We start from the raw sequence: 57,671 nt of genomic DNA, 5'->3' as shown, positions 1-57,671 counted from the left end.
TCGCGCCCGAACCCTGCGCCGCGGAACTCGCGTTCTCCGCGACGGTCTTGTTCGCCGCCTGCGAACTCGCGTCGTGCGCCCCGGCCCGGTTCTTCGCCGCGGAAGGCCTGTTCATTGCGACGTCCGCCTTGATGACGGCCAAACCCCATATCGCGGCCTTCGCCGCCAGCTTCGCCACGCCAGGCCTGTTGTTGGCGGACAACCGCATGCCAGAAAGCGTGGAGCGACGCACGCGCTTCGCTGGAGGAAAAATGCTCGTCCGAGCTGCGCGGACGGGAGAAACGATGGTGATGACGCATCTGGGTACTCCCCGTGAGTGTCTAAAGATGTATCTTAAGATATATATCTTAAGATAGTTTGTCAAATTTCTTTTTGGGGCTTATCGGGAGACAACAAAGTCTGCAGGAAGTGGAAAACGGCCGTTCAGAGACAACAAAGTCTGCGGGAATTCGAATTTTCGTTGTGCGACGCACAAATTTCCGCGTCGCTGACCGGGTTTAGAGGTGCGTAGTTGATACACAAGATTTGAGGTGTGTGATGACGAACCTTGAGAAGACCGCAAAAAGCGAACTTTTCTCGATGACGGGGAATCCTCAGTCGACTCAAGCATCGGGCACAGATCTCCAGGCAGCATCGCTAGGTGCAGTCGATTGCACGCCAAAGCGCCGTTAAGTGGGCGGCGATTTCAAGGCGACGCGAAAAGTCCCACATCCGAGGGATGTTTCGAGCGGCCTCATCAAGGCTCGTTGGAGCTATACGAATTAGCAGTCAGTTGTCGAAGCGGCGTTTCCTCGAGACCGCCCCTTGGCAGCGATATGCGATGGAGGCACGCAGCGCGTGCCGGAGTTAATCAAACATGATAGGTAACACAATGAACGGTATCGATGCATTCGACATGAATCCCAGTTTCATCGCAATTGGACGGTTGGAGCCTCTCCAATCTTTCAAGTCCAAGCCGAACCAGGCAATCGGTCTTCCCGGCAATATGCCGGTGCTGATGTGTCCGGTCGCAGCTTCTGATGCGGATTGTTTCGCTATGAAAAATGCTCAAGTGAACTTTGGATTCGGGACCATCCAACTGCGACAAGGCTTGGTACAGAGCATCCGCATGCAAGTGAACGATGTGCAAACGTTTTGGCTCACTGACATGACGGACCCTGAAGTGTGGGCTGCGTTGGACAAGTGGCGGAAGGCGAAGCAAGCCCTCGTTCAGTTCAACGTTCGAGGTCAGCCGGGAGAGTTGGGGCATTCGGTTTTCCTCAAGCCAGAAGTGCCGGACGGCGCGTACAGCAACGAGCGATTCCGAAATGCGCCGGCTCCTGCAGTAAGGAATATTTGGGCTGGCATGTCGGCCTTGGCTCAGAGCGGCATCCTTGAGCAACAAGCAGAATCCGATATTGAAGGAATCACGCTGCGTCGGGTCTTTGTGAGTTTATTGCTTACGAAGCGGTTTGAACCTTGCGTTGACTTTAGTCAGATGGTCGAGAAGCCGGTGCATGTCCAACCGGTTTTCCGACAAGGAATTGTTTACTGAGGACAGCCTCAAGTCTCTTGAATGCGCGGCCACTGGTCGCGCATTTTTCTCCGTTTGCGTGGTCGCATCTATGTGTGCTTAGCTGCTCCAGCTATCGCACAACTCGCGACTTTAAGAACACGCGCTGCGCTCGCTGCTGTCGATGACTGATTCGTTGGATTCTCGAAATTGAATAGTTTCGCGCACGACACCGACCGTTGCGACATCCATCCTCCCTCGTTGAAGCCGAAATGCGTCTCCTTCGCTCAGATTCGAAAATCGATAGCTCGCTAAACTCCGCGCGGATTTTGCCGTTAAAGAGTCTCTTTGGTCTTATGGAAACATTAGATATGATCTGCATGAAACGGATGGCTGTCGGCTTCGCATTGTGCACTCTTGCGACAGCGTGCGCTTCCATATATCCCGTTAAGACGGTCGAAGTCGCGACGCTGATGACCTATCCGAATCCCGTGAGCGAGGGGAAAGTGATGCGGGGAACCTCTTCGGATATTTTGCCAGTAGGCCAGTAGGCCAGTAGGCCAGCAGTCAGCAGAACATTCGACATTTTTCCCAATCAGAGAGTGCAACGCTTCGCACACACAGTGCGCTGACGCAGTAGTGAAGCCTATTTTCTCGTACACGGTTCAGAGTCTTCGTGGCGACGAAGCGACTATCAGCTTCAATGTTTCATACGATGTCGGTCGCGGGCAAAGCATAGCGACTAAAGGGCTAGTTTCGACGACGTCGTCATCGCTGACCATGGATCCTGGCGTCGATGTGATAACCGGGCACCAAAACGTATCAAGAACCGCCTCGGTTAAACTTGGAGAGATTCGAAAGATACAGTTGCCAAACCGTGTTCGGCTTGATGTTTGCGTCGCGCTGCCTGCTGCGAATGGATTGCCGCAGCCACACGGCTGTAATTTCGATGCATTCCAAGCTGACCCGCGCGTCGAGAATGCAGTTAAGCCTCTCTAGCCGATACCGCTCGTTCCTGTATCCACGAACTCGGCGCAAGGAAAGCTGCCAGCATTTCGAGCTGTAGCTGCTCACTTGCCGCTCGAAAAACCAGCGCGAGCGAGCAGGCTAACTTGCAAAGGCGGGACGGACAGCTTGGCACGTCATGGCCTAGCTTGCTGACGTCCCTGTCTTCGTTGAAGGTTTTAATGGCTTGGCTGTCGCATCGTCCTCGGGCACGGGGTCTATTGCCGTGATGTGCGAATTGCCGACCAAGTAGTTATTCCACTCGATATCGTCGTGGAGGGTGGGGAAGTCGTCGGTCGGCCTCGTGAGTCCAATCGATTCCTTGTGCTCGTGCCATATTGCGTAAATTCTTCCCGGCTGATTTCTATGGAACGACGCCCAACTTAGGCCATGTAGTCCCGCGCCGAAACGACGGTGGAGCATTTGCGCAACAGCTTGAAACTGTCCATAGCCCCTAAGCTCGCGTGTCCCGCCCGCTAGCCCTAGAAGACGGCAATTTTCTCCATCAATCGGAATAAACACTGCTGGCTTTGAATACGTGTAGCGCGCTACCTTGTATTCTTTCGCGCGCGCTCGGAGCCACGTATAGTTTTCGTCGGGATCAACCCGCAGTATTCGGCATTCCGCTGCAACGACTGCAATGTTGTCGCCTGTATAAAGAACCGAGAACTCGCCTTTGCATCCGTCGGGAGGATCCACCCGTAGGTTGCGGAATGCTTCTGGTGGCGGTTCCCAGTCTGCCCCCGGATGTCTGAACAGCCGCACGAGCGTAGCTGCGGAACGATCGATCGGCGGCTCGACCAATTCCAGTTTGAGTTGCCAGCTCTCAAACGCGTTCGCCAGAGAGGGGGCGCTCATTGAGCGATCTCCAATGCGTAGACCGACGCGGCGTCAAGAACTGCGCCCAATCGCTCGCCAGCGTCGGCGGCTAACAACTTCAATGCTTCGTCTGGCAACTCTCTGCTAGCGGTCAAGCCACCGACCAGACATTCCACCGGACTAAGTCCACCTAGCAAATCTGTGACTGACCTGAAAAAACTGAATGCGTTTGGCCCACTCACATCCCTGCCAAGCGTATTGAGAATTCGCTGCAGCGGCTCACCTGCGATCCTCTCCCACGCCTGAAATGAAGGATATCCACGGCTATGCTTTTTGCTAGGTGCAGAAACGGAGAAAAGCTCACCTGCAGCCTCAAGGGTACCGATTGTCTCCGGCGATAAATTCCCGAGCCGCATTCCAATTTCAGTTGCTGAGCATAACTCCACAGGACTGTCCTGGATGATCGCTCGAACGTTGGTTCTTGTAAGTTCAGCATGCATTTCATCGAGTCGCCCCATATCGAACTCTTGAGGCAGTATGTGAGTCTCGACGCTCAACTCGATCAACGATGACAAGAGCGACAGTTTACGAGATAGCTCACGGAGCGTCTTCACATTGCGCTGGCCCTCCTCAGGTGAACGCACATACAGCATCTCTGGCAAGTAGAGAGTCGTGCCATTGTCGATCCGGTCGTAGAGCTTTTCGATTATTTTTGCTTCTAGGTCGCTCGGTTCAACATCCGGCATGTCGTCGGATTTCACATGGATGACGAAATGAATGCGCGCGAACATCGACTCTGATAACAGCGGCGTAAACTCTATTCCGAAGCCATGAAATTCGCTGATTAGAAGGCTGGCGATACGGCGCCGCAAGTCGGTGTCGTACATGTAGCGCGGTATAAAGACCAAACACGAAACAAAACGTTCGAAATGGTCACGTCGGATAAACAGACGCGTGCGCTGATTATCTTGTAGCCGCAGTATGCCGAGTGCGATCTCGTAAAGTTGATGTTCGTCTGCTAGAAAAAGCTCGTCACGGGGTAAGGTTTCGAGTACCGTTATCAAGGAATTCGCCAGATGTCCTCTCGGCGGAAAGCCCGCACGCCGTACGACGTTCGCGCATTTTCGGCGCACGATCGGAATCTCGGCCGCTGAGACTAAATACGCGGTTGAAGCATAGAGACCGATAAAACGCCGCTCACCGACGATCTTCCCGTCCGCACCGGTTACTTTGATGCTCACGTAGTCCAAATAGCCGGGGCGATGTACTGTCGAGCGTGAGTCAGCTTTGGCGAGGAAAATTGGCGAGGCGTCGTTGATAATTTGCGCGGCAGTGGTCGGCAGGGGTTCGGCATCGATCTGATAGACAGGCCGTAACGAGTCGCGAGAAATCCCTAGGCCGGTCCCCGGTACCGGTTTCAATCCGTATCCAACGTCGAGTTGAACCAACTCGTAGTCTTGCTGGCCAAGAAAGGTAAAGTTGTCAGCCACCATCCATTCGACGAACGCGCGTGCATCGGCACTTTCCGGTCCCGTTCCGCCCGTTTTCATCCCTTTGCTCGCGTCGCGTGCGCGTCCGACGATCGTCGGCCAGTCTTCGACGGCAGCGCGTACGTCGCGCAACACTGCGGCGATGTGGTGGCTCAGCGCATTGAGTTTTTCGGCGTCGCCGCAGCGGTCTACTTCGAAGCTGATAAACGAGGTCAAACTTGATATCGAATCGGTGGCTTCCTCGGCGCCCTGGCTCACGCGGGCCAAGCTACCGTCGGCTGCGCGCCAGATGCGAAACACCTGATGCACAACGGAGTGTAGGGCGAGACCTTGCTGGTTGACAGCCATCGATACTGAGTCGACCACAAAAGGCATGTCGTCATTGACGATTTCGATAACAGTGTGGTCGGAGTGCCAGCCATGCTGATCGAGAGTCGGGTTATATACGCGCAGCCGTTCGGCGCCTTGCACGAAGCGTTGCGCGGTCTGCCAGTGCAAGAGGGCCGCTCCATAGAGGTCTTCGATCGAGCGATTTTGCAGATCGTCGGTGTCTACGAAATCGTAGTAGTGCCGCAGAAAAGGTTCGAGAATTGCGAAGGTTGGCTGGGGCAGCCGCTCACGCGCAAGTTCGACCACATCGTTCCGCACGTGGATGGCGTTTTCCGCAGTCGTTAGTGGCATGATGTACTCCAACGCGGGCGACAATCAATGCCCAAGTGTTGTGTTCCGGCAAGGAAGGCGCCGGCGACATAACTACCCTAAAAAAAGCAATGTCAAGTTCGTCGAATTCTGGTCACTCGAAAGCACTGAACTAGCAAGTTGATCACATAACGGCCAAATGAACGGATTTCGCGAACAGCAAATCCTTCTCGTTCTCCACGCCGAAGAAATGTAGTTTCTGTTCATAGGGCGAGAGATGTGCCGCGCACGCATTAGCTCCCTCGCGTACAACCGCAAAACATGCGCAATATCCACCTCCCTCGTGTCTCCTTGTTCGGCTGCCGCAGTGACATTTTGAGCTGCAAATCTTGCGAGTTCCGGAGCTCTATCCTTTACAAGCTTTACGACGGTGACTGGTATCCCCATGGCTGGAAGCGCCTTTACCTCCTCGAGGATGGCCGTTAGAAGTTCCTGCTCTGGAACCGGCGTTTGTGTTTTTGTCATCGAGAGCTCCTTTGTCGCAAGCGTTCCAGCTTATGATAAATGGCGTGCTTGGCAGCTTGTTGTTCGATTCGGGTGCGACTTCGATACTTGTGACCGCCGCAGCCTGTCGACCATCGTCAGAAACCGTAACTCGAATTTGATAGGTACCCGCTTTTTGGGGCACCTTAAGATAGCAATTCTTGTGTGTTGATACCTCGTGACCATCGAACGTCCAACTATACGTCAGCTGCGAGCCGTCTTGAACTTGCGCCTCGACGCCCTTCGTAGGCGTCAAGGGCTACATCTATCTGGGCCTTCTTGAAATCGGGCTCTCGCAAACTTTCGGCGAATGCGCTGTGAAATGTTGGATCGCAGGTTAGTCGCGCTTGACGGTTACTCTCGCAAACCCAGCGTTCATCGACGCAGCCGTTCTTGGTTGGTATATCGAGGTTTCCAAAGAGTTCTCGGTAACGCTCGCCGTTTCTAAGTTGATAGGCCTTGAGAACTCTAGGAAGGTTGTCCTGAGTCCAATCCAGAATGCCGAACGTCATGCCGTCAAGGCCAAAATATCCTTCGAAATGCTTTCCTTTGCAGTCGAAAGTGACGGACTGCAGAAATTTTCCGAACGCGCCTGAGGCGCTACAACTAGCAATCTGATGACACAACGGATCAAGTTCATGCCCCGCAGAATTTGGCTGATTGCAATCTGTCGTCCAGATTGGGAAGCCCTTCGAATTTTTGTTGTGCAGGAGCTTTCCAGACGGAGGGGTCGCGCGGCACTGTGAGTTCGAGATACCCGGACAGGCCTGTGCAAGGGCGGTGTCAGCGACAAGCATTAGACCTAGCCAAGCGATCACTGTTAAGACTGTTTTCATTGCGTTTTGCCTCAATGGGTGACATGGAAGGAGGCGTTGCCGGCAGATGTCTCGTCGCTACAAACCATGGATTGGAGAACTCTGACACGTCGAGGAAAGTGGGCGAGCAATCCTTTATCGGAGAAAAGGAGCTCACGCGAACGCTTGCGGGACTCAAACGGGTGCCATGTTTCTGGGGTATAGCTCAATATCTTACGAATTTCTAACAGAAAAGGTGATTCTTTATGTGCGGTGGCGAACGGACAATTTTTTTGCGAAATTTGCGCCAACTTATCGTTTGCGATTTGGAACCGTAATCATTTGCTGCCATTGACCGCTTGTGCGAGGTCTAAGGAGGGCGCGGCGTTGCGTCGAGAAGTCGAGGGCAAACTACCACCTAGGTAATCGATTAACGTACCCTGCGCGAAGGTGATAGCGACGCATAGCTGGGGTTGATTTTCCGATCCGGCCGGAATGCAGGCGCTCAACCAGTAGCGGAGCTGGCGTTCCCAAAGCGACTGGATCGAAAGGCAAAACGCCTGGACCGTCGCCTGCAACAGAGCCTCACCGTCAGCGACGGCGAACATCCAGCCACCCTCTTGTGTGGTCGCCCATCGTTGGATGTCAGCGTCGATCGCTGCGAGAGCGGGCTTCACAACATCGCTCAGGAAGGCACGGACCCGCGGCCGGTGCAGGACAGTCTGGACGTCCTGGAATTGCAGGCGCGTATCCCACCGATGAGTATCGATCGTCGTCATAGGCGTTTGTGCAGGCGGATTGTTCGAAGGCAGCGACTCCACCAAGTGATGTCGGGATAGGGCTCGGGCAGGTCGCGGAAGCGGGTGGTCCCGCGCGACGCCGGGTCGTTCAGGAAATAGCTCAATCCGATGTTGCCCGGGCGAGGATCTGTCTCTTCGAAGGTCCTATCAAAGTCCGCGTGCTCCACTGAGTCACGGCGATGCTTGGGCCATTTCGCGAACGCGTGGACGATGATGGCGGAATGCGGCTCGATCCCGCTGCGGCGTTCCGCCCTTGGTGCCTGGACTTCCCGGTAGTAGGCCGGCTGGTGGTACGCGTCGCCTTTGAGCGCTAGTTAGAACAGGTGGCGCCAATGCTCCTCGTGATCGTCCGCGATTCGACGGTGGACCTTCACGCCGACTTGACGTTTCAGCGCCGTGTAGGTTTCGAGGTTGCGCGCCGCGGTCAGCCAGTTCAACCGGTCGGCTGGAACAGTATCCGTGTGGGCACCGTCAACGGTCAGGGCGTTGTACGCGCGCTCAAGCGCCCGCACGGCTTGTTCGAGCAGCGCCGCGCTTTTCTGGTAGCGCAAGGGGCGGGTGATCGCAAAGACCGAGATGAGCACGGTCACCACCGACACGGCGCCCGTCAGAAGCCGCAGCTCGCCCTCGTTGAGGGACCCGACGAACGACACCACTGCCGTCCAAGCGTGCGACAACCACGCGATCACGCCGGACCTCCCGGTGTCAGCACGTTCAGCGTGACCGGTGCCAGTTCGACGGACAGGCGGTACTCCATGAGCTGGACCCTGGGGGCGACCTTGCCCGCGTATTTGAGCTTGTCGGAAATCGAGTTCGCCACGATTACCCCGGACACGGTCTTGCCCATCGCCACGTGGTGCTCGATCCAACCCATGTAACGCTGCACTTGGCCGAGTGCGGCATCCGGGCCCCGACCCAGCTTCAGCTCGAACACCACGAAGTTCTTGGCCATGTCCAGGAACACGAGATCCGCGGGTCCGCAATCCGTCTGGTACTCCACGCCATCCCGTCCGTTGGCGTCGACGAACAGGGTGAGGGGGCCGTGCGTGGTGGTGCTTGGCGGGTTGCGCGCCAAGTAATCACGCAGGTGGCTTTCGAGAGCGAACGCACCGCCCCCGAAGCCGTCGTCGACCGGCTCGACGGCATCAATGTCCAACGGGGTGCTCACGTCATCGGTGGCGTCCTCGTCGCGTCGCACCGCAAGACCATCTGAGGTCTCGACGATCGACCATAGGCCGTGCTTCGCCGGGTCGTACCATGTGACCTTCCCGCGGCCGGTTGCGAACAGAAAATCGTAACGGCTGTTTGCGAGACGGGGCTTCTTGTTCTCGGGGTAGCCCACCCGGCCCACTCGGTTGACCGTACAGATGGCGATTTGGCAGGCGATGGTCGCCTCGTTAAGGTCTGGATACGTGTTCAGCAGGAGTTGCTTGATCTCCCCGTTGCTGGTCTCACGACCTAGGGGCGCGACAGCATCTCGAATAAGTTGCCAGATTGGCGGTCGGCTAATGGTGCTCACGGCGCGGGTCCCTCGTCTTGGTATTGATACCGGGCAGGCCGCCCGGGTAGGACGCAATTGAAACATGGCGCGACAAGCCGACACCAGAAAAAAGTAGTTGCTCTCCCGTCCGAGCGACGACTGTGAAGTCCCTTCTGCTTATGCGTTACACATATTTCGGTCGGTATCTAGCCGTTTGCTGGATGTCATGCCGACCATTCGTTATTCTTCACTCGGGGTTGTATCCGGATTTTCTTTCGAAACCCCTTTCGCAAGCTCGTGCTTCTTGTTGGCCGCCGGGTCGCGAGTACCTGAACGTGACGCGAATGCGTTTCTGCTTCCGGTCGATTGCTCTTAGCGGCTCAACAACATCAACTTTATTTAGAAAACATGCCGGGAAATCCAGAGCGGGCTGCTGTTGCACGAGTAGCTCAAGGACTTGCTGCAGGCTACTACTCGTTCTTGGTGGCGCACCTAGTCGCTGTTAACCCAACGTCCATCAACTCGCTGCCGTCGGCGAGGGCCATTGGCCAGAATCCAGTCGGTGAGATTCGGCGGAAAGATGGCACCTTTCGCACACTGGATCTTCGGCATTACCTCGACCTTTTTCGCGAAGACCATGACTTACAGCGTTACTTCCTCCGCACATGGGCTGTGGGCGCGTTATTGATGCTAGGTGACGAGCTTGTCGATTTTGAGGCATTGCTGGCACTCTACGATTCACAACTCGCCACGGCGCCATTGCACGCAGTTCTGGATGCAGAGCAGCGACTGGCTACTTTCCTAGCTGGAACTTTGAGTTCGCCGGTCAGGTGACGTCAGGACGCAGAATTCGTAGTTGCGTTGATACTTGTCGGAAGCCGGCTTTACGGTTGAGATTTACTGACAACCTTGGTTCGCTCTGGATCCAAGGGTGTTGGTGCTGCGGATGTGGTGACAACCAACTTGGCCGGCAGGACGGACCTCGTAGTCGCTGTCAGCGATTCCGGCCCCGGTTGGAAAGAGAACTTCGTGAGCGCGTATTCGATCCTTTTACTTCACCAAAGCCAGCGGGTTGAGACTTGGCCTATCCGTCTGCCGGTCCATTATCGAAGCTCACGATGGGAAGCTCTCTGTCGGCGAGAACACGCCTCGGGGGGGGCTCCACTTCACCTTACCTCTGACTCAGGAGTGTCCGGCCCACCACTGATCGAGTCGCCGTTCAAGAGCGCGACGAATAGGGAGCGTGGTCAAGTTTAGACCAGTAGCAAACATCTAATCTCATATTATCTCGCCTCGGCTCATGTGTCGAGGTGTCTCGGTTCGCGTAGGACGTTCTTCGCGCCGTCCAGCACTTGCAGAAGCTCTGCTCGCGCGCGATCGTTTTGTAGACGGTTGTCGCGTCTCGCAATGCGTGCCTGACAGCGCCGACTGTATGCCGAACCGTGCGCGTCGTTTCCACCAACTCTTGAGCCTAGCGAGCACTGGAGTTGATTAAGAAGTCAAGGCGCAATGATTCGCATCGGAGTGTATCGACCGCGTTATCGACGTTATCGAACAATGCGTGCTAGGGAAGGTCTGCACAACTCGTTTTCAGAGCGCCGACCTTTTGCCACTTGAACCGAGTCAGCCATGAGGATCTGCCGACAGATGGGTCGTCCGGCTTTCGAACCACGACGCCCTCTGTTTGCTAAGACTTGTGGCCTCAACCTCCGGGCATTTCAGACTTTCCGCAAAGCCTTGCGTGCCATCCACAGGTTGCCCAGTGCAAATAGTGTCGTGATCTGGGCGGTGTTTTTCATCAAACCCCGGTACCGGGTCTTCGTGTAGCCAAACTGCTGTTTGAGAACTCGGAACGGATGTTCGACCTTGGCGCGGATGCCGGCCTTCAGGCGTTCAATCTGATCGAATATCGCGTCCAGACGATCGTTCAGGTCCAGTTGTCTACGCCTGCCTGGCCGCATCGCGACATGCCAGCGAACCGGATTTGCCTTGCAGCGTTTTTCGACACCCTGATATCCGGCGTCAGCGTACACATCCGTTTCCTGCCCGTGCAACAACGCTTCGGCTGCATTGATGTCGTGAACGTTGGCCGCTGTACCGATGACGGTGTGCACCAGGCCCGACTCTGCGTCCACGCCAACATGCGCTTTCATCCCGAAGTACCACTGATTTCCCTTCTTCGTCTGGTGCATTTCCGGGTCTCGTGTACCCGAGCCGTTCTTCGTCGAGCTGGGTGCAGAGATCAAGGTCGCGTCGACCGCCGACCCTGTTTTAAGCATCAAGCCTTTCTCGCTCAGGATCCCATTGACCAGCGTGAACATCTGCGCAGCCAGGCCGTGCGTTTCGAGCAGGTGGCGGAACCGGAGAATCGTGCTCTCGTCCGGCAAACGCGTCATTCCCTCGTCCAGCCCCGCGAAGTCGCGATACAGCGGTACGTCATAAAGCGCCTCTTCCATCGCCGGGTCCGACAGACCAAACCACTGCTGCATGAAATGGATCTGAAGCATCGTCGCAATCGGGAACGGCGGGCGTCCAGTCTTACCCTTCGGATAGTGCGGTTCGATCAACGCAATCAACCTCGACCATGGCACAACGCGCCTCATCTCATCGAGAAATTCCCGTTTGCGTGTACGTTTCGTTGACAGATCCAGACCAAGACCAAGTTGCGTCATCGAAGAACCCCCTTAACCTTTCCTATCTCCCAGGATAGTCCACCCGTACGTAGACGTCAGGACTTTTGGCAGACCTTCCCTAGATTTATGACGCGTCGCTCTTGATAAATCCACTCCCGTGGCGATAATGCGATTCGATATCAAGGTAAGGTTAGGTTCGTCAAATAATCAAACGAGAATAAGGTAAAGCATGTCAGCGCAGGAAGCGGCTTCAGGCAAGGTAGACGCGGTTGATGCGTTTTGGATTATCTGTCGCAACGGGGTAGCAAGTGTCATCGAATCCATGGGAGCAAAGAATGTCCCGCGAGATATGACATTCGCTCAATATTTTACGGCTTTGGATCGGCAGCGTAATGCGCTCGGCGGTACGGCCGCGGCAGCCAAACGTCTGAGCCTTAATGAAGAGGAATTCCGTGCGTTGCTCACAGCTATCCGGCGTGCGCAGATGTGGGAAGAGCTTTCTGAGTCCGGAAGCCGTCCTGAAAATGCTGTCATTGCGGCGTTGCGACTGATTGATGCTCTGAACGGAATTAAGGAAGCCAATCCGTCATTGACCTTCAGTACGGCCTTGCCCGACTCCAACAGTGAAGAGGGCATGGCAGGCACGCGCACGCAGCAACAGGTGCGTGCACTTGAACTGGTCATTCGCAGCCTAATTACTGAAGCGTACGGCAGTCAGGATCGGCTGCGCGAGCACTTTGTCGCGCTGAATAAGGTTGCGGTGGAAAAGTGGACGAAGGCGGCAGACAAGGGTGACCTTTTGTCGGGTTCAATGTTCGGCGAGCTCGTTTCGATGTTCGTCAATGCCGACGAGTATCCGCAACATTACGGCAAACTCTTTAAAGACACTCCGTTCCTTCAGTTTCTCGATGAAAAGCGCTCGACGCTCGAAGCGTTTTTAACAGACGTCCGTAGCATTCGCAATCGTGTCGCGCATCACAAGCGGGTGACACCGGTTCAGGTCGCGCTTCTCGACCGCTACTACACGGAGATCGTCGAGCCGTTGCAGACGGCGTTCGACCGGGGTCATACGCGTGTAAATCCGGATGCCTTTTTCGACGCGAACGCTGATCAGCTTAAGCAGTATTTTGGACAAACAGAGGCGCAGCTGAAGCGATTCGGGGATGATATCGATGCGTTCAGATCGGACCTCTCGCAGCTGGGCGCTGGATTGCGCGATGTGAAGACGGATACGGTCTGGCTGCGACGCAAGATGGTGTGGGTGCTTGCGGGAGTGGCGGTAGTCGGCGCGGTTGGCGTGGTGACACTCGGGACGTCTTCACGTACGCTCCTAAATACCGTCGTCATCAAGGCTGGAGTGGATAATATTCAGAAAACGATGGGAAATGTAAAGCAGGAGACAAGTTCCGATCCCCGCAAAGAACTGCAGAACCGCGGTGTGTCGTGGACTGACCAAAACCTGCGCGATGCAATCAAACGTAACGATGTCGATACTGTCAATCTCTTCATGCGCGGGGGTATGACCTGGCGCGTCTTCTATGTCAATGATCTTCTGAAGGCGAGCAATGGAGATGCGCAAGACGTCGTGAACGTGCTCCTGCAAAATACGCGGCTGATCAATCCTGTGGATGGAGATTGCAGGATGGAGCTTAATTCGATGGTCCATGCCGAGCCATTGCCCCCAGGGACACTTTACGACAGCCGCAAGCTGCAGCCTCACAGATTGACCGATGCAGAGACGCGTTACATTAGGGGCACGTGCGCCAAGCCGGAGGACGTTCAGTATGCGCATCGCCAACTAGATCAAGCTCGTGCTTTCCATCAGTCGCAGCAGCAGGCTTACGACCGTGAAAAAGCCGCTATCAAATCCGCCGCCCAGTGCCGGCGCGATCTTCTTGCGAACCAGGCTCAAGCACTCGTCGAGCAGGCTTCTCGTTTCAACATCACCGGACCCAGCACGTACACCCCGTGGGACGAGCTGCTGGCGCAAGTCAATATCCAGATCCTGAGCGGCGGAGGCCTATCCATCGCGCGCCTGAGTCCACTGGTCGACAAATATTGCGCGACACAGGCAGATGCTGAACCCAATATTGACACCAGCGACTGGAACATGCGTGGTTGGGAGCAGGTAGTTCACTCAATCAGCTAACGCGACAAAAAACAATGACTGCGACTAATAACACGACTCGCTGGTGGAAGCGTGCGGATCTCGTATTTGAACTGAACAGCGGCGCACAAATCGCTGAGCCCGGTACGGTTCTTATAGGGCTTGGGGACCCAAACCCCGGCATAGCGGGTGCTGGAATTTCGCTAAACCATAAAGGCTACAGGCAAGCACGTCATTCGTCAGTAAGCACTTTTGTCCACTGCGCCGACGATGCCCTGCTTCGGTACTGGCGAACGCAGCTTGGCGACACGTCGGCCATCCGCAAGATCGTCGTGGAAGACTTTTCCCTGGATACATGCTTCGCGCTGCTCTTGTTCGGCGCGCGCCTTAATGACCAAGGCACTGACGGCGTCGACTGGAGTGCGTGGCTCTCCTATGTAGATGCATGGGAGGGGGGGACGTATCTGGATGGTGCGGCCCTCGAACGATCTGCCGCATGCCTGCTGTCAGCACTTGGGCACTCCTATGTTCCGGAGGAGTTGACAGAAACGGTATCGAATGGATTTGTTGCGCAAGGACTGCTTGCCTGCCTGAGCTTGCTCGAATTGATGTGCGCGTCTCAGACCGATCCAGTAAGTGGTATCGGTGCCCTTAACAGTGGAGATTACGCTCGCGCTGTAGGTCAACTTGCGCATGAAGGACAAATCTATGAACTTGCTCTGAAGCGGGCACGTCGTTGCCAGCTGTTGGCAGATCTTAGCGGATCTCAGCGTCGCGTCGTGCTGGATGCGCTGTTCCTGACAGAGGGTTTCGCATCAGGTGTGTTGAAGGTAATGGCGCGGATGGACGCGGTGAATACCTGGACTCGCCGGGGGTTTGGACTACTCGCCGTCCACCGACCTGGTGAACAAGGGACAGGGAACGACATGGTGGTATCGGTCGATCCGGTCAACGGTACGAATCTCGGTTCGTTGTGGAGACGTCTGGAGGGACTGGAGAACGCTCGCTGGGGCGCTGCACGTCCGCACGATACACCGCGCAAGCTGGAAAGCTATGTCGACCCTGATGACGCAACCCGAATGCTGGCGGGAGCGCCGAACCAGCCTTGGTATGACGACCAAGGACGTTATACGCTGATCGCAGCGCCCAAGTGGGTCGCTCCGGGTGAGCCCGGCTCAAAACTCAATTGGTGCGCCGACGTTGTTCCCACGCTCTGGGAGACCGCGTTCATCGAACCGGTCCAGAAGCTCGTGATATCGGTTGACGATGCACCGGGCGGAGGTGGCACAGCACATCGCATAGCGCGATTTCGTCGCCGCGAATCGACGACGGGAGATGATCGCTTGCAAGCTGACCGGGTTATTCTCGAAACTCCAACTTTTCACGCATGGCTTGCCGCACAGTCCATGCACATCGCAGAGATTAAGAACCCGTTCTTGCTGCCTGAGCCGGAGCGTTACGAGATTGAGCTTTTTGGTGCTGTTACTGCCGTCTTGCACCGGCAAGGGGTAACGTTTTATAGCAGCGACGGCGAAACTGCGACGCTCTCTCAATTTTCGGGGCTCGCAGCACGGGTGGCTAAGGCGAGCGCGGCATACGACCGCTTCCTGCATGAATATGCAGACCGACTGTCCGCCTGGACGGCTGAGTTGCTGGAGGCTTCCGGCGAGTCACGTGGTCGGGAGGGGAAATCCGGTCAACTAGGCGACGAAGCTACCCAGCGCCCCATGCAAAAGCGCGATCTGATCCGCTGGGCCGAAGATATGGTGCGTACCAAAGCCGCTGCGCTTGCGGCCTTGAGCGACGCGACCCTCCTTGAAGCTGACTACGACCACAATAAGCTTGCGGAGCAGCTACAACGTCTGTGGGGGCTATCCGAGCAGCGAGCAGATCTGCTCGAATTGATTGACCGTGTGGACGAACTCATGCGTCAGGTCATCGCCGCGCGTACAGAGCGCCGTCAACGTATCTACGGAGGATTTCTGTCGGCGGCAGGGCTTGGCATCGCGGCGAGTCACGTGTGGGAACCAGTGAAGGGGATACTGACTACCAACACGTATGAATGGCAACTCAAGCTGTTCGGCGAAGGCCAGCATCTCGACCACGCGATGCTTGAACACATAGCCGAGCAGAGTGCGCATTATGAACTGATCACATTGCTGATCGTGGTGGGATTTTCACTGTTGGGATTTATTCTTTATTACATTTTCGGTATTCGGGGTGAGACCGAATAACGTAGCTGAGGCGGCGGAGCGATTGCTTCGTCCGAAGTGTGGAGGGTCTGGTGACTGTCACTCTTGCGAGAAGCAAGCACTTAATCTAACCAAAATGAACAGAACGGAAACGAAGCTTTGGTTGAAGCGGCACTTTGGCACGATGCAGCAATATGAAGAAACTTCAAAGTCCGAAATTGATATCACGCAAATTCTTGAGGTTTTATCTCAGGTGCCTTTTATAGCATGCGGTTCACGCATTGAAAAGCAAACTCGACAAGCCTTTCTGTTTGATGCTTGTGCGCGACTCGATAGATGGCGTGTTCCTACGCCGTATGTTGCGACCACCGTATACCGATCCGACTTCCGGAAATGCACGATGTTATTGAGTGGCTACGAATCGTACCCGATCAACTCGCCGGTCTTTCTGCTTCATGCGTTGCGCGACGAGCTATACGAAGAATTTTCCGGCGTGCCGCTTCCGTTGACAACTGCGAGCGTTGAGAAGCTTGAAGAACTGTCTGAGCGCATAGCGAACTTGCCCCGCCCCTTGTCGTCGTCGAAGCTTTCCGAGTTCGAATCAGAGCTCGAAATCGTTTCGAATATTGTGAGTGGACTCCGCGACGGGACGCTTCGCACAATTCCTCGAACCTCGATACCGTTTGCGATTTCTGCACAGCAAATTGATCTCAAAACAAGGCACCGTGGGATCGAACTTGCTGGGTCACTCGTGTCACGCTTCTCGTCTCCGACTGGAACGTTCGTATTGGGCGGCGAAGGGACGGTGATGGCTGAGATGAATACAACTAGGTGGCCAGGTGGTACAACATCAGTGGAGCTACGGTTTAGCGCCTTGATTGACCCTAGCATCGAAGCGCCGGCGCTGCGGATTCCGTCTGGCAGCGGAATGCCACGAGACACGTGGCCCGACGGATTCAACGTAGCCTTTGAAGTCATCTACGAGGTTTGCTGGCATGTTCGCAACCGTGAAGGCGAGTGCTTCGGATGGATTCCTTCGCCTAGCGATGTTGGACAACTAGAAAGTCGAATGTCTTGCACGAGAAGTGAAGATTTCGGGCTTATCGTTCGCGCAAATCCCGCAAGCTTGTTGAAGGCTTTTGTGCCTATGCCCGGATCATTCGTGATTGAAGGGGAAATGTTGCCGACTCCGTGGCACCGAAAATGCCGCGAACTGGCGCAACAGTATGCTCGGGTTGGAGACATGCGAGAGGGGCTTTTCTGGCTAAATGTCGGAACTGAAGCCTTGATCAGTGAAAGAATGAAGGTGCAAGTGACGAAGGACGGATCGCCCATAAATCTGGAAAGTTTGGAGGGCAAAGAGGCCTATTGGGATAGCGCACGTGAACTGGTATCAGCCGTAAGCAAGGAGGTGGCAGATAAAATTGAGTGGCCCTCTAACAAACAAAAGCCTAGCCGCTTTAGCCAACTTAAATATGTCTGTAAAAGTGTCGAAGGCGCGCCATCCTTAAAAGACGCTCAATCCAACTACGCCAAAGTCTCGAAGCACCGTAACGCTCTTTTCCACGGAGAGAATGACCTGCCGGTATCGACGGAGGTCGTAATAGAGGCGACCTCCGGGTACGACTGGCTCGACCAGAACTTTTTTCCAGAAGACTGAAACTGAGGGCGCACCCACGAGAATCATTATCTTCAATGACGGCAATCAACAAGCACTGATATCCGGACAGTGTGCGAACCCAGTTGAAAATCAATCCATAGCGGACGCTGGTATGAAGTTGCCCGACTTCTGCACAGGAAGTTAGACGCTACCGATCTCACCGAGCAGGTCGCACATTCTCGATGCAGGTTGCCATCGTAGTCGACGAAGAAGGTCGGCTTCGGCTGGTCCAGTTTGAACGCAGCGCTCATGCTTCTTTTGCCATGACTAGGGGCTTGCATCGTTCCACGAGCGGCTAGTCCACGGTAGCATTTGCTAACGTTAAAAACAAACCGGGTGTACGGTTTATGTCGACGTCACGCCTACTATACATTTCCGCGGGCTCATGGCACTTCTTGATCCTTCAAACGACATGGACGTCGACGCCACCTACGAGGCCATCGCAAATTCCGTGCGTCGCGAAATCTTAGCCTGGTTGCGCGACCCCCACGCAAACTTTGTAGACCAGGAGCTGTCGCTTGATCACGGCGTTTGCGCGGGGCAAATCAATGCGCATTGCGGCCTTTCACAATCCTAAGTTTCGAGCCATCTCGGGGCTCTGCATCGCGCGAGCCTCGTCACAACCAAGCAGGGTGGACCATGGTTGTTTTTCCAGCGCAGTGAGACCACGATACAGTCGCTCCTCGCCGATGTGAATGCAAAATTATGAATCGCCCCATTCTCGTTAGCTCAAAGGCGTGTTCAGAAGTTGACTGGGCTGTCTGACTAGGGAGTTGTTGTGCTAGGCGTCAGTCCCCGATGCGTGATGATAGTCGATTGGTCGTCGCGTCTTAGGCGGAACAAATAAACTGAACGTGGATCGATTGGATTCAGTCGACAGAATGACGTAGATTGTCGAAAATATCGATCCGAGAGGCTGACCGCATAACGAACAATAGCCACTCGATAACAAGAACCAACGGGAAAAATATGGCAAGCAACGTGGTGAATGATGTCTTGGCCAGTTTGAAGGGCTGGGCAGGCTCAGTACAGAGCACATTGCAGACAAAAGGCGTTTTCGTATTTGGAAGCCTGATTCGACTAGATGGAGATCAATTTGGCGAGGGGAGCGATGTCGATTTGCTTATTGTCATCCCTGACGCAGTCGATGGACCTTGGGCCCGCGCAGATTGGTTGCGAAAATTGCATAAATCCAAGGAGGAGCTTGAGACTTCGTTAATGAAGATTATCAAGCCAAAAAACGTTTCAAAACCGCTAGTTAGCGTCGTCGCAGCGACTGAGATTGAGATAAAAGCCGATCTTCACAAGCAAGGGATTTCGAAGTTTTTTTCGGAGAACTCGTTTCAAAACTTGCTTGATGGAGGTAAGACGAAGGGAGTTGTTGGCGCGGGTAGCGTGGCAGAGCTCAATCACCTTATCGGAGAGTGCTTCAAGTACGCGCAGACGCAGCGAAACAAATATCTTGGCGTGTCAGCAGACGGAACCGAGACACTCGAATCGTATGACGAAGCTGATCCTGTACCCAAAGCGACGATGCGGTTTGCCGCGATGGCCCGTCAATTAGGTAAAGCGTCGAAAGAAGAGGGTGCAGAAACTGACGTACGCAGAGGACTAGACTTCCTCGCGTACCATCTGTATGGCCTTGAGGATGTCAACGACGAGTATCAGAAATTACAAACTAAGGTGTCCATCCGGTCAGGAGCGCGGGGGACGCCGACCAGTGTTACATCGTTCGAGCAACTGTTGCTGGCTGAACTGGTTTTCGATGAAGCTTTGCGTCACGTTAACGATTGTGGATCGAGCGAGTTGGGTGTGGACTCAAGAGCGTTCACCAACTTCTCATGGTCACATGAAACTGTATTTTTCGCTGACCGGTTCGGAAAGGCCTTTCCAGGCATTCGGGGTATCGAATGGTTTGCGGATGCTGCGGACATCCAAGAACGACTATCGATTCTCTTCTCCACGCCCATCGCGTTCGGAAGTAATTGTCCTATATGGTGGTGGCGAGGTGAGAATAATGCGATCCAAAGCTTCACCAGACTTGAGTCGGGACAGTTCTTGATGAACTCGCAAGAGCTCAAGATTGCAAAAATTGCAGCAGTCTACAGCATGCAATACTTTCGATGCTTCGTCTATGTCGAGGTTGAGGCTGCTGAGCCGACGGGGCTCTATCCGGACACGCCTATTTACATCAACGATGTTAAGAACAGAGTGTTCTTTTCGAGCTACGTGACAGAAGAGTACGGAATTGTGGATGGCAAGCATCTCGTCAAGCTCGCGGAACTTGATGACGGGGCAGCAAAGATCGATGGAAAAATTCAATCTATTTCTGGACGGGCCGAACACCGAGCCAGATATGTGACCCCGTTTAACTTTGTGATCTCGGCAAAGGATTCACCTATCACCAATTCCGATTTTGACCGAGAACTTAAGAAGCATCTTGATGCCATCTTGGTCGGCGAGGGAACACTGGAAGAGTTGGTGAAATCTGCAAGCAAACTGCCGAAGCTTCATTAACTCTCACATTCGGACAATCTGCTGATTAAGTCGGGATACGGCTTCAACTGCATCCTGATGCTACAGAGACCGTATCAACCTGACTTAAGCCGAGTCTGCAGCAGGCCGGCGCCCTAGACGCGGTCGCGCTATCATGGCGCGCTGCGGGATTGAATGCGGTCTGAGCCGTGTGGTTGATGGCGTCGGGCGACACCACTTGTATCGCGTCGTCTTTTCGTTGTGCTCGGCTCTGGCCTTGTCGGCATACCGCTGTAGCAACAAAACGAACCAAAACCAAGAAAGAGAGAGGGGGCCGGGGATGTGGTCGGACAACGAGACAACCGTTGACTATTTGAATTTTGGGATTGTTGCTGACGCGTGCGCAAAGCTCTTGCAGCAAGCGAACGGCACACCAATTTCGGTTGGCATTTCGGGTGGATGGGGCGCGGGCAAGACATCGCTGGTTAGGATGATTGAGGCTCGGCTAAGCCAAGTCAACGTTCCCGAAGAGAATACTTACGTTGTCGTTACCTTTAATCCGTGGCTGTATCAGGATTTCGAAGGTGCACGAAGCGCGCTTTTACAGCTGGTCGGCGACAAGGTGTTGGAATTAGCGGCATCCAACGAGTCGCTGCTGAAGAAGGCGAAGCGGCTCTTAGGCCGAATCAATCTTCTCCGTCTCGCTCAGCTTGGGGGCGAGGTTGCCGTGACGCTGCACACTGGGGTTCCGGTTGGGGCGGTTGGCAGGGCCGTGCTCAAGGCGGGCGAGTTCCTGGGCCTTGGTCGTCGCGACGCCAATCACCACGACGGAGAAAGATCGAAAGGGGACGAGGTCAAGGGCGAATTTGACAATTTGCTCAAGCCGGCCGAGCCCGTTTCTCTGCCTAACGAAATTCAGGCGTTCCGCGATGCTCTCGAGGAACTCCTGGATGAGTTGAAGGTTACGCTGGTTGTCTTCGTAGACGATCTCGATCGTTGTTTGCCGAAAACGGCCATCTCGACGCTGGAATCGATCCGCCTTCTCCTGTTCCTCAGACGCAGTGCGTTTGTTGTCGCGGCGGACAACGAATTCATTCGCGGCGCGGTCCGCGTGCATTTCGATGGCACAGGCATTTCAAGCGATGTGGCGACCAACTACTTCGACAAGCTCATCCAGGTCCCGCTTCATGTCCCGCGCCTTGGTATCAATGAGGCGAAAGCCTATCTTGCCCTGCTCCTGATGGAACGGGCGAATTCGGATGGGCAGTTCGAAAAAATGCAGTTCGACAGGGCGCTGAAGGCGATTCCAGAGCGCCTGCAGTCTAGTTGGCGGGGCGATGCGATTGACATCAGTTTCCTGCAAAGCCTTGTAGGAGTCGATAACACGCCCTTGCTGAACCTTATGGACTTGGCGGAGGGGTTGGCGCCGATGCTCACTCGATCGAGCGCCGTCAACGCGAACCCTCGATTGATGAAGCGCTTTCTGAACACCATGTATCTGAGATCAGCGTTGGCCGAGCCTCAGGGCATTGAATTGGATATACCTGCACTGGCCAAATGGCATCTGGTCGAGCGTTGTGACGAAAGCTTGGCCAATGCCCTGGCTGCCCTCGTGACTTCCGCATCGGACGGCCGTGTGGAAGCTCTTCGCGTTGCCGAGGAGGTCGCGCCGAATGGCACAACGCTTCCTGATCCGTTTAAGGACGACGGGTTCACGCGCGAGTGGCTACAACTGCACCCTGCGCTAGGGGGCGAGGACCTGCGCCCATTACTGCATTTGAGCAGGGATACCGCAACGCGTGACTTTGGTGCGGACAATATGACCCCGGAAGGTCGAGCACTCCGCGATGCACTTGCAACCGCGACGAGCGCGAACTGACGGCATCACCCATTGAGGGGGCCGGCGCGACGTCTAGGAGGATGGGAGGTGAGGGGGCGAATATCGATGCAACCGGAGTCGAGGTGATTGTCAGACGTCGGGCTGCCGCCGCGTTGCTTCGCAAGCCGGCAAGGCCGAAGTTAGAGATGTTGGCACGCGCAGCGACATCATCGCCGCCGCAAAAAGAAATAATCAGGCATCAATGACGCATCGGTCGAGAATATACAAAAGTAACGAAAAGTGTTGTCGGCGTAAGGCGGTCAATAAAATGGATTTTTCGTGCAGCTTTGCCACGCGTCGCTCCAAATTTTCTGGAAGAGTCTGAGAGGCCACGGTGGGACCTCGTTTCCGACGGTCAATTTATATTGCTACCGTTGGTTAGTGGAGGCTCCGTTGTTAACGGGAACCTCAGTACAACCGGGGTCGCTTCAGGTTGGACAACCTAGTTGCGTAGCAACGTCGTTCAGACTTCCCCCTACAAAGTCCCAGTCCTGCTCGGCTTTCAGGTCTGTCTGTTGACTCGGACCGTGCTCAAATGGCCTCGCAATGAACACAGTTCTCAATCCGCATTGGCGTGCTGCAGCGAGATCGGAGTTATGCGCCGCGACCATGCAGACCTCAGCTGGATTCAAACCGAGAAGTTCGACAGTGTCTAAGTAGACTCGCGGCGTCGGCTTGTACGCTCCAACCACTTCCGCGCCGAGGATTGCATCCCAAGGAAGCGCAGCCCGTTTGGCCATGTCGACCATCAGTCGAATGTTCCCGTTAGACAACGGCGCGATGATAAATCGACGCTTCATGCGCAAGAGCCCTTCGACAGAATCAGGCCACGGGTCGAGTCGATGCCACGCAAGGTTCAATTCGACCAAATCCTCCGCCGGGATCGAGCCCACGTTGACCCCAAAATCCGTCAATACCTTGACGAGGTTTTCCATGTGCAACAAGTCGAGCCGAACGAACGGACGTCGGCCGCTGCGAACTTCCTCCATCGCAGGCGAATACTGACGTCGCCATGCATCGGCGAATTTAAACGCATCCGCAGAAATCGCGTGGCGGGAGAGGAACGAGTTAACGTCGCGCGCTACTCCGCTACGCCAATCAACGACGGTGCCGAAGACATCAAACAGCAAGGCTTTGATTCGGGATTCGTTGTTCATTGACGGCCTCAAGGTTGACGCGTTGAACAGTTTTTCCTTAATGCGGTCGGGATGCTTTCAGTTATGTGCAAGTCGACAGCCGTTTTGAGGATGCAGCACGCCCTTGAACAACTAATGCGAAGGAATGACACCTGTCATTTCCAAATTTCTCCGATGAGGTCAAGGAGTGAGCCCGGATTTCCTTTCCTGCAATAGGGTTCTGAGTTTTGGATGGTAAAGCGGCCGGTATCGACAAGCCACCCTCAAGACGCCTTGGGGGCGCGAATTCTCTGGTGGTAAAGCGGTCCGTTACCGACGACGACCTTTTGCTCGCAAATCTGCTTTCAGGAACACGTCATGCGGAGGTGTCAGGAGACTTTCCTGACACCTCGCGGCGTGTCGCCGCATCTCGCCAGAACTATTCGTTCTGAGACTCCAGCCGCGAACAGCCGCGCCAGCCTGCACTGCATCTTTCACGGCTCCCGAAATCCGTTTCGCCCGTGGCGCTACAGACGGTCCTCCGTCTAGCCATGACTTTGAAAGGACTACATCATGTTTGTTCACAACAAGCGTCTACAGTACACGGTGCGCGTTGCCGCGCCGAACCCTGGTCTTGCAAATCTGCTGCTCGAGCAGTTCGGCGGCCCCCAAGGTGAGCTGGGGGCAGCCTGCCGTTACTTTACGCAAGCAGTCAGCGAAGATGACCCCGGTCGAAAAGACCTGCTGTTCGACATTGCGACGGAAGAACTGAGTCATCTGGAAATCATCGGCTCTATCATCGCAATGCTGAACAAAGGGGCCAAAGGCCAGCTCGCTGAGGCGGTCGAAAGCGAGGCAGAGCTGTATCGCTCCATGACGGGCGGCGGTAACGATTCACACACGACCTCGTTACTCTACGGCGGCGGCCCAGCGCTGACGAATTCCGCCGGCGTCCCTTGGTCGGCCGCCTATGTGGACACCATTGGAGAACCCACCGCGGACTTGCGCTCCAACATCGCAGCCGAGGCAAGGGCCAAGATTGTGTACGAGCGGTTGATCAACGTAACGGATGACGCTGGCATCAGGGAAACACTCGGTTTTCTGATGACGCGAGAAATTGCTCACCAGAAGTCTTTCGAAAAGGCGCTTCATTCGATTCAGCCCAATTTTCCGCAAGGCAAGCTCCCGGGCGTACCGGAGTTCACAAGCGTCTATTACAACATGTCCAAAGGCGATGATTCTCCGCGGGGTCCATGGAACGAGGGACCGGATTGGGAATTTGTCGAATCACCGGAGCCGGCGGTTGATGGTGGCGACGGGCTGGCGAGCGTCAACGTATCGAATGACGTTGTTCAGGTCTTAAGTGCAATGGCTTCGCGCACGGCCTCCGATACATCTACTGACCCACTGACCGGAGCGGACTTAGGCGCCGGACAAGCTGTTAAATAGACAGGGCTACGAGATGAAAGGCCTGTTGCGGGCCTTTCATCAGGTTGTCATGATTTTTGACCCCGTCGGCGCGGTGAGGTCCGCCGCTACCTTCACATCAAATGCGCTCGCAAAAAAGACAACCAGGGCTCGATTGACTTCCATCCTGATGCGCCTACAATGAATTTTGCTGCATTGCAGCAATGGACCTTTCGGTCCACGGCGTGTGCACGTTTTCGGTCGAACGCCTCAGTCTCACCGCACTCGCCGCATCCCTTTCTGGAGCAGTCATGAGCACGCTTATTCCCCAACATGCGGTCGAAGCACAGGCAAACATTCAACAGTTGTTCGGCTTTTCGACAAAGGTGTTTGAAGGCTTTGAGAAGCTGACGGCGCTAAATCTCCAGGTGTTCAAGGCAACGCTTGCTGAGAATCACGCGCTTGCAATGAAAGCCTTGTCCTCAAGGCCGGACGAATTGTTTGCACTTTCGGCAAGCCTCGGGAAACCGACTGCGGAAAAGTGCCTGGCGTACGGGCGGCATGTTCGGGAAATCCTGGCAGATGTTCAGGGTGGCCTTACTTCGGCAAGTCAATCACAGCTTCAGCGTTACCAGCAAGATGCCAAGGGCTTTGTCGCAGACCTCACGAAAGCCGCTTCCGCTGGAACGGATGTAGCCGTGACGGAGTAATCGTCAACGGAAACAATGTGCTCGCAGGCAGACTCATCTGCCTGTTTTTTTTGCGAAGGAGGGAGTGGATGCGCGTCGGGGGGCGAGCGACGCCGAAGAAGCCGGCGCGGGGACTGAGTGTCACACTTTCACCGGTGCGCCACAGCTTATACAGTCGTTCGCTTGGTCAATCAATTGACTGCATCATCGGGGATTAAATGGAAGCCGTTCAATTTGCGCCTCCGTCAGCGTTTCTGCTTGCGCTGGAGCCGCTGCGGGCCATCTCAGACTATTTCGCTGGTTTGACGGCTTCATCAACTTCGCTGCCGCGCGGAGATGGCCATCCTGTACTCTTTTTCCCGGGCCTAGGTTCGGATGGATCTGCCACGAAAGCAATGCGGGAAAGGCTGTGCGGATTGGACTACGACGTTCACGATTGGGACCAAGGGGTCAATCAATGGCCCGAGGACTACCTCGATGGTTTTCTCGACCTCCTTGCTACGCAATTGATTCGCCTTCATGCGCGAAATGAACGCCACGTCTCCTTGATTGGATGGAGTCTGGGCGGGGTATACGCCCGCGAACTCGGGAAATGCCATCCGCAGCTTGTCCGGCAGGTCATCACTTTAGCAACGCCATTCGCCGACCAGCCAAACTCCACCCATGCAGGTTGGCTTCTGACGCTACTTAACGGCGGCGTTTCTCCGCTGGATGGGGCTCAGATTTCGCAACTGAGCATCGTCCCCAATGTGCGATGCACGTCGGTTTACTCGCTATCCGATGGTCTCGTGGGATGGGAGGGATGTGTAGGCACCGCATCCGAATATCATCGCAATGTAGCGGTCGAGAATGTTAGCCATTGGGGCATGCTGCACAGCCCCGAGGTATTGCAGGTTGTTGCGGGTTTGCTTGCTGAACCTCGGCATAGCCCCTCCTGCGACCTCCTTGAAAAGAGCGTCGCCCCAGTTTTTTAGACCTACAATGAGGCGACGTTCGTAGTGGATTGGCCCGGTTGCTAGAAAGCATTTTCGCCAAAAAAGGAGACTTGAAAGTGAGCGCTTATAGCAAACCTGTTGCCGCCAGAGAAGCTCGCATTGAAGTCGCGTTCCAGCTTGAACTTGCTGTGGGGACCTCGCATATCGCTAGCATGCTACATGTTGCATCCCGCACGGCGTGTATCGACGAGTTGGTACAGAGTTTTGTGCGCAAACATGGGAGCGTCGAGCTGGGCAGATTTCTAATTGCTCTTGCAGACAGGCTGGACGCTCGTGGCAACAATAACGGTGCTTCGGCGGTCCGGTGTTACACGACGGGCAGTGAGGTCGCGCTCCCAGCCGGTAAATCTCCACGCACAGACTCATAGCGTAACAAGCGAAAATCGGCACGTAGAAGTTTCATTGCTTAGCATTGCTGTGCTGATGACGCGATACGAGCAGATTCCGTGGTGCGGCATACGGATTGCGCTCTTCCCGTAGCGGGTTCACACCTTCCGGTGACTATGACCGCTATGCGCTTGAGGAGACAACCATGGGACGCTCAACAAAAGGGATTTTGATTTCCGCATTTTTCATCTTTATTTCGGGTGCCGCGTACGCGCAGAGCGCAGGCGGCGGAGCCGGAGGTGGGCAAGGCGGCACAGGTATGAGCAAGCCGAGTGCGAGTGGTTCAACAGATACGGTGTCAGGCGCGTCGGGAGCAAATACCATGGCGCCTGCCGGAGCCACTTCGCACAAGAAGATGAATAAAAAATCGAACGCCGCCATGCCGGCATCAGCTACCAATCCCGCGTCAGGCGGTAGTTAATCGATAACGCCGAGCAAATCCGTTTAGCCATCGCCGCGCATCGTTCTTCGTCGTGAGCATCGGACAGCCAAACTGCCGTTGGGCATTCTTATAGTGCATTGCCTAGTGGCCGCCGCGTAGGAACCCGCTTGCAGGGCTGAGGGGCATCACGCCCTTCGGCCCTCAATTTAACTGTTGAGCGAACGGTATATCTGACCCAAATCGTTTGAAAATGCATGAAAAGGACAAATGTCCGACACAGTCGCAGCCACATGCGTTCACCCATTCGGTAGCGTAGATACCACGGCGCACCATGTCGCCGATCTCACCCAATCCAGTCGCGGACGCCCAACGAAGGCCCTGTTGTGCCACGACAGCCGTGCAATTATTGAATTGTGGCGCAGTTAAGTATAGAAACCGCGCGTCGAGGTTGACTGCCGCGTCACTCGCCTTGCCAAGTCGATAGGTATGGACAACGCACCTTCTGTATCGTGCCGCGGGTACGGGTACATCAATTGCGGCGGACGCTACGTAAGTTCGATGGAGTCGTGTCTACTTCCGCGCGGAGATTGAAATGAAAGTCGCGAAAAGCTGTTTTTTAGCTTGTATTTTTTTGGTCGTTTCAAGTAGCTCATTTTCGCAGGGTATGAATGGAGGCGCCGCCGAGGCGAAGGGGGCGAAAGGAACGAGCAATTCGAACGGCGAACGAGCAACGCTTACGAGCTCGCAGTCTTCCGACCCAACCGCGTCCGGGCACGCTCAGAAGAGTACGCGAAAAAAAACGCTTGCCAAGGGTAGGTCAGCCACTCCTGCTTCGGCTGCCAACTCCGGCTCCGGCGGCAGTTGACTCTTTCCGGAGCGGGTGGGATTAGTGAGTTGACGGGTACAAAGGTGGACCGTAATGGCCCATTCAACATTTGTAATCAAGTGGCGGTGCTGACATCGCCTCGCTAGTGAAACGCAAGGGCGTCATCGGGTCATGGACGCCGCGTGGTGTGACCGTGCAGATCGCGATGAAACTGAATCGCAGTGGCATGGTGAAATGGTCTATCTGCCGCTCGACCCCGGCCGAATCGACATTGACCAGCAGGCAAGTGGCGAGCAGTGGGTGAGCTTCTACGACAGCGCATGCGCCCACGGTTCGCACGGCTCTTCGGCATTCGTCAGTAAATGCTGTTGGGAACCGACAGTCGCGGTGCGGATCGCGAAAGCGTAACTCGCTCATGGGCCACGCAGTCCGTGACCTTGACCCGCTAACAGGAATGCCTGTTGCTGGGTAGAGTTCCATTTTCCCACGGCTACTGATCAAGGAGCCAGCATGCGTAGCGATCGCCCTTCCGCAGCCGATTCCGCGCCGAACATTGCGTCAGACAGTACATCCTCTGATCCGGACCGCGGCGAGGCACGGCGACGCTTTCTGCAGCGTAGTGGCCTAGGTTTAGCGGCAGCCCTCGCGGCGGGGTCGGCGGTGCCCATCCAAGCCGCGGGTTTAGCAGCGGCCGAATCAAATGCAGTCAAGCTTTCGTTGATCCAGGACCCTGACACGGAGCAGAAGGAGCAAACCCCCGATCCGAACCTGCCTTTCGACGATCGGGTCGGCTATGCCATTGTCGGACTAGGGCGTTTATCGCTCAATCAGATTCTTCCTGCGCTGTCGCAATGCAAATATTCGAAAGTTGCGGCACTTGTCTCCGGTGATCGCAGCAAAGCATTGAAGATCGCGCGACAGTACGGCGTTCGCGAATCTGCGGTCTATGGCTACGAAAACTTCGAACATCTCGCCAGCAATCCTGACGTTCAGGTGATTTACATCGTACTTCCCAATGGATTGCACCGGGATTACACCGTGCGAGCGGCCAGGATAGGCAAGCATGTACTTTGTGAAAAACCGATGGCAACGAGCGTCGCGGACTGCCAGGCCATGATCGACGCATGTCGGCAGGCGAACCGGAAACTGATGATTGCCTATCGTAGCCAGTACGAGCCGATGGACCGTCTGATTGCAAAGATGGTGAAGGATAACCAGTTGGGTTCCCTGCGCGAATTTATCGCCGGTAATTCGCAGAATGTAGGCGACCCCACTCAGTGGCGGTTGAACAAAAAGCTGGCCGGTGGCGGCGCTTTGCCGGACATCGGTTTGTATTGTTTGAATGCGGTGCGTTTTATCACGGGACGCGAACCGGATCAGGTGTTTGCTACAGTTTCGCAACCCAAAGGTGATCCGCGTTTCAAAGAAGTAGAAGCTGGGGTGCATTTCATTCTGAGTTTCCCCGACGGCTTTACCGCCACGTGCACCGCAAGCTACGCCAGTCACGAATCCCGCTTTTTCCGATTGCAGGGCGCGCAGGGCTGGGCCGAAATGGACCCCGCATTTGGCTACAACGGCTTGCGGCTGCTTCATGGGATGCTGCTGGACGGCAAAAATGCCGTCGTCGAATTGCAGATCGATCCGCAGGACCAGTTCGCACGCGAGATCGATCATATGTCTTCGTGCGTGAAACGCGATATCACACCGCACACGCCCGGCGAAGAGGGCCTGCAGGACCAGCGCATCATGGAAGCAATCTATGAATCCGCGCGAACGGGAAGGGCCGTTCGCCTCGATGCGGTTAGTGAGCCGACACGCGGACCAGAGCCTGAGGAGGAGAAGTTCTGAAAGGTACGTCTAGGGTGTGTACGCCGTCCTGTCCTGCTTGGCCGACATCGTACTGCGCGATTTGAGCTGGGAACATTCCCTCGAGGTACTTTCGTCAATAGCCGGCCTGTCCGCAAGAATCGCTCGACGCCTGTTTTCCGCAACGCTCCGCCTCTCGTCGACCGAATGGCGACAGGAGGCATTACCCGTGCGTGCGATCGATTTGCTTGCGCATGGCGAGTCCACATGTCCATATCGACGGTGGCAGACGACTTGAGCCATACCAGCCCCAACAATCTTATTGCGATGTCCCGCATTGCTTTTGGCGTAACACCGGAAAGGTATGTCCGGGCTGACAGCCACGATGCTGGATCTCAACGTCGTGGCAAACTCATTCCGGTAGCGAGCTAGCGCGCCAGATAGCGCGTATCGGTTATCTGCCAAATCATTTGCCATTTACAATCGTTAACACGCGGGCCACCCGGATTGCCGTTTTGCGAAATCGGACAGTTGTCCCTTCGACTGGAGACCGTCTGCTGAGGGCGAAAGTACGCGCTCGCTAAAGTTGACCCCCTCCGTTACTGCACCGCCAAACGTTCGCTAGAAGTCTCTCGGTTCGCGACAGGAGCTAGGGCGTGGGCGGAGAGTCCGCCATTGTTGCGGCGTTTGCATGCTGCAGCCTCCATCCAGCTAGTCGTTACCTTCGTTTCCATCGACACACCGCTCGATGATCGAGCGTTCCATACTGAGCACTGCGCCGCTCCGCATCAGTTCGTCCGCGTTGCGCATATGAAGAGGATCATCGGCCAACGCCTCACGGTAATGCTCATAGGAAGCGAGGGTGAGGAAATCGATCAGGCCATACGCGACGTTCGTCGGCCCGGCGAAATCCGTCGGGAGCCAGTATCCGACGATCTTGCCACCTGCGTTGCGGATAGCTTCCAGCTCACGCTCCACGTAGTCGCGGAAGTGTTTTAGCCGATTTTGATCCAGCGTGTATCGAATGCAAAGGGTGTGCATGTTTTGCCTCAAAAGTCGCCTGGGTTCATGTACGGTTGTGACCAGAGAGTCACCTGGAGAATCATCGACTTCCACCACGCTTCCTGCATACGCTGAACGACATCAGGAGAATGGCCGCCTTTCTCGAGATAAGGGCGCATTGGCGCGACGGTTGCAGCAGCGAAACCGATGACGTCTCGGCCACGAATATGAGCGGCAGTGTTGGCGTTGTCGGTGACGTTTTTTTTCGCGCGGTGGTGACGCAATCCGATTTCGTACTGGTAGTCGAGCCATCCCTGATCGTATTCCGCCCGTGCTGTATCAAGCACCCACTGGGCAAAGCGCTTGCCGACTGCCGCACCATACTCCTTGTCAGGCTCACCGGTTTCCCGGTTGAAGCTGTAGCTGGCGAGGTGTACGTGCTGCGCAATGATTCCCCGCCACATCGTGACAAGATCCTCGGCCTGATCCTTCAGTACGTCGTAGCTGAGACGGAGATAGACCATATCTTCGTCGGTGAACAGGCACGTCGCCTTCAGATCATTTAGCTCATCCAGCGTGATCGGCGACCTGGCAACTTGGTCCGTGCCTGGGTTGTAGCCGGGAATGTCCTTACTTTCATGGTGATCCTGCATCATGGTCTCTCCTGAAGTGTGCCCTGTCGGGCGAACAGTAATACTGCCCGCAAGAAATGCAATGCTTTCTTGCCAGAGCGCCGTACGCATCTGTTCGAGGTGCATGAGGTGAGTACCGCGAGAGATGGTAACTATCCGACGCTCGGCCGCGCGAACGAGATGATCGAACAGCCACTGCGCGTCCAATTCGGATGACACACCGTCCCAGCTGCCGCGAATAATTGCAACAGGTGCAACTATCGCCTGCGGCGCCCACGCCAGTTCGCCGTGCCATGCACGAAGAATCTCGACTAGCGGGCCTGTCGGCGTCATGACCGCAGGCGGGACCCGATCACGCGAACCCGGATCGCTATCGAGATAGGCTTCGGCCCAAACTGCAAAATCCTCGCGCGATAGCACTGGCGACTCCCCGGGCGGCACATCTTCCACGAAGCGGTCATATTGGTCTTCGTTCGTCACGAGTTTCCACGCGGGCAAGGTTGGACGCGGCATATAGCGTGGTCCTTGGCGACACGCTAACGGCGCAAACATGACCATGCGATCAACCAGCGTCGGATGGTGACACGCAAAGATCCCGCCGGGCATCGAGCCCCAACTATGAGTAATGAGGGATACGCGTGCACAACGGCTACGTTCAAGGATGAAGCGCACGGCGGTTTCGACTTCTCCAACTGCACATGCCGCGAGGCCGAGTGGTTGCCCGGCGTCAGCGTCGTCATCCATCTGAGGAAATCGATCAGACCCGCCGAAACCGAGGAAATCAAGAGCCCAGACATCTAGGCCGGCCGCGCTGAGCGCGTCGCGCCAGGAGCGGCCTTCAAAGCGATATGCGACAGATAGCGCTGATGGGAAAGTTGCGCCGTGCAAATACAGAACAGGCGATCGGCCAGCTGGATTTTGTGGGGGCAGATATCGAAGGAATATCTGTAGGCCATCCCTGCCGCTGTCCAGGAGGAAAGTTTCTTCGCGGGGGTCGAGTTTGTGGCGATGCGCGTCGGTGAACATGGGTACCTCGGCGATTGCCGCTTCGGTTTTGATGTCGCGGAACTAGCCGCATGTACTGTTCCCGGTCGTCTTTATTTATCCGGGTCGAAGCATGCGAAGCCGCCTGTCCGGCAGTCGATCTGATCGGCGTGAAGGTCGCCGCTCGCAAGGCGCAGCGATGCCACGTAAGTCGCTCACCAACTCACTTGCGACAAATGTGTTTTAGGAAAATCGTGCTGGCGTTAGAGAGGACCCGGTTTGACATCAGCCCATGCTCACCCGCGCAAATGCTGTATGCGCTGTATAGATGGGATGGAACGCCCCTTGCGCAGGAAACCGTATCCTAGATGATTTGGAGCTAGACAATGCATTGGATAGATCCCACATGTCTGCCAGAAACCCAAGGAAAGGTGACCCAGTTTCTGTTAAATCCCCATGGAGAGCTGGATGGGCTCGTTCTAGGCAACGACAGGCAGGTGCATTTTCCGCCTCACTTGTCCAGACAGGTTGCCAAACACATCAGCGTTGGCGAGAGAGTTCGCATCCGTGGTGTCAAGCCGCGCGGTGTTGAAGTCCTCGCCGCTGTTCAACTGACATCGAGCGCCGGTGTCGTGATTCTCGATGAGGGACCGCGCCATGGGGATGCGAAGCATCACGAGTCACGTATCGACGTGCGCGAGATGGAGATTAGCGGCGAAGTCAGGCTTCCGCTTTATGGGCCTAAAGGCGAACTGCGCGGGGCTCTGCTGACCGACGGTACGTCGGTTCGAATGCCTCCGCATGCCGCCGAGGTACTGTCCGGTTACCTCGTGCCTGGCGTCCACATACAAGTTTGGGGACATGGCGTGAAGAACAAATATGGTCGAACCATCGAGGTCGATGACATTGCCGAACTGGTCGATGCAGAGGATCCGACGGGTGCGATTTAGTTGCCACTCGAACGGATGACGGTATGGTTCTGCCTCTCCTGCCATAGTTCGATAAGGTCAAGCGAGTGCGCAGCACGGTCGGTCTGAACATAGCGTTTTTGGACGTTGAATTGCGAATTCGATTTAAAGCCAAGGTCAATTACGCTGATGTTGTTTGCCAAAATACTGGGTAGACATGTCGCCTGCAAATTTGTTGGAGGTCTAGATGATTGATACTTATGTTGTCAAAATCGGTGAGAAATTTCTTGGCAGCGGGGAGGATGGCGATATCGGGCTCGCGCCAGTGTTGAAAGAAGCTAAACGCTTTCTCTCTCGTGAGGAAGCCGAAGAGGCCGCGGACAGGTACGCTGATCCTAGATTCGAGATCCTCAAGGTTGATGCGTCGGCCCTTTGACTCAAGAGCCGGTGCACCAGATATGACAACGAGTTGATCCTACGGGCATCGTCACACTTGGGCTATTGCAAACCTGCTGAAGACGCGCGATGGTTCGATTCACCCACGCGTTAAGGGCGCAAGACGCGAAGGAAGTCTACGGCTGGCCAAAGCGAAGCACGACGCCGGGCGCCACAGGACAAGATCGCCTGTGCGCTGTGCGCGTCTCACGCATCCGTTGCAAGATTGTTCCCATCCTTAACAAAAGATTTTCTAGGAGAATTGAAATGAAGAGTGACGCAATTTTCTACGCACTTTGTGCAACAGCAATGCTTTCTTCTTCCGCGATGGCGCAGAACAATCCACCGAGTTCATCTCAAGGGTTGAACGCTGGGGACAATGTGCAATCGGCACCGGCGCACAAGTCTTCCTCCCATGCTAAGAAAATGAAACCATCCAAAGGCGAAACCGCAGGCAATTCCACGCAGCCAGGAGGTACCGCGACCCCGAGTGGCCCGGGCGCACCTGTTAGCGCAAGCGGATCAGGGAGCTAATAGTTAGAATTGGCGGGGACGACGGTTCAGGGGCTTTCAGGGTCAACTGTCACTCGTTAAATTTTCATGCCAGCGACGCTGAGGATGCTCAGACAAGGATTTGGGGAGATTTGGGAAGGATGTGTGCGGAGATCTGGACAGCCTTTGGTGCTTCACGGCTCTTCCCGGTCTGCTGAAATGCGTACGAAGAATATCGTAGAGCGAAAGAATCGTTATCGGAGTCAGGCGGCTAGCCGCTGGATGTTTGGCGGCTAGCAGATGCTGAGGAAGCTGTTATGAGGGGCCTTCGTTGGGCGCTCACAATCCTTTTGCTTGGTTGATCAAAGTGCTGCACGCCGGTCGCTTCAAAGAAATGCAAAAGGGCCGCCGGTCAATCTAAAGCCCGCTCGACGTTAGGGCGTGTACGTGTAACCCGGAAGTCGTTGCCTCTGATGCATCAGCGCGGAATTAGGGGTTCGACTTGTGCGGGTCGCTCAAGCGCTGCAGGAGTGTGGCGAGATGCGAAGGATCTGCCGGCTTTTCGCATAGAGCGTCAAATCCGGCAGACTTGGCTTGCGAATAGTCGGATGGAGTATTGGCAGCGGTGTATGCGAGAAGTATTGAATCTGCGGTGAGCGGGTCCGCACGAAGCCGCGTGGCCACGGCGAAGCCTGACATGTCCGGCATCATTATGTCCAAGATGACATAGCTTGGTTGCCAAGTGGCGGCAATTTCAAGCGCAGCGAAGCCGCCGTAGGCTGTATGCGTTGCAAACCCAAGCAAATCAAGGCATAGCGCAACTGCGTCCGCAGAATCGACGTAGTCGTCAACGATCAGGACTCGCCGGTTTGCAATCAAGGGGCGTCGCGGTCGCGACATCATTTGGCAGCGCGGCTCGCGCAATTGATACGATTCGATTTGTGGCTCCCAGTTTGAACTTGCCAGTTTCGCGATTCAGCCTCAATCCTGAACTTATGCCGCTGTGCAGATAGTACGGTATTGCGTGCGTAGTGCGGGAAATGAGCGAAGGTCTATTTCAGATAGAGCCTCGGCCGCAAGCGATCCGGCCGCCAGCCGTTGGTTTTCAATGTCCATGCGTTTGAGCTTGCATTTCGTCGCAAGCATTTCATCACATCGTGCCCGGGATGCAGGGGCGATTGATTGATGTTCGACGAGTCCCACAGTGGTCAGTGACGGCTATCTCGTTCAGACTGTGGCCAGAGTAGGTACCGAATCTACTTCGCGCGATTCGGTGGACAACGCGATGTGCTCAAACTCCTCTAACACTCCGTCGCAACCGAGTCGCCCCGGCAAACCTTCAGCGAGCTGCCGGGAGACCTGGTTTGGGGCAGTACTTCTTTCAAGCCGCTGGCTTGAGTACCACTTTGGTCCAGCCCTCGTCGCGCTCGTCGAAATGCCTGTAGCCTTCTGCGGCTTGCTCCAGAGGCAGTTCGTGCGAGATGATTTGCGACGGCGTCGCTTTTCCAGCAGAAATCAGATCGCGCAGGCGCCGGTTGTACGCTTTGACGTTCGCTTGGCCGGTGGCGATTTTCTGGCCTTTCATCCATAGTTGCCCGAAATCGAGCGCCAGTTGACCTTGCTTCGCCAGATCGTCTTCGGATTTCGGATCTTCAGCGACGAAAACCCCTACGACGCCAATGCCGCCTGTTGGACGAACAGCTTTGATCAGGTTGTTCATTGTCACGTTAGGGACTTCATGGCCCTTGCAACTGCACTGATAGCCAACACACTCACAGCCACGATCAGCGCCTTCGCCACCGGTCATTTCCAGAATGCGGTCTGCAGAATTGCCGTCGCTATCATCGACCGGAATTGCGCCGATCTTCTCCGCCAATTTCAATCGATCTGGATGGCTATCGACGACCATTATCTTGCTCGCCCCCTTGATTTGCGCCGAGAGTGCTGCCATTAAGCCAACTGGCCCAGCGCCATAGATCACGACACTTTCGCCTGGTAACACGCCGGCCAGTTCAGTAGCGTGATAGCCCGTCGGGAAAATGTCGGAGAGCATCACATAGTCATTCTCTTTTTCTTGAGCATCGGGCGGTAACACGAGACAGTTGAAATCACCGAACGGCACGCGCAGATACTCCGCCTGGCCGCCGCTATACGGTCCCATCCCGGCAAATCCATACGCTGCACCGGCCACGCCCGGATTCGCGGTCAGGCAGAAACCCGTGAGTCCCCGTTCGCAGTTCTTGCAAAACCCGCAGCCAATATTGAAAGGCAGACAAACACGATCACCGACCTTGATCCGTTCAACACCCTGGCCTACCTCAATAACAACGCCCAAATTTTCATGGCCAAGAATACATCCGGTCTCCATATTGGTGCGACCTTCGTACATATGCAGATCCGAACCGCAGATGTTTGTCGTGGTAATTTTCACAAGCACATCGTTGGGACGCTCGATTTTGGCGTCGGGCATTTCCTTAACAGTGACTCGGCGGGGTCCTTCATATACCAGAGCTTTCATGCTGATCTCCAATGAGTGGGCGGTCGCCTCGACGGCGGCGGCTTGAAGATTGCAGCAGCACGCATGCCCGACGGCGATTAGATGGAAGCTCTTGACATTTACGATGACGTTCTCGATGAAGAAGCCCATCTTCGACGTGTTGCGTCCCTAAAAAGTTGCGACTCGATCTCCGCTCGCAAGCGCAACTTGTCCGGGGGCCGAATGTTGGTTCACGCACCACGTCGCCCGGTGACTAGAGGGCGGCCTTCGCCGGGCCGCCGAAAACCTTGACGAACGCAAACTTGGCCTCTGCGGTGATCGAGCTGCCCGCTTCCCGGACTTGCGACGGATTCATGCAGTTGTCGCATACGCCACAGCGCCGCAGTGCGAAAGACGAGCAAAACATGCAGTGTGACGATAAGGCGGGGAAACCGACGAGAGCGCCTTGCTCTTATCTTCTGCGTGACGGCAGCGTGCTCGCGAACGGGTTAAAGCCGGAGGCCGCGCCGGGACGCGCAGGGGCGCCTTTGCCGCGCTTGCCCGTCGAAGTGGCGCTGTCCGACAATTGAGAGAGGAGTTCGTCACTGCCCACGTCACTTTCCGCTCGCTCCGATTTTTTTCGGGCGGTGCGCTGCGCCTTCTGCGTTTGCGTATGCGGTCGTTCGTTGCTGTGAGCCGCGCTTGCGCCAGCCAGATGCGCGACGATCGCCGCAAACGATTTCTCAACGGAATTCTGCGGTGCCGACGGCATCATTGTCGAGACTACGATCTCATGCAGCAAACGGCCATCCACGGAATGCAATGACGCCACTGTTTGCCAGTCGACGTTGTCTACAGCGAGCGCGCCGATCACGCGTTCCAGGACCGCAGGCGACAAAACCCCGCCGTCGTACAGACTAACAATGACACGTTCGATTGCCTGGAACGGCGTCGAGACGGAACGGATTGGCACAATAGATCCTCACCAATTTAAGTATAAAAAAGATGCACTCCGAGCAACGCGGCTGACATAAGACGACAGCCCAATGGTGCAGTGAACTGACACGGAGGAGGCTGTGACAGTAAGGAGATTGTCCACGGTGACAGTGCAGGATCATGGGTGCAAGCCGTTCGGCATGAGAGCATAACAGTCGGGTTCGCGCGCGACACGATCGTTACCTGGACTGTCGACCTGTTGCACATCAATTCACCTATGTTCACAGGACGACCGACCGCGTCTTTACCGCGGCAGGCCGCCATCAGCTCACGAATTGAACAGTCGCGAAAACTACCCGTGATTTATATCCACCGAACCGGTGCAATGCACAAGCGCGACGAAACTCCTTGTGTCGGCGCTCTGGTCCGCGGTTCGAAACGGAACGACCCACAGATGGTTTTTATCGTCCCAGTGAGATCCTGCCTGAACCTGGACTGCCTTGGCCTTTAATGATGGGTCGCCGGTGGCATTGATCTTGTTGACCAGCGCCTCTTGTCGCCATTCCGAATCGTGAGTCGAACACTCTCCCGCGTCGGCGGGTTTGCGCGACCAGGGCTTGAGCTCGGAGATAACGAAAGTCAACAGGATCAAGACTGCGCAGACGATAGCGACGACCTTGGCATTCTTGCGTTCTCGACGACCAGTTGCTTGCTGCATTAGCGACTCCTAAAATTGAAGACAGGAAGGGCTTCTCTCCTGCGAGTGGGTTCGGTTTTTCGTTAGCAAGCGTCGCGCCCAAGCCCGTCAACGGCCCGTTGCTTCGAAAACTGAGCGCCGTCCTTCGATCATTCGTGAGCAATATTCCGTTATTGCACTGGTGCTTCCCGATTCACCCCCGTCGCATGGCGCCCCCTGAAGAACTCGCGGAGCTGATTTTCCCACCTGGCTATAGCGCTAACCCGGTACCCGACACTCTCCCGAACGTGGCTCGCGCGAGCGAAGAGCGCGTATCATTTCTGGCTGGCAATCCAAAGGATGTCGCTGATGTCCGAGACCCGTCGCGAATATTCCGAATGCCGCAGCGAGACGTCGAAATATCGACGGGACTACGGGCTTTGGGCGCTCACTTTCAGCTACGTACTGAGTCAGTTTTTTCGCAGTTACGTTGCGGTCATCTCGACCGAATTGATCGCGGATTTCAGATTCTCTCCTGAAATGTTTGGCTGGTTCGCCGGCGCCTTTTTCCTTGTTTTCGCCATTGCGCAGATACCGGTCGGCATGCTGTTCGATCGCTTCGGGGTCCGTACGCCAACCGCGATGCTGATGGGCGTGGGCGCGTTGAGCGCCGGCTTGCTCGCGAGCGCGACCAGCGCGTGGCTCGCAATCGTCGCACAGGCGGGAATAGGATTGGGCTGTGCACCGATTTTCATGGGCCTGCTCAACTATGTCCTTGCCAGTGGTGCCGGACCCACGCAGACTCGCGCGGTCACCACCGCGAGCGCTGTCGGGATGGCGGGTGCGCTGGCCGCTGCGTCGCCATTGGGACAGATCACCGCGCATGTGGGATGGCGACCTGCCATGACGGTTGCGGCAGCGGCCATGTTCTGCTGCATGCTTGGTGTTGCCCGCTTCGTGACACATCGGAAGCCGCCGGGTCTCGCGAATTCTCCAATAACGGCACGCGGCGCCTCGGGCCAGAGGGGGCGCCGATTCTGGACGCTTGCACCGGCATGTCTTGCGATGTCCGTGGGTAGCACGTTCCGTACATCCTGGGGCGGCCCCTATCTCGCGGACGTTTTCCATTTCGATATCGTGGCGCGCGGCAACGCGATGACGATCGCCAGTATCGTTGGCACAGGCGCGTCGTTTTGCATTCCGTTTATGGTGCGTTTCTGGTCGCCAAAGCGCATTTCTCTGAGCTGGCTATTGACCGGTGCGCTTGCAGCTCTGGTGCTCGCTGTTCTCCCTGACGCAAGTAGTAGGCTCGGTGTGGGACTGATCTGCGTGCTGTTTTCAGTAGGTGCGATCCATCCGCTCGTGATGTCGCAGGCGAGAGCGATCGTGCCCGCAGGCAGGCTAGGGCTCGCCTTGGGATTTCTAAATAGTCTCGTCTTCCTGGGCGTCGCGTTAGCTAGCGGAGGATTTGGGAAGATAGCCGATGCATTCAGGCACGAGCACGTCACCGCCGCCCAGATTTATGCGCCCCTGTTTATGGCCGCCGCAATGCCATTGTTGATAGGCGCGGCGGTGTACGTTTTCAGTCCCGCCGCCAAAATCCAACATTCGGGCAACGGGCCGTGATTTTTCGAGTGCGGGAGACTCACGGCGGGGAGAAAATTATTCGCGGCATTGTTACGCGAATATTCTTGGGCATTCGCCCGCGCCGATTGCGCTGCATATGCCGTCCTCGTCTGTTCGACAGACCGTGAACAAATGCTTTCGACGTAGGTATGCAATGTCCAGCACGGCAGTTAAGACGGTTTTTAGCATCTTCACCTCTTCACGCCTTTAGTTTTTCCGGTGTCGTAATCGGTTCAGCCGGATCGACGTGAACCTCCAGTAGCGCAGTGCCGGGCGACGCAAGAGTCGATGCAATCGCCACCTGTAACTGCTGCGGGTTATGGCAGCTCGCGCCTACGGCACCACAAGCCGCGGCGACTTGCGCAAAGTCGATGCCCCCCAGCTCACAACCGTAAGGCGGATTGCCGAGCTCCTTCTGTTCAAATACGACCTCCGCGAGCATGTCGTTGCGCATCACGATGATCTTGATCGGCAAGCGGTTCATCACCGCTGTCGACAGTTCGGCCATCAGCATCGCGAGTCCGCCGTCGCCGACGATCGCTACTACCTGTCTGCCCGGATTTGCCAGTTGAGCCGCTATCGCAAACGGCAATCCGGGCGCCATCGTCGCAAGCATTCCCGTGGCAACCAGTTGCTGCTCGCGATGCAACGTCAAAAAACGCGCAGCGAAATGGGTGTTAGCACCGCAATCGAGGCAAACAATCGCATCGGGGGCCAGCGCATCGCTTATCGCGCGGATCACACGTTGTGGCCGTATCGGCGTGCGCTCCGATGCGGCGACTTGATCGAGCAGGGCGTTCCATTGCGTCACCTGAGCCTGAATCTCGCGAAGAAACGTATCGTCCTTCTGATGAAGCAAGGGGAGCAGCGCCCGCAGCGTTTCCTTCGTGTCGCCGACCAGACCGACTTCGACCGGATAGCGCAGGCCAATCCGCTCAGCCTTGATGTCCACCTGAACGCCTCGCGCCGTGCCGGGCTTCGGGTACGAATCGACCCACGGCATCGTCGAGCCGAGGATCAGGACAGTATCGCAGCGGTGCATCGCTTCTTCGGAGGGCACGGTGCCGAGGTGCCCGATACCGCCGGTTGAGAAAGGCGAATCGTCGGGTATCACGCTTCGTCCGAGTAACGCTTTGGCCACCGGCGCATTAAGCCGGGTCGCGATCTGCTCGAGCTCGTCGGATGCACCGAGCGCGCCTTGGCCCGCCAGAATTGCCACTCGGCTGCCAGCATTGATGGCATCGGCGGCCGCCCGCAACTGCGCGTCGCCGGGTGCGGACGCGGGCTGATGCCACGCCGTCGACGTGCGCAGGCCGTGGTTTTCCATGGACGCTTTGTCATCGGCGAGACGCATTGCCTGAATGTCCTTCGAGACGGCCAGATGCGAGACCCCACGCGCACCAAGCGCGCTTCTGCATGCGATGTCCGTCACGACGAGTGCATGACGCGGCCCCGTCACGGTCGTGTTGTACAACGCGACGTCCTGCATCAACGCGGGCGTGTCGACGCCCTGTTGAAAACGTGTACCCACGAGGTCGTGAAAGGTGAGCCCTGTGATCGCGAGGACCGGTGCGCCGTCGAAATGCGCATCGTAAAGTCCGTTCATCAGATGCACTGCGCCGGGACCGGTCGTGGCGAGACAGACGCCAAGACGGCCGGTCGCCTTCGCCCATCCCGACGCCATGAACGCGGCGGCTTCCTCATGACGCACGCCAATGAAGCGGATCTTGTCCCTATGTCGCCGTAGCGCCTCGATCAGCGGATTGATGCCGTCGCCAACCATCCCGAAGACGTGATCGACGTTCCACGCCAGCAGCGTCTGAACGACTACCTCGGCGGTCGATGCATTGTCGCCGGGCGAAAAAGGCGGCTGTGGTGCCGCGCTGACGGGTTGTCCGGATGACGCCGCGGGTCTGTTCGCCGCGATTGTCCTCGCGGCGAACAGACCCGCTCCGCCCGCCGCCGCAGCTTTGAGCATCATGCGCCGTCGTTCGGAACTCGGTGCGCCGTGTGGATTGTCGGCGGCCGGGGGCATGTCGTGATCACCGGGTGTCGTAATCGAATCGTGTGGGGAGGTGGGCTTGAGGATGGAGGGCATAGCAGAACTCCCGATTTCGACGCGACGGAATGCCATCAGCCTTCGAGCAAGTGTCGGTCCTGCGATGCTTACACGTGGCTGCACCACGCCCAACGGTGGTGACTTACCAGGTACGTCGCCTGCTATGAGATTCATTACATTGCTGGCGCTGCCGGAGCTTGCGCTATCCCAGAGTCCTGCTTAGGGAGGATGAAATGAAACGGTCAATCCTGGTTACGGTCGCTGCGGCTCTCTTTGCGTGTGGTTTAGGCGCGTGCAAAGCGGCACATCACGCGGGCAACGACAGCATGCGCGCCTTCGGTGGAATCGTCGCCGCGATGCAGACGCGACTTGAGCTTTAAGGTCTCTCGGTAGCGCGCGTCTGGATGCTTTGCTCGCCATTCTTGCTCCCATGTGAAAGCTCTGAGTAAAGCGCTAGTCGGCAACCAGTAATTGCCGGTGGAGTACACCGACGCTGGCAACCGAACGGTTTGCGGCACCTATTCGAAGGGCTGCCTTTTTTCGAATAGGCAGAAGAAGGACAAGGATCAAAAATGAATTCCTCCGCCCATATTCGTGGATCGAGATTCGCGACAGCAATATTCGATCTGCTCAACCCGATTCCCTATGGCCTCTTTGTCGGCACGCTCGTTTTCGACATAACCTACGCCGTCACCCGGAATGTATTCTGGGGAAAGGGCGCAGCATGGCTGGTCACGACGGCCTTACTCTTTGCTGTGATTCCTCGCCTGATCAATCTGGTCCACGTCTGGATCTCGGCGCGGGGCGCGGTGACGGCCGTGGAGAAATTGGACTTCTGGTTAAATCTTCTGGGCATCGTTTCGGCAATCTTCAACGCTTTCGTCCATAGCCGGGACGCCTACGCCATGGTCCCCGCGAACGTCATTCTGTCGGCGATTACCGTGGTCTTGTTGAGCGTTGGGCAATTTGCTCTTGGGTTCAGCGGATTCCATTCGAAGGGGACGGCTCATGACTAGAACCTTCCTGAGCAGTTCATTGGCAATTGCGATTCTTGTTGGCGGTTGCAATGAGCAGGCTACCTATGATCCGTCCAAGCAGGCAGGGGCGGAGCCACCGTTGCCTGGCGCTCACAATTTTCTGGCCCCTCCGATACAGGTACCCAAATATGTCGGATGGCAACCAGGCAAAAAGCCGAAGGTAGCGGAGGGGTTGCAAATCGAGGCTATCGCGTCGGGGCTCCAGCATCCGCGCCAGGTCTACGCGCTGCCCAACGGCGATATCCTGGTCGCTGAATCGAACAGTCCCGATGCGGAACCTGTGACCACGCCGAAACAATTGATAGCCGGCATCATCACGTCACGGTCCGGCAAAAAGGCGAAAGGCGCCAATCGCATCACATTGTTGAGAAAGCGCACTGATGGCAGCGGGCGCTGGGACAAATATGTGTTCATCGACCATCTGCATTCGCCTTTCGGCATGCAGTTGATTGGCAACACACTTTATGTGGCGGATACCGATGCGATTCTGAAGTTTCCATATCGTGCCGGTGAGACGAGTATGTCAACCCCGGGCGTGGAGCTGACTGATCTGCCAGACAAGATCAACCATCACTGGACTAAAGCGTTGCTCGCGAGTCCCGACGGCAAGCGACTGTATGTTGGTGTCGGCTCGAACAGTAACGTTGGCGAGAATGGGCTGGACGTGGAATATCGACGGGCCAACGTACTGGAGGTCGATATTGCAACAGGGGGAAGTCGTATCTACGCGGCCGGAATCCGCAATCCGACAGGACTGCAATGGGAACCGCAAACAGGCCGCCTGTGGGCGGTCGCGAATGAACGCGATGAAATTGGTGCGGATCTTGTTCCCGATTATCTGACGTCAGTCCGTGAAGGCGCATTTTACGGCTGGCCATTTAGCTACTGGGGCCAGCACGTCGATCCGCGCGCGCAGCCGCAACGTCCTGACATGGTGGCAAAGGCAATTCGACCGGACTATTCGATTGGCTCGCACGTCGCGCCACTCGGCCTACTTTTTTATACCGGCAATAACCTGCCCGCTCAATATAGAGGCGGTGCTTTTATCGGCGAGCATGGTAGCTGGAATCGGTCTCCTCTAAGCGGCTACGCTGTCGCTTACGTCGCCTTTCAGAACGGCAAGCCTGTTGGCACGCCTATACCGGTCGTTACCGGTTTCGTTTCTGATGACGAGAGAGAATCGTACGGCGCGCCGGTTGGACTCACGCAGGATCTGGATGGCGCCCTGGTGATTGCCGATGATGTCGGCAATACCGTGTGGCGGGTAACGAGGGCGGGAGGGTAGGGCTAGCGGGTTGGTGACGGCTTAAATGGATGCGCGCATATCTGTACTACGTCATTGCGTCGACCTGCGGTCAAACTTTCTATGGGCCGCCCTTAACGCCTCCGCGCTTACTGCACTGACGACGCACCGCTCGCCGTCGCATCGGGCGTGCTCACCGTGGGTGCCTCGCTCGTCACCGGCGAGGGTGCGCTCGCGGGAGCTGCTTCGCTTGCGCTATTGGCCGCGGCACTTGTGCCCGGCGTCCCACTTGGCCCGGCGGAATTGCTCATTACGCCGCTGCTGCCCGAACTCAGGGCGTCGTTGCCGGTGTCGTTGGCTTTGTTGCAACCCGGGGCTGCACAAACGAACCCCGAAATTGTCGCGATCATCAGCGCTGTTCTCAAGCTCCTGTTCATGGCGAATCTCCGTGTGACGTAACACTTATCACATGACGCAACGGATGTGCCTGTCGCGCCACGCCCGCGCTGATTGCCCGCACAACGACGGCGCGCAGGATTCGCGTCCACCCGTTCCTGATGGACTGGCGCAGCACGAGGTATGAGCGTTGCTCGGCAGATCGTATGGCTGCGTTCACTCGCGCAGGTCGGCAAGATACTGTCACGGAGAAATTCATGGCTCAAATGCGTGCATTTCGTATTCATCGCTTCGGCGGCCCGGACGTACTTCGGTCGGAAAGGATCGATGTTCCGCCGATCGGCCCGGATGAAGTGCTGGTTCGCGTAAAAGCTGCAAGCGTCAACCCCGTCGACATCAAAACGCGGGATGGCAAATATCCCGTGATCGGCGAGGACAAGCTTCCGTTCACTCTCGGACGCGATTTCGCAGGTACTCTTGAACGTGTGGGGCAGAGCGTGTCAGGCTGGGAACACGGGGCGGAAGTGTTTGGATTCGTCGGACAGGGGCAGGGAGCGTTGGCCGAGTTTGTCGTCATCGTTGCGAGTGGGCTGGCGCCGCGACCTGCGTCGATGGACTCGACAGCGGCTGCGGCGGTCCCCCTTGCTGCGCTCACTGCCTGGCAGGGACTGTTTGACCAGGGCGGACTACAGAAAGGCCAGCGCGTGTTGATTCACGCGGGAGCCGGAGGCGTGGGCCACCTGGCAGTGCAGTTTGCCCGGCACGTCGGTGCGGAGGTGTTTGCTACTGCGACAGGCGACGGGGTCGAATTTGTGAAGTCATTAGGAGCCGATCATGTCATCGACTATACGAAGCAGCGGTTTGAAGAGGTCGCGCGAGATATGGATCTGGTCTTCGATCTGATTGGGGGCGAGACACAAAGCCGTTCATGGCAAACGGTCAAACGGGGCGGCACGATGATTTCGACGCTGACGGAGCCTTCCGCAACGGAAGCCGCCAGACACGGCGCCCACGCGGCGCGTTACACGGCTCGCCCGGACGGAGCGCAGCTTGCGGAGATAGGCCGCCTGATCGACACCGGCGAGGTAAAGGTCAATGTGATCGCAACCTATCCTTTCGCGTCCGCTGCTGATGCGCTGGCAAGGCTTGAAAAAGGGCACGTGCACGGCAAAATTGTTGTGAATGCGTTCGACGCTTGAGTCGATAGCGTCGCACGCGGCGCCGCCTCGACAGACACGAATAAGAGAGATTTTGCCGCGATTGCCACGCAATGGCGGCGGAGTTGTGTTGAAGCCCGGTGCCGATTTTCCGGAAGCGAACTGTGGGTGTTAAGTCTTCAAGAACTGAGGCCGATGTTTGCAGGCAAGCCGGAAAGCGCAAGACGCGGATTCAAGAGCAGCCCATGGCGGCTGTCGCAAGGAGCGCACGATGCTCGAATTTACCTGTCGCATTCGAACCCCAACACTCGAAATTTGCTACGCCGACGCCGGGCCTCCGAACGGTGCGCCCGTCATCCTCTTGCACGGATGGCCCGATTCCGCACGCGCATGGATTCCTGTCGCGGCTCGTCTGAACGCTGCTGGTTTTCGCACTATCGTGCCTGAATTGCGGGGGAGCGGTCGCACCCGTTTTATTAGCGATCGCACGGTGCGGGACGGATCCGGCGTCGCGCTCGCACAGGATGCGATCGATCTGGCCAACGCATTATCGATCAATCGATTCGATCTAGTCGGGCATGACTGGGGCGCACGGGCTGCCTACACCGTAGCGGCGCTTTTTCCCGAGCGCGCGAAGCGGATTGCAGCGCTGGCGCTCGCATTTCAGCCGTATGGCCGGTTCGCGTTGCCCGGGTTCTCGCAGGCGCGGAAGTTCTGGTATCAATGGTTTATGTCGCTGGACGGTGGCCCCGACGCCGTGGGAGCAGATCCGAAAGGATTTGCGCGCATTCAATGGGAGACGTGGTCGCCGCCGGGCTGGTTCGACGACAACGAATTCGCCCGCACGGCCGAGAGTTTTGATAATCCCGACTGGTTGGCGATCACGCTGAACGGGTATCGTCGCCGCTGGCGGCAGGATGAGGAATCCGACCCGGCGTATTCGAGCCTGCGTCAGCAACTCGCGACCATCGGAAGGATTGGCGTGCCGACGTTGATGCTGCAGGGAGGCGCAGACCAGTGCGACGAACCCAAGGAATCCGACGGACTGGAGAGTCACTTTACCCGGAGCTATCGACGGATCCTGATCGAAGGTGTCGGACATTTTCCGTTGCGGGAAGCCCCGGATGAAGTTGCCAATGCTTTGATAGACCATCTTCGGTAAGGCCAGCCGGGGTTGTTACTTCCAGTCCAGGTGGTCGCGCCGAAACTATGTCTTAAGACAATCGCCAACCTGCCCCGGAAGCGTCATCCAAAGCTTGCAACTGTAAGGCGCGGGAGGGCCTGTTTTTTGCTGGCGCTCCCTTTACGGCCGTGCGGGTTCAATGCGGCTATCGAGGCGCAATCAGCTGCGAGTTCCGGGAGCCAACAGTGAGCGACGGCGGAACGACAACGAAACCAGTTCTCAGTGGCGCCGAGCCATGGCTTGCGAGTGGGTTCGTGCTGGCTGTCATTCCCAGTCGCGCTGAATCGGCATCCTTGAATTATTTTTTCCACGCAGCCGGTCCTGCCAGTCGGCCGACGATGTATCTCGGCTGGACAATGACCGCTGTCGCGGTGGCAGTGACGATCATCGTCGGCGTCCTGCTGGTCCTGGCGATTGTGCGGCGGCGTCAGTCGGCGGAACCCGGCAGCCTGAATGCCGAATCGGGCGGTATGCGCTGGATTTGTGTTGGCACAGGAATATCGTCGGTCGCGTTGCTGGCAATGCTGGTCTACATTCTTGTCACACTCGAATCCGTCGCATCGCCTGCGGTGCATCCTCAATTGACACTGACCGTGACGGCATACGACTGGTGGTGGAAAGTCGACTACACGGACGACCCCGACACGTCCCGCGACTTCAGCACGGCCAACGAGATTCACATTCCTGTCGGCGAACCCGTGAAGGTTCTGCTCAAAAGCGCCGATGTCGTACACGCGTTCTGGGTTCCGCAACTCGCGGGAAAGACACAGACGATTCCCGGTCAAACGAACGAGCAATGGATTCAGGCCGACCAGCCCGGCATTTATCGCGGGCAATGCTCGCAATTTTGCGGGGCGCAGCACGCGCATATGGCTTTCGAAGTGATCGCACAAAGCCCCGCCGACTTCGATGCGTGGCGCAGCGCACAGGGCCGGAATGCCGCCTTGCAGCAGCAGGAAGCAGACGCTGCCGACATCGCCATTGGCAAGCACCTGTTCATCGAGCGTTGCGCCGGTTGCCATACGATTCGTGGCACCAACGCAAACGGCCTGCAAGCCCCTGATCTCACGCACCTCGGCTCGCGCCGCACAATCGCAGCCGGAACATTGACCAACGCGCCGGATCATCTGCTCGACTGGATCGAACACGCGCAGCAGATCAAGCCCGAATCGCTGATGCCGGATATTGCGCTGACCGGCGCGGAAGCCGCGGCCCTCTCGGCGTATCTGGCAACCCTCCATTGACGATGTTTTGCCGACGGCACGGAGCGTTCACAATGTCCGATCGCACTGCTAGCGCTTCGTCGCCGCAAGAACCGCAGCGCGACATACGCAATGAGTCGGCCGCTTCGCCGTCATTGGCGCGCAGGCCACAGACCGGCCGGGTGCTGGCGGGCAGTGCCGAAGAAAAGCGTCTGCGCGAGATATGGGAGACGCCACCGGGCTGGCGCGGATGGCTGTCGAGCGTCGACCATAAAACCATCGGTTTGCGCTATCTCGTCACCGCCTTCGTGTTTCTGCTGATGGGCGGCGTAGAGGCGTTGATCATGCGCATTCAACTGGCGCGTCCGAACGCGACAATACTGACGCCCGAACAGTACAACCAGCTCTTCACGATGCACGGCGTGACGATGATTTTCCTCTATGCGTTGCCTGTGCTGTCGGGTTTCTCGAACTATCTGTGGCCGCTAATCCTTGGCGCGCGCGACATGGCGTTTCCACGCCTGAATGCGTTGTCGTACTGGGTATTTCTGTTTGCAGGCATTTTTCTGTACGCGAGTTTCCCAACGGGGCAGGCACCAGACGCGGGCTGGTTCAACTACGCACCGCTGTCGGGGCTCGAATACAGCACCGGCCCGAACATCGATGTGTACGCGCTCGGCATGGTTTTGCTCGGCATCTCGACGACGGTCGGCTCGATGAACTTCGTAGTGACGCTGTTGCGGATGCGCGCGCCGGGTATGTCGCTCGACCGGATGCCGGTGCTGGTGTGGGGCACGCTTACCGCATCGGGCGGCAACCTGTTGGCGGTACCTTCGGTCAGCCTCGCATTCCTGCTGCTGTGGATGGATCGCCGGATCGGGACGCACTTTTTCGACGTGCTGAACGGCGGCCGTCCGCTGTTATGGCAACACCTGTTCTGGATCTTCGCGCATCCGTGGGTCTATGCGGTCGTGCTGCCCGCCATGGGCATCGTGTCCGATGCATTGCCGGTGTTCTGCAGGCGGCCGTTGGTCGGCTACGGGCCAGTCGCGCTTTCCACTGTCGCGACGATGGTGATCGGCTTTGTCGTGTGGATTCACCATATGTTCGCGACTGGTATTCCGGCGCTTGCGCTGTCGTTCTTCGGCGCGGCGAGCATGGTCATTGCAATTCCGAGCGCGGTTGCCACGTTCGCATGGATCGCGACCATCTGGACCGGCAGGCCCGTGTTTCGTGTGCCGTTTTTCTATTTCGCGGGATTCGTACTGCTGTTCGTGATTGGCGGCGTGTCTGGCGTGATGACGGCCGCCGTGCCGTTCGACTGGCAACTGACCGACACGTACTTCGTGGTCGCGCATCTGCATTACGTGCTGCTCGGCATCAACGTATTTCCGGTGATTGGCGGCATCTATTTCTGGTTTCCGAAATTCACCGGCAGGATGATGAACGAGCGCCTGGGCAAGATTGGCTTCTGGGTATTGTTCGTCGGCTTTAATGTGGCCTTCTTCCCCATGCATATTGCGGGCCTGTTGGGCATGCCACGCCGCATTTACACCTATCCGGCCGACATGGGCTGGAACACGGTGAATCTCGTTACGTCGCTCGGCTCGTTTCTGTTCGCCGCGGGTGTGTTGATCTTTCTCGTCGACCTCCTTGTCAGTCTGAAGAACGGCAAGCCCGCCGGCAACAATCCGTGGGATGCGCCCACGCTCGAATGGTCGACCAGTTCTCCGCCGCCACCGTATAACTTTGCTGTCGTGCCGACGCTCGCGAGCCGTCATCCGCTGTGGGAGGGCCGCATCGACGAGCCGGGCGTGAGCATTCAGACGCGCTCGCGGCTCGACGAGGGCTACGTGCTCGCGAACGGGCGTGAGGCTTTGGGCACGACTGCGCTCGAAGCGCTGCCCGACGTGATTCTGAAGATGCCCGGCGATTCGTATGCGCCATTCTGGCTCGCGGTATTTGCAACGCTCGTATTCGCGGGCCTCGCAATCGGTGCGTGGATAGTTTCGGGCGCGATGCTGGCGGGTTGTGCGATATCGATCATCGCGTGGTTATGGCCGGAGCGTGGGTTGATCCAGCGCGAACCGAGCGCCGTGCACGACGCGGGAGCCTGATATGAGCGACGCCATCGACCTGAACCAGTCACCGGATGGCGCGGCCGAACCGTCGCAACTTCTGCCGGTCGGCAGTGCCGGAGAGCGCTCGGGCGGCTGGTGGGGATGCCTGACCTTGATCGCTACCGAAGGCGCGCTGTTCGGCTATCTGATCTTTTCGTATCTGTATCTGGCTTCGCAAAGTACCCAGCACTGGCCGCCCGAGGGGCTGCCGAAGCTGGGACTCGGTATCGCGAACACGGTCATCCTGCTATCGAGTAGTGGCTTCGTGTGGCTGTGCGAGCGCTGCGTGCGGCGCAGGCGTTTGCGCTGGGGCGTAGCGTCGATGGCGGTTGGCATGGTGCTCGGTTGCACGTTCATGGGTATTCAGTTGATCGAGTGGCACGATCATCCCTATGGACTGACTACCCATCTTTATGGCTCACTGTACTTCACGATCACCTGCTTTCATATGGCGCACGTCGCGGTCGGCATCGTCGTGCTACTGCTCCTGCTGCTATGGACGGCACTCGGTTACTTTGACGAGCAGCGATGCGCCGCTTTGACCATCGGCGGACTGTACTGGCATTTCGTCGATGTCGTGTGGCTCTTCATTTTCAGTACGCTGTATCTGTCGCCCTATCTGTTCCGGGGTTGGTCATGAGCGAAGACGCCGCGCCTCGCGAGGTGTCCTTTCCGTCGATGCGCCAGATAGCGGCGGGATTATTGATCGCGCCGTTCGCGTGGCTTGTACAGATGCTCGTTGCCGAAACACTGGCGGCACAAAGCTGTTATCCAGACAGCGCGCCACTTAACGCACCATTGTTCCCGTGGATGCGCACGGCTCTGTTCGTGCTCAGTGCGCTATGTTTGCTGGCGGGGATCGCGGGCAGTCTGCTCGCGTGGCGCAACATCCGGCGAATCGGACCAAAGCGGTGGGGGACATTGGCTGGCACCACGCGAACCAAAGCGGAATTGGCGTGGTTCGTGAGTCGCGTCGCGGCAATGTGCAGTGCGCTTTTTCTGTTCGCGCTGATCGCGACCGATGTCGCGTTGGCGATCGTGTCGCCGTGCAGGTGGTGGTGATCATGTGCCGCCGCCGCGAGCGTCCGATTCGCAATTCTTCCGCTAACTCGTGTAGATGGAAGCGTGCGGTCATGGTTTCGGCTGGTTTGTCGCTGGCTCTGGCTTTCGCATCAGCGCGCATACCAGTGGACGCAGCGAGCGCCGGTAGCGCAGGCGCGAGCGCTCAGGCGAGCAGCGCGGATGCCGCGACCATTGCTCGAGGCGCCTATCTCGCCAAGGCGGCCGATTGTGCCGGCTGCCATACCGCCGCGCCGCGCGTGACCCAACCAGGCGGACCGCCAGCATTGTCGGCGCCTTTCGCTGGCGGCCTCGGGATGGCATCACCGTTCGGCACCATCTACTCGTCGAACATCACGCCCGACCCGGATGCCGGTATCGGGCGATATAGCTATGACGACTTTGCCCGGGCGTTACGCCAGGGTCTCGCACGCGGCGGCAAGCGGCTGTATCCGGCGATGCCCTATCCCTCATTCAGCAAGATCACCGACGACGACATGCACGCGCTGTACAGTTATTTCATGCACGGCGTAACACCTGTTTCCACGCCCGCACCCGAAACCCGCTTGCCGTTTCCGTTCAACCAGCGTTGGGTATTGATGTTCTGGGACTGGACGTTCGCGCCTAGCGGCGTGTTCAAACCGGAGACCGGACGTGACGCGCAATGGAATCGCGGTGCCTACCTGGTTCAATCGCTCGGACACTGCGGCGCGTGCCATACGCCCCGCGGGCCCGCGTACGAGGAGCGCGGCTATAGCGAATCGCGCCATGCGTATCTGACAGGCGGTACCAACGACCACTGGTTCGCGCCAAACCTGACGGCGGACCCCGGCTCGGGTCTCGGACGAAGCTCGGTCGGGGACATTGCCGCGTTTCTCAGACACGGCCACGGCAACGGACTGGTGACGTTCGGCAGCATGGTGCAGGTTGTGGAAGACAGCACGCAGTATCTGAACGACGACGACCTCATCGCCATTGCCGTCTATCTGAAAAGCCTGCCGCCGCATGCGTCAAGTGGGCACTTCAATGCACAATCACGCGCCGCGCTGCAAACGGCACAGTCGTTGAAAACGGGTGATGTCGAACGACCGGGCGCGGGCATCTATGCGACCTACTGCGCGCGTTGCCATCAGATGGATGGCGCGGGCGTGCCGCAAAAATTTCCGCGCCTTGCTGGCAATCCCGCAGTTCTGTCAGCATCGACTACGTCAATCGTGCGCCTGCTAGTGGAGGGCGGCGGCAGTCCGCACACTGAGCAGGGGCCCGAGTCGCGCAAGATGCCGTCGTTTGCTGGCAAGCTGACCGATGCAGAAATGGCGCACGTGCTGACGTTCATTCGTAATACATGGGGCAATGCAGCAGAGCCTGTGACCACGCGCGACGTGTCCGACGTACGCGCCGCGCTACACAAATGAAGCAACTCGGGGAAGGGCACGCATGTACCTTCCGGCGGCACGCGCCGTCACGATGCGGACTTGAATGGCTTTTGCCGCCGGCAGCTTGCACTCCTTCGCATGATGCGACAGCGGAATCGGCAGATTGCGTTCCAATTGGTGGCCGGCGATGCATCCGGCGGGTAAGTCGAACGCAATGATGCGAAAGCTGTCCACGCGTCGCCGCACGTGATCCGGCGAGACGGCTTCCAGCGGCACCTCCGAATCGGCCGCAAGACCCTGTCGCTCGATGTCCTGCTGGTTCATCAGAAGCACCTTCGACGAACGGGCCCGGCGGTTGACGAAGGTTGTACTGAAGTCATCCGTTTGGCGCAGCGGTGCTGCCGCCCTGATCACGTATCAGGGGGCCGGCAGTACCGATCGCGAAGTGAGAGAAGGTGGATATAACTGCCGCTGGAATCAGCATCTTTAACGGCGCAAGGATGTGGAGGGGATATCGGGCCCGCTGGGCACGGCGGTTGCGCATTCCGCGCACAACCCGCGAATTCCCCACATGGAGCCTTCATATGAATACCGCGTCCGCCATCCACGCACTGCCGTTTGATCCGACGTATGAACAAATCCCCGAAGATGAAGCGGAAACGACTCGCCAACTTGTCGAGGCGATGCACAGTATTCTGGAAATCACCTCGCAGGATTACCAGCATGGCGTCCGTAGCGTGCACGCAAAGAGTCACGGTCTTCTCGATGGGGAACTGACCGTTCTTGCCGACCTGCCGCCGGAGCTCAGCCAAGGCGTTTTCGCACGCCCGGGCACTCACAAAGTCGTGATGCGCCTGTCGACTAATCCCGGCGACATCCTGGACGATAGCGTTTCAACGCCGCGTGGACTGGCGCTCAAGATTGCCGATGTAGAGGGCGCGCGCCTGCCAGGCAGCGAAGCGGAAACCACCCAGGACTTTGTGATGATCAACGCGCCGGCATTTACGGCGGCGACGCCCCAGGACTTTCTTTCGAGTTTGAAACTACTGGCCAAAACAACCGACCGTGCGCCGACCGGTAAGAAAGTGCTGTCGGCTGTATTGCGTGGTGCGGAGAAAGTGGTCGAGGCGGTCGGTGGCGAGAGCGGCACGCTCAAAAGTCTGGGCGGACATCCGGAAACACATATCCTCGGCGAGACTTTTTTCACGGCCGTCCCGTTTCTCTACGGCAAGTATTTTGCCAAGCTGAGCGTCGTGCCGGTCTCCGAAGAACTTACCGCCTTGACTGACGCACCACTTGATGTCAATGGTCACCCGAACGCGCTGCGCGATGCGGTGAACGAATTTTTCGCCACGCGCGGCGGCGAATGGGAGGTCCGTGTGCAACTCGCGACCGATATCGGCAAGATGCCGATCGAGGACGCTTCGGTTAAATGGCCGGAGGACGAAAGCCCTTATATTGCAGTCGCGCGTATTCGGGTACCGGCGCAACCTGCATGGACAGAGGCTCGGTCTGCCGCCATTGACGACGGTTTGTCGTTCAGTCCGTGGCATGGCATTGCGGAACACCGACCGCTTGGAGGTGTGATGCGCTCACGCAAGCCGGCCTATGAAATGTCGGCGGAATTTCGGGGGCGCTTCAACGGGTGTCCCATACACGGGTAACACCACGTTAATAACCGGCACACTTCGCGTAACGATGTGCGGGTCCGTTTGTTGCGGACCCGCAAGTGTTCAGCCGTGCGCTATCGCAGGCTGTGTCAGCGGCGATCGCGCAAGGAGCAGACGGCATGAGCACGGACAGCACAATCAGGGAATATAAAAACGCGGCCGGTGGGTGGGGCTCGTTGAAAGCGGTTGCCACGATTCTGATTCAGGAGCACGTCGCGCTGCATGGCAGCGCGATTCTTTCTCACCAGAACAAACCTGACGGCTTCGCCTGCGTGAGCTGTTCGTGGGCCAAACCGGCTGACCCGCATTTGTTCGAATTCTGCGAGAACGGTGCGAAGGCGACCGCATGGGAGATCACGAGCAAACATATCGATCCTGATTTCTTCGCGCAGCACACACTGACCGAACTCGAAGCGTGGAGCGGCCTGGAACTCGAATCGTCGGGACGGCTGACCGCGCCGATGCGCTGGGACCCCGCCACCGATCGCTACGTGGAAACAACCTGGGAACACGCGTTCGCCGACATCGCAAAAGAGTTGCGCGCAATCGAACCGGATCAAGCCGTGTTCTATGCGTCAGGACGCGCGTCGCTCGAAACCTCGTACCTGTATCAACTCCTCGCTCGCATGTACGGCACGAACAACCTGCCGGACAGTTCCAACATGTGTCATGAAAGCACGTCCGTTGCTTTGCCCAAGACCATCGGTTCACCGGTTGGCACGGTCACGCTCGCCGACTTTGAACACGCCGACTGCATGTTTTTCTTTGGCCACAACACCGGCACCAATGCGCCGCGGATGCTGCATCAGTTGCAGGACGCACGCAAGCGGGGCGCACACATCATCACGTTTAACCCGATTAAAGAACGCGGGCTGGTAAGTTTTGCGAATCCTCAATCGCCGCTCGACATGCTGACGCCGGCGCAGACGCACATCAGTACGCAATATCATCAAGTGCGCATTGGCGGCGATGCAGCGGCCGTGGCAGGTCTGTGCAAACTGTTGATCGAATGGGATGACGCGGCACAACGCGATGGAGCGCCTCGCGTGCTCGACGCGGCGTTCATTGCCGAACACACGGAAGGCTTCGAAGCATTCGCTGCGGCAATGCGTGCAACGACCTGGGCCGAGATCGAGTCTCGCTCGCAATTGACGCGTGAAGCACTCACTGCGGCCGCCTCGGAATACGCCCGCGCGAAGTCGGTCATGGTGCTCTACGGGATGGGCATCACACAGCATCGCAATGGCGTGCACAACGTTCAGATGCTGTCCAATCTGCTGCTGTTGCGCGGCAATATCGGCCGGCCTGGTGCAGGTATCTGCCCGATACGCGGGCACTCGAACGTGCAAGGTCAGCGCACGGTCGGCATCACGGAAAAGCCGGAACTGGCGCCGCTCGATACGTTGAAAAAGCTGTATGGTTTCGAGCCGCCGCGCCACAAAGGTATGAGTACCGTAGAAGCCTGCCAGGGTGTGCTGGACGGGAAGGTCAAAGCGTTCATCGGGCTCGGTGGGAATTTCCAGGTGGCGATTCCGGATCACCATGTGATGGATGCGGCGTGGCGCTCGCTGAGGCTGACCGTGCAGATTGCGACGAAACTCAATCGCAGTCATCTGCTGCATGGCGAAGTCGCTTATCTGCTGCCGTGCCTCGGGCGCATCGAGATCGATCGGCAGGCGAGTGGGGAACAATGGGTGAGCGTCGAGGACAGCACGGCGTGCGTCCACGGTTCACACGGCTATGCAGACCCGGCCAGCAAAATGCTTTTGTCGGAGCCGGCCATCGTGGCCGGTATCGCCAAGGCGCTGTTGCCGCGCAACCCGAAAGTCGACTGGAATTCGTGGGTCGCCGATTATGCGACGATCCGCGAAGCGATCGAGCGGACCTATCCCGATCAGTTCGCTGACTTCAATCGGCGCTTTTGCGAACCCGGCGGTTTTCATCGACCGATACCGGCCGCTGAACGCAAATGGAAAACGCCTAATGGCAAAGCAAACTTTGTGGTGCCCGATACGCTCGATGAAGACGCCGACATGCCATCCAGCGATCCCGACGTGCTTCGTCTAATGACGACGCGCGGCGACAGCCAGTTCAACACCACGGTCTATTCACTGGACGACCGCTTTCGCGGCGTGCAGGGTACGCGTAACGTTCTGCTGATGCATCGCGACGACATGGTGAGACTCGATCTCGCGGAGGGCGACGAAGTGTCTGCCGTCACCGATTCGAAAGACGATGTGATACGCGAAGTGGGTGGTATGCGCGTGCATGCGTTCGATATTCCGGCCGGTTGTGTCATGGGCTATTACCCCGAATGCAACCGGCTCATCCCGTTATCGCATCACGCCAAGGACAGTCTCGTGCCGGCGTCGAAATCGATACCGGTGCGACTGCGGAAATCAGAAGTAATGGGTGCGTGATGGCTCGGCTGGTAAGTATATGAACATCCCCGTTCGATCATTTAGGCCCGGTTCGCTCGGAATTGATTGGCGCGTGCGTTTTCTGTCATCGAAACATCGGTAGGGATCGGGTGTATTACTTCGCCGGCAGATAGTTTCGAAGCAACGACTTTCTCGAATCATTCATTCCCGCTCTCACTAAAAAAAGCGCAGTCCGGTCGTTGTGTCGGTCCAACGCAGAATGTTCGCTTTCTATGAAAGCCACGCTGGCAGAGCTAACCGAACGCACGGGCGCCCTTATGGGTCGCGATCCTTGAGTTGGCCGTCGCCAGATGCGACCGTTCCGGCGTGGCTAATAAACATTGAACAGAAGATTCGATCTTCTCTTTATGGCGAGCGGAGGATACTGCTGTCTCGCAGCTCAGGGTTGTCTCAGCATAACTCGGCGAAGTCGCATCAAACTGAGGTAATTGAAACGGTAAATTTTTTTAGATGCGGACGTTGGATAAAGGGCCGCCGCAGCGGCCTGCACGAACCGAACAGGGCGCGATAACCCCCCGTTACCACGGCAAAATAAAAAGACTGAGGCGGCGGCCCGGTCTCGGCCGAGGCTGTGTAAAAACGTGCAGAACAGCCGGTTAGTGAAGGCCTGTGGGAAGCACGATTGCGTTAGACCGATACGCAAGCGGACGAAGCCAGCTACGCGGGTGAACAACGTCAGCGCCCAAGTTCACCCGCCTGCCAGCTTCATTGCGCGCATCGTCTTTGCGAATCCGAGAATCTTTATGACGCGCTTGAGGTTGTATGCCAGCACATGCAAACTCATTTCGGCTGCAACATGGCCCAGACGGCGCGTCTGGAAGTGAGTCGAACCCATCCAGTGCTTGAGTGTGCCGAACACATGTTCGACCGTTCGGCGTCGTATCGTCATGGCGTCGAGCTGGCGATCCAGCCTTGACTGCATTCTCTCGAGCACCGCTTCGTGTTC

Annotated in this window: 45 protein-coding genes and 2 pseudogenes (1 of these 47 running past the window's edge); 28 read left to right on the top strand and 19 right to left on the bottom strand. The window is 57.0% G+C overall.

The genetic code is table 11. From position 1 onward, the window contains the following. On the bottom strand, positions 1-299 hold the start of the coding sequence (locus tag ABH945_RS16065; RefSeq protein ID WP_429251147.1) for a PadR family transcriptional regulator. It extends 766 nt beyond the left edge of the window; only the first 299 of its 1,065 coding nucleotides appear in the window; its start codon is at positions 297-299; its stop codon lies beyond the left edge, outside the window. Between the two features lie 572 nt (positions 300-871). On the opposite strand from ABH945_RS16065, the gene ABH945_RS16060 reads away from it, so the two are divergent. Then, entirely contained in the window at positions 872-1,534 is a 663-nt protein-coding gene (locus ABH945_RS16060) for a hypothetical protein (RefSeq protein ID WP_429251146.1), read from the top strand. A gap of 1,107 nt (positions 1,535-2,641) precedes the next feature. Here ABH945_RS16060 and ABH945_RS16055 read toward each other — a convergent pair. From ABH945_RS16055 to ABH945_RS16020, 8 genes and pseudogenes are all read right to left on the bottom strand, one after another. Continuing rightward, entirely contained in the window at positions 2,642-3,355 is a 714-nt protein-coding gene (locus tag ABH945_RS16055) for an RES domain-containing protein (protein ID WP_429251145.1), read from the bottom strand. A gap of 662 nt (positions 3,356-4,017) precedes the next feature. Next, positions 4,018-5,487: pseudogene (locus ABH945_RS16050) on the bottom strand (NAD-glutamate dehydrogenase); the annotation flags it as partial. Positions 5,488-5,851: 364 nt separating this feature from the next. Continuing rightward, complete coding sequence (locus ABH945_RS16045; RefSeq protein ID WP_429251144.1) at positions 5,852-6,244, bottom strand: PKD domain-containing protein; 393 nt, start codon at positions 6,242-6,244, stop codon at positions 5,852-5,854. Then, positions 6,186-6,824: a hypothetical protein gene (locus ABH945_RS16040; protein WP_429251935.1), complete on the bottom strand. Its 639-nt coding sequence runs from the start codon at positions 6,822-6,824 to the stop codon at positions 6,186-6,188. The genes ABH945_RS16045 and ABH945_RS16040 overlap by 59 nt, the downstream gene beginning before the upstream one ends. A gap of 296 nt (positions 6,825-7,120) precedes the next feature. Beyond that, positions 7,121-7,561: a hypothetical protein gene (locus ABH945_RS16035; RefSeq protein ID WP_429251143.1), complete on the bottom strand. Its 441-nt coding sequence runs from the start codon at positions 7,559-7,561 to the stop codon at positions 7,121-7,123. 335 nt (positions 7,562-7,896) lie between these two features. Further along, positions 7,897-8,271, bottom strand: a complete 375-nt coding sequence (locus ABH945_RS16030; protein ID WP_429251142.1) for a hypothetical protein — start codon at positions 8,269-8,271, stop codon at positions 7,897-7,899. Next, positions 8,268-9,101 (bottom strand): endonuclease NucS domain-containing protein, encoded by an 834-nt coding sequence (locus ABH945_RS16025; protein WP_429251141.1) that lies wholly within the window; start codon positions 9,099-9,101, stop codon positions 8,268-8,270. The genes ABH945_RS16030 and ABH945_RS16025 overlap by 4 nt, the downstream gene beginning before the upstream one ends. Before the next feature lie 1,679 nt (positions 9,102-10,780). Next, positions 10,781-11,734: an IS5 family transposase gene (locus ABH945_RS16020; RefSeq protein ID WP_429251140.1), complete on the bottom strand. Its 954-nt coding sequence runs from the start codon at positions 11,732-11,734 to the stop codon at positions 10,781-10,783. A 190-nt stretch (positions 11,735-11,924) separates the two neighbouring features. Here ABH945_RS16020 and ABH945_RS16015 point away from each other — a divergent pair, with 190 nt between their 5' ends. The 6 genes and pseudogenes from ABH945_RS16015 to ABH945_RS15990 all read left to right on the top strand — a co-directional run bounded on the left by ABH945_RS16015 (position 11,925) and on the right by ABH945_RS15990 (position 22,008). Beyond that, positions 11,925-13,844, top strand: coding sequence for an STY4199 family HEPN domain-containing protein (locus ABH945_RS16015; protein WP_429251139.1), 1,920 nt, complete (start codon positions 11,925-11,927; stop codon positions 13,842-13,844). Between the two features lie 14 nt (positions 13,845-13,858). Then, positions 13,859-16,036 (top strand): hypothetical protein, encoded by a 2,178-nt coding sequence (locus ABH945_RS16010; protein WP_429251138.1) that lies wholly within the window; start codon positions 13,859-13,861, stop codon positions 16,034-16,036. Between the two features lie 94 nt (positions 16,037-16,130). Beyond that, a complete protein-coding gene (locus ABH945_RS16005; RefSeq protein WP_429251137.1) occupies positions 16,131-17,654 on the top strand; it encodes a hypothetical protein in 1,524 nt (507 codons plus the stop codon). A 385-nt stretch (positions 17,655-18,039) separates the two neighbouring features. Then, positions 18,040-18,363, top strand: a pseudogene (locus ABH945_RS16000) (ArsR/SmtB family transcription factor). Between the two features lie 260 nt (positions 18,364-18,623). Further along, entirely contained in the window at positions 18,624-20,171 is a 1,548-nt protein-coding gene (locus ABH945_RS15995; RefSeq protein WP_429251136.1) for a hypothetical protein, read from the top strand. 298 nt (positions 20,172-20,469) lie between these two features. Further along, positions 20,470-22,008 carry a KAP family P-loop NTPase fold protein gene (locus tag ABH945_RS15990; protein WP_429251135.1) on the top strand — a complete coding sequence of 513 codons (1,539 nt, stop codon included), beginning with the start codon at positions 20,470-20,472 and terminating at the stop codon, positions 22,006-22,008. A gap of 428 nt (positions 22,009-22,436) precedes the next feature. Here ABH945_RS15990 and ABH945_RS15985 read toward each other — a convergent pair whose 3' ends face one another. Then, positions 22,437-23,165 carry a haloacid dehalogenase type II gene (locus ABH945_RS15985; RefSeq protein WP_429251134.1) on the bottom strand — a complete coding sequence of 243 codons (729 nt, stop codon included), beginning with the start codon at positions 23,163-23,165 and terminating at the stop codon, positions 22,437-22,439. A 531-nt stretch (positions 23,166-23,696) separates the two neighbouring features. Between ABH945_RS15985 and ABH945_RS15980 the strand changes: the two genes are divergently transcribed. From ABH945_RS15980 to ABH945_RS15955, 6 genes are all read left to right on the top strand, one after another. Further along, on the top strand, positions 23,697-24,572 hold the full coding sequence (locus tag ABH945_RS15980) for a manganese catalase family protein (RefSeq protein ID WP_429251133.1): 876 nt from the start codon (positions 23,697-23,699) through the stop codon (positions 24,570-24,572). A 269-nt stretch (positions 24,573-24,841) separates the two neighbouring features. After that, on the top strand, positions 24,842-25,240 hold the full coding sequence (gene phaP, locus ABH945_RS15975; RefSeq protein WP_429251132.1) for a TIGR01841 family phasin: 399 nt from the start codon (positions 24,842-24,844) through the stop codon (positions 25,238-25,240). 197 nt (positions 25,241-25,437) lie between these two features. Continuing rightward, positions 25,438-26,193 carry an esterase/lipase family protein gene (locus ABH945_RS15970; RefSeq protein ID WP_429251131.1) on the top strand — a complete coding sequence of 252 codons (756 nt, stop codon included), beginning with the start codon at positions 25,438-25,440 and terminating at the stop codon, positions 26,191-26,193. Positions 26,194-26,746: 553 nt separating this feature from the next. Beyond that, a complete protein-coding gene (locus tag ABH945_RS15965) occupies positions 26,747-27,022 on the top strand; it encodes a hypothetical protein (RefSeq protein WP_429251130.1) in 276 nt (91 codons plus the stop codon). Between the two features lie 958 nt (positions 27,023-27,980). Further along, entirely contained in the window at positions 27,981-28,217 is a 237-nt protein-coding gene (locus ABH945_RS15960; RefSeq protein ID WP_429251129.1) for a hypothetical protein, read from the top strand. Positions 28,218-28,319: 102 nt separating this feature from the next. Beyond that, on the top strand, positions 28,320-29,657 hold the full coding sequence (locus ABH945_RS15955; protein ID WP_429251128.1) for a Gfo/Idh/MocA family oxidoreductase: 1,338 nt from the start codon (positions 28,320-28,322) through the stop codon (positions 29,655-29,657). A gap of 669 nt (positions 29,658-30,326) precedes the next feature. On the opposite strand, the gene ABH945_RS15950 is transcribed toward ABH945_RS15955, so the two are convergent. Next, positions 30,327-30,656, bottom strand: a complete 330-nt coding sequence (locus tag ABH945_RS15950; protein ID WP_429251127.1) for an NIPSNAP family protein — start codon at positions 30,654-30,656, stop codon at positions 30,327-30,329. An 8-nt stretch (positions 30,657-30,664) separates the two neighbouring features. Beyond that, on the bottom strand, positions 30,665-32,275 hold the full coding sequence (locus ABH945_RS15945; RefSeq protein WP_429251126.1) for an alpha/beta fold hydrolase: 1,611 nt from the start codon (positions 32,273-32,275) through the stop codon (positions 30,665-30,667). Between the two features lie 344 nt (positions 32,276-32,619). Here ABH945_RS15945 and ABH945_RS15940 point away from each other — a divergent pair, with 344 nt between their 5' ends. Next, positions 32,620-33,183 (top strand): hypothetical protein, encoded by a 564-nt coding sequence (locus ABH945_RS15940; protein ID WP_429251125.1) that lies wholly within the window; start codon positions 32,620-32,622, stop codon positions 33,181-33,183. Positions 33,184-33,388: 205 nt separating this feature from the next. Next, on the top strand, positions 33,389-33,577 hold the full coding sequence (locus ABH945_RS15935) for a hypothetical protein (RefSeq protein WP_429251124.1): 189 nt from the start codon (positions 33,389-33,391) through the stop codon (positions 33,575-33,577). 980 nt (positions 33,578-34,557) lie between these two features. Here the strand turns inward: ABH945_RS15935 and ABH945_RS15930 are convergent. The 4 genes from ABH945_RS15930 to ABH945_RS15915 form a co-directional block, all read right to left on the bottom strand. After that, entirely contained in the window at positions 34,558-34,947 is a 390-nt protein-coding gene (locus ABH945_RS15930) for a response regulator (protein WP_429251123.1), read from the bottom strand. 502 nt (positions 34,948-35,449) lie between these two features. Then, the gene (locus tag ABH945_RS15925; RefSeq protein ID WP_429251905.1) at positions 35,450-36,586 is read right to left on the bottom strand and encodes a glutathione-independent formaldehyde dehydrogenase; all 1,137 of its coding nucleotides are present in this window, start codon (positions 36,584-36,586) and stop codon (positions 35,450-35,452) included. A 430-nt stretch (positions 36,587-37,016) separates the two neighbouring features. After that, positions 37,017-37,517, bottom strand: coding sequence for a hypothetical protein (locus ABH945_RS15920; protein WP_429251122.1), 501 nt, complete (start codon positions 37,515-37,517; stop codon positions 37,017-37,019). Between the two features lie 315 nt (positions 37,518-37,832). Continuing rightward, on the bottom strand, positions 37,833-38,198 hold the full coding sequence (locus ABH945_RS15915) for a hypothetical protein (RefSeq protein WP_074772303.1): 366 nt from the start codon (positions 38,196-38,198) through the stop codon (positions 37,833-37,835). A 327-nt stretch (positions 38,199-38,525) separates the two neighbouring features. Between ABH945_RS15915 and ABH945_RS15910 the strand changes: the two genes are divergently transcribed. Further along, entirely contained in the window at positions 38,526-39,782 is a 1,257-nt protein-coding gene (locus ABH945_RS15910; RefSeq protein WP_429251121.1) for an MFS transporter, read from the top strand. 199 nt (positions 39,783-39,981) lie between these two features. Here ABH945_RS15910 and ABH945_RS15905 read toward each other — a convergent pair whose 3' ends face one another. Then, the gene (locus tag ABH945_RS15905; RefSeq protein WP_429251120.1) at positions 39,982-41,880 is read right to left on the bottom strand and encodes a thiamine pyrophosphate-binding protein; all 1,899 of its coding nucleotides are present in this window, start codon (positions 41,878-41,880) and stop codon (positions 39,982-39,984) included. A gap of 533 nt (positions 41,881-42,413) precedes the next feature. On the opposite strand from ABH945_RS15905, the gene ABH945_RS15900 reads away from it, so the two are divergent. The 10 genes from ABH945_RS15900 (at position 42,414) to ABH945_RS15855 (ending at position 52,653) form a co-directional block, all read left to right on the top strand. Beyond that, entirely contained in the window at positions 42,414-42,857 is a 444-nt protein-coding gene (locus tag ABH945_RS15900) for a DUF2231 domain-containing protein (protein ID WP_429251119.1), read from the top strand. Beyond that, positions 42,850-44,163, top strand: coding sequence for a PQQ-dependent sugar dehydrogenase (locus ABH945_RS15895; protein ID WP_429251118.1), 1,314 nt, complete (start codon positions 42,850-42,852; stop codon positions 44,161-44,163). The genes ABH945_RS15900 and ABH945_RS15895 overlap by 8 nt, the downstream gene beginning before the upstream one ends. A gap of 156 nt (positions 44,164-44,319) precedes the next feature. After that, the gene (locus ABH945_RS15890; RefSeq protein ID WP_429251117.1) at positions 44,320-44,580 is read left to right on the top strand and encodes a hypothetical protein; all 261 of its coding nucleotides are present in this window, start codon (positions 44,320-44,322) and stop codon (positions 44,578-44,580) included. A gap of 194 nt (positions 44,581-44,774) precedes the next feature. Continuing rightward, positions 44,775-45,716, top strand: a complete 942-nt coding sequence (locus tag ABH945_RS15885; protein ID WP_429251116.1) for an NADP-dependent oxidoreductase — start codon at positions 44,775-44,777, stop codon at positions 45,714-45,716. Positions 45,717-45,945: 229 nt separating this feature from the next. Then, positions 45,946-46,836 (top strand): alpha/beta fold hydrolase, encoded by an 891-nt coding sequence (locus ABH945_RS15880; RefSeq protein ID WP_429251115.1) that lies wholly within the window; start codon positions 45,946-45,948, stop codon positions 46,834-46,836. A 275-nt stretch (positions 46,837-47,111) separates the two neighbouring features. Next, complete coding sequence (coxB, locus tag ABH945_RS15875) at positions 47,112-48,101, top strand: cytochrome c oxidase subunit II (protein ID WP_429251114.1); 990 nt, start codon at positions 47,112-47,114, stop codon at positions 48,099-48,101. 32 nt (positions 48,102-48,133) lie between these two features. Next, positions 48,134-50,176: a cytochrome c oxidase subunit I gene (gene ctaD, locus ABH945_RS15870; RefSeq protein WP_429251113.1), complete on the top strand. Its 2,043-nt coding sequence runs from the start codon at positions 48,134-48,136 to the stop codon at positions 50,174-50,176. Position 50,177: 1 nt separating this feature from the next. After that, positions 50,178-50,819, top strand: a complete 642-nt coding sequence (locus tag ABH945_RS15865; protein ID WP_429251112.1) for a cytochrome c oxidase subunit 3 — start codon at positions 50,178-50,180, stop codon at positions 50,817-50,819. After that, positions 50,816-51,241 carry a hypothetical protein gene (locus tag ABH945_RS15860; RefSeq protein WP_429251111.1) on the top strand — a complete coding sequence of 142 codons (426 nt, stop codon included), beginning with the start codon at positions 50,816-50,818 and terminating at the stop codon, positions 51,239-51,241. Before ABH945_RS15865 ends, ABH945_RS15860 begins: the two co-directional genes overlap by 4 nt. Before the next feature lie 71 nt (positions 51,242-51,312). Further along, entirely contained in the window at positions 51,313-52,653 is a 1,341-nt protein-coding gene (locus ABH945_RS15855) for a c-type cytochrome (RefSeq protein ID WP_429251110.1), read from the top strand. Here the strand turns inward: ABH945_RS15855 and ABH945_RS15850 are convergent. Beyond that, on the bottom strand, positions 52,642-52,938 hold the full coding sequence (locus ABH945_RS15850) for a hypothetical protein (protein WP_429251109.1): 297 nt from the start codon (positions 52,936-52,938) through the stop codon (positions 52,642-52,644). The genes ABH945_RS15855 and ABH945_RS15850 overlap by 12 nt on opposite strands. 260 nt (positions 52,939-53,198) lie before the next feature. On the opposite strand from ABH945_RS15850, the gene ABH945_RS15845 reads away from it, so the two are divergent. Both ABH945_RS15845 and ABH945_RS15840 read left to right on the top strand, forming a co-directional pair. Continuing rightward, positions 53,199-54,278 (top strand): catalase family protein, encoded by a 1,080-nt coding sequence (locus tag ABH945_RS15845; protein WP_429251108.1) that lies wholly within the window; start codon positions 53,199-53,201, stop codon positions 54,276-54,278. A gap of 125 nt (positions 54,279-54,403) precedes the next feature. Then, positions 54,404-56,704, top strand: coding sequence for an FdhF/YdeP family oxidoreductase (locus ABH945_RS15840; RefSeq protein ID WP_429251107.1), 2,301 nt, complete (start codon positions 54,404-54,406; stop codon positions 56,702-56,704). Between the two features lie 709 nt (positions 56,705-57,413). Here ABH945_RS15840 and ABH945_RS15835 read toward each other — a convergent pair. Then, positions 57,414-57,671: transposase (locus ABH945_RS15835; protein ID WP_429251106.1), on the bottom strand; the 258-nt coding region annotated here is incomplete at its 5' end.

The sequence above is a fragment of the Paraburkholderia sp. GAS333 genome (assembly GCF_050435665.1).
GTDB classification, from domain to species: Bacteria; Pseudomonadota; Gammaproteobacteria; order Burkholderiales; family Burkholderiaceae; genus Paraburkholderia; species Paraburkholderia fungorum_A.
This window is presented reverse-complemented; position numbering and strand designations above follow the sequence as displayed.

Excerpts from the sequence above, each read along its gene's own strand:
- ABH945_RS16060 (WP_429251146.1), top strand. The coding sequence starts at position 872 with ATGAACGGTATCGATGCATTCGACATGAATCCCAGTTTCATCGCAATT.
- ABH945_RS16055 (WP_429251145.1), bottom strand. The coding sequence starts at position 3,355 with ATGAGCGCCCCCTCTCTGGCGAACGCGTTTGAGAGCTGGCAACTCAAA.
- ABH945_RS16040 (WP_429251935.1), bottom strand. The coding sequence starts at position 6,824 with ATGAAAACAGTCTTAACAGTGATCGCTTGGCTAGGTCTAATGCTTGTC.
- ABH945_RS16035 (WP_429251143.1), bottom strand. The coding sequence starts at position 7,561 with ATGACGACGATCGATACTCATCGGTGGGATACGCGCCTGCAATTCCAG.
- ABH945_RS16020 (WP_429251140.1), bottom strand. The coding sequence starts at position 11,734 with ATGACGCAACTTGGTCTTGGTCTGGATCTGTCAACGAAACGTACACGC.
- ABH945_RS16015 (WP_429251139.1), top strand. The coding sequence starts at position 11,925 with ATGTCAGCGCAGGAAGCGGCTTCAGGCAAGGTAGACGCGGTTGATGCG.
- ABH945_RS16010 (WP_429251138.1), top strand. The coding sequence starts at position 13,859 with ATGACTGCGACTAATAACACGACTCGCTGGTGGAAGCGTGCGGATCTC.
- ABH945_RS16005 (WP_429251137.1), top strand. The coding sequence starts at position 16,131 with ATGAACAGAACGGAAACGAAGCTTTGGTTGAAGCGGCACTTTGGCACG.
- ABH945_RS15995 (WP_429251136.1), top strand. The coding sequence starts at position 18,624 with ATGGCAAGCAACGTGGTGAATGATGTCTTGGCCAGTTTGAAGGGCTGG.
- ABH945_RS15990 (WP_429251135.1), top strand. The coding sequence starts at position 20,470 with ATGTGGTCGGACAACGAGACAACCGTTGACTATTTGAATTTTGGGATT.
- ABH945_RS15985 (WP_429251134.1), bottom strand. The coding sequence starts at position 23,165 with ATGAACAACGAATCCCGAATCAAAGCCTTGCTGTTTGATGTCTTCGGC.
- ABH945_RS15980 (WP_429251133.1), top strand. The coding sequence starts at position 23,697 with ATGTTTGTTCACAACAAGCGTCTACAGTACACGGTGCGCGTTGCCGCG.
- phaP (WP_429251132.1), top strand. The coding sequence starts at position 24,842 with ATGAGCACGCTTATTCCCCAACATGCGGTCGAAGCACAGGCAAACATT.
- ABH945_RS15970 (WP_429251131.1), top strand. The coding sequence starts at position 25,438 with ATGGAAGCCGTTCAATTTGCGCCTCCGTCAGCGTTTCTGCTTGCGCTG.
- ABH945_RS15965 (WP_429251130.1), top strand. The coding sequence starts at position 26,747 with ATGGGACGCTCAACAAAAGGGATTTTGATTTCCGCATTTTTCATCTTT.
- ABH945_RS15960 (WP_429251129.1), top strand. The coding sequence starts at position 27,981 with ATGGACGCCGCGTGGTGTGACCGTGCAGATCGCGATGAAACTGAATCG.
- ABH945_RS15955 (WP_429251128.1), top strand. The coding sequence starts at position 28,320 with ATGCGTAGCGATCGCCCTTCCGCAGCCGATTCCGCGCCGAACATTGCG.
- ABH945_RS15950 (WP_429251127.1), bottom strand. The coding sequence starts at position 30,656 with ATGCACACCCTTTGCATTCGATACACGCTGGATCAAAATCGGCTAAAA.
- ABH945_RS15945 (WP_429251126.1), bottom strand. The coding sequence starts at position 32,275 with ATGTTCACCGACGCGCATCGCCACAAACTCGACCCCCGCGAAGAAACT.
- ABH945_RS15940 (WP_429251125.1), top strand. The coding sequence starts at position 32,620 with ATGCATTGGATAGATCCCACATGTCTGCCAGAAACCCAAGGAAAGGTG.
- ABH945_RS15935 (WP_429251124.1), top strand. The coding sequence starts at position 33,389 with ATGATTGATACTTATGTTGTCAAAATCGGTGAGAAATTTCTTGGCAGC.
- ABH945_RS15925 (WP_429251905.1), bottom strand. The coding sequence starts at position 36,586 with ATGAAAGCTCTGGTATATGAAGGACCCCGCCGAGTCACTGTTAAGGAA.
- ABH945_RS15915 (WP_074772303.1), bottom strand. The coding sequence starts at position 38,198 with ATGCAGCAAGCAACTGGTCGTCGAGAACGCAAGAATGCCAAGGTCGTC.
- ABH945_RS15910 (WP_429251121.1), top strand. The coding sequence starts at position 38,526 with ATGTCCGAGACCCGTCGCGAATATTCCGAATGCCGCAGCGAGACGTCG.
- ABH945_RS15905 (WP_429251120.1), bottom strand. The coding sequence starts at position 41,880 with ATGCCCTCCATCCTCAAGCCCACCTCCCCACACGATTCGATTACGACA.
- ABH945_RS15900 (WP_429251119.1), top strand. The coding sequence starts at position 42,414 with ATGAATTCCTCCGCCCATATTCGTGGATCGAGATTCGCGACAGCAATA.
- ABH945_RS15895 (WP_429251118.1), top strand. The coding sequence starts at position 42,850 with ATGACTAGAACCTTCCTGAGCAGTTCATTGGCAATTGCGATTCTTGTT.
- ABH945_RS15885 (WP_429251116.1), top strand. The coding sequence starts at position 44,775 with ATGGCTCAAATGCGTGCATTTCGTATTCATCGCTTCGGCGGCCCGGAC.
- ABH945_RS15880 (WP_429251115.1), top strand. The coding sequence starts at position 45,946 with ATGCTCGAATTTACCTGTCGCATTCGAACCCCAACACTCGAAATTTGC.
- ctaD (WP_429251113.1), top strand. The coding sequence starts at position 48,134 with ATGTCCGATCGCACTGCTAGCGCTTCGTCGCCGCAAGAACCGCAGCGC.
- ABH945_RS15865 (WP_429251112.1), top strand. The coding sequence starts at position 50,178 with ATGAGCGACGCCATCGACCTGAACCAGTCACCGGATGGCGCGGCCGAA.
- ABH945_RS15860 (WP_429251111.1), top strand. The coding sequence starts at position 50,816 with ATGAGCGAAGACGCCGCGCCTCGCGAGGTGTCCTTTCCGTCGATGCGC.
- ABH945_RS15855 (WP_429251110.1), top strand. The coding sequence starts at position 51,313 with ATGGTTTCGGCTGGTTTGTCGCTGGCTCTGGCTTTCGCATCAGCGCGC.
- ABH945_RS15850 (WP_429251109.1), bottom strand. The coding sequence starts at position 52,938 with ATGAACCAGCAGGACATCGAGCGACAGGGTCTTGCGGCCGATTCGGAG.
- ABH945_RS15845 (WP_429251108.1), top strand. The coding sequence starts at position 53,199 with ATGAATACCGCGTCCGCCATCCACGCACTGCCGTTTGATCCGACGTAT.
- ABH945_RS15840 (WP_429251107.1), top strand. The coding sequence starts at position 54,404 with ATGAGCACGGACAGCACAATCAGGGAATATAAAAACGCGGCCGGTGGG.